59 protein-coding genes and 3 tRNA genes (2 of these 62 running past the window's edge) are annotated in these 57184 nt (G+C 50.8%); 19 read left to right on the top strand and 43 right to left on the bottom strand.

The annotated features are described in order from the left end of the window. Together flhA and flhB are read right to left on the bottom strand one after the other, a co-directional pair. A protein-coding gene (gene flhA, locus AC534G_RS10380) for a flagellar biosynthesis protein FlhA (RefSeq protein ID WP_006684120.1) crosses the window boundary here: on the bottom strand, positions 1 to 1809 show its 5' portion. 270 nt of this gene lie to the left of the window's left edge; 1809 of the gene's 2079 nt are visible here — the first part of the coding sequence; it begins with the start codon at positions 1807 to 1809; its stop codon lies off the left edge, out of view. Next, complete coding sequence (gene flhB / locus AC534G_RS10375; protein WP_110497645.1) at positions 1802 to 2953, bottom strand: flagellar biosynthesis protein FlhB; 1152 nt, start codon at positions 2951 to 2953, stop codon at positions 1802 to 1804. The genes flhA and flhB overlap by 8 nt, the downstream gene beginning before the upstream one ends. Positions 2954 to 3443: 490 nt before the next feature. Between flhB and AC534G_RS10370 the strand changes: the two genes are divergently transcribed. The 4 genes from AC534G_RS10370 to AC534G_RS10355 all read left to right on the top strand — a co-directional run bounded on the left by AC534G_RS10370 (position 3444) and on the right by AC534G_RS10355 (position 8468). Further along, complete coding sequence (locus tag AC534G_RS10370) at positions 3444 to 4019, top strand: fimbrial protein (protein ID WP_038641461.1); 576 nt, start codon at positions 3444 to 3446, stop codon at positions 4017 to 4019. A 79-nt stretch (positions 4020 to 4098) separates the two neighbouring features. Continuing rightward, a complete protein-coding gene (locus tag AC534G_RS10365) occupies positions 4099 to 4794 on the top strand; it encodes a fimbrial biogenesis chaperone (protein WP_110497643.1) in 696 nt (231 codons plus the stop codon). Continuing rightward, complete coding sequence (locus AC534G_RS10360; protein ID WP_110497641.1) at positions 4794 to 7322, top strand: fimbria/pilus outer membrane usher protein; 2529 nt, start codon at positions 4794 to 4796, stop codon at positions 7320 to 7322. Before AC534G_RS10365 ends, AC534G_RS10360 begins: the two co-directional genes overlap by 1 nt. Positions 7323 to 7508: 186 nt before the next feature. Beyond that, on the top strand, positions 7509 to 8468 hold the full coding sequence (locus tag AC534G_RS10355) for a fimbrial protein (RefSeq protein ID WP_223229514.1): 960 nt from the start codon (positions 7509 to 7511) through the stop codon (positions 8466 to 8468). A gap of 50 nt (positions 8469 to 8518) precedes the next feature. Here AC534G_RS10355 and cheZ read toward each other — a convergent pair whose 3' ends face one another. Genes cheZ through tar form a run of 6 tightly spaced genes read right to left on the bottom strand, consistent with a single transcriptional unit; the run spans position 8519 to position 14829 of the window. Then, positions 8519 to 9163 (bottom strand): protein phosphatase CheZ, encoded by a 645-nt coding sequence (gene cheZ / locus AC534G_RS10350; RefSeq protein WP_038643245.1) that lies wholly within the window; start codon positions 9161 to 9163, stop codon positions 8519 to 8521. Positions 9164 to 9176: 13 nt separating this feature from the next. Beyond that, positions 9177 to 9566 (bottom strand): chemotaxis response regulator CheY, encoded by a 390-nt coding sequence (gene cheY / locus AC534G_RS10345; protein ID WP_038641468.1) that lies wholly within the window; start codon positions 9564 to 9566, stop codon positions 9177 to 9179. A gap of 18 nt (positions 9567 to 9584) precedes the next feature. Further along, complete coding sequence (locus tag AC534G_RS10340; protein ID WP_038641470.1) at positions 9585 to 10634, bottom strand: protein-glutamate methylesterase/protein-glutamine glutaminase; 1050 nt, start codon at positions 10632 to 10634, stop codon at positions 9585 to 9587. Further along, complete coding sequence (gene cheR, locus AC534G_RS10335; protein WP_038641472.1) at positions 10631 to 11503, bottom strand: protein-glutamate O-methyltransferase CheR; 873 nt, start codon at positions 11501 to 11503, stop codon at positions 10631 to 10633. Before cheR ends, AC534G_RS10340 begins: the two co-directional genes overlap by 4 nt. Positions 11504 to 11522: 19 nt before the next feature. After that, on the bottom strand, positions 11523 to 13124 hold the full coding sequence (tap, locus tag AC534G_RS10330; RefSeq protein WP_110497639.1) for a methyl-accepting chemotaxis protein IV: 1602 nt from the start codon (positions 13122 to 13124) through the stop codon (positions 11523 to 11525). 43 nt (positions 13125 to 13167) lie between these two features. Beyond that, a complete protein-coding gene (gene tar, locus AC534G_RS10325; protein WP_110497637.1) occupies positions 13168 to 14829 on the bottom strand; it encodes a methyl-accepting chemotaxis protein II in 1662 nt (553 codons plus the stop codon). A 406-nt stretch (positions 14830 to 15235) separates the two neighbouring features. On the opposite strand from tar, the gene AC534G_RS10320 reads away from it, so the two are divergent. Continuing rightward, the gene (locus AC534G_RS10320; protein ID WP_085048027.1) at positions 15236 to 16495 is read left to right on the top strand and encodes a dicarboxylate/amino acid:cation symporter; all 1260 of its coding nucleotides are present in this window, start codon (positions 15236 to 15238) and stop codon (positions 16493 to 16495) included. A gap of 79 nt (positions 16496 to 16574) precedes the next feature. Here the strand turns inward: AC534G_RS10320 and cheW are convergent, their stop codons facing one another. The 6 genes from cheW to flhD all read right to left on the bottom strand — a co-directional run bounded on the left by cheW (position 16575) and on the right by flhD (position 22013). Continuing rightward, complete coding sequence (gene cheW / locus AC534G_RS10315) at positions 16575 to 17078, bottom strand: chemotaxis protein CheW (RefSeq protein ID WP_038641481.1); 504 nt, start codon at positions 17076 to 17078, stop codon at positions 16575 to 16577. A gap of 21 nt (positions 17079 to 17099) precedes the next feature. Further along, on the bottom strand, positions 17100 to 19148 hold the full coding sequence (cheA, locus tag AC534G_RS10310) for a chemotaxis protein CheA (protein WP_199981220.1): 2049 nt from the start codon (positions 19146 to 19148) through the stop codon (positions 17100 to 17102). 4 nt (positions 19149 to 19152) lie between these two features. Beyond that, entirely contained in the window at positions 19153 to 20082 is a 930-nt protein-coding gene (motB, locus tag AC534G_RS10305) for a flagellar motor protein MotB (RefSeq protein ID WP_038641486.1), read from the bottom strand. Beyond that, positions 20079 to 20966, bottom strand: a complete 888-nt coding sequence (gene motA / locus AC534G_RS10300) for a flagellar motor stator protein MotA (RefSeq protein WP_032939611.1) — start codon at positions 20964 to 20966, stop codon at positions 20079 to 20081. The genes motB and motA overlap by 4 nt, the downstream gene beginning before the upstream one ends. Before the next feature lie 124 nt (positions 20967 to 21090). Then, positions 21091 to 21675 (bottom strand): flagellar transcriptional regulator FlhC, encoded by a 585-nt coding sequence (gene flhC / locus AC534G_RS10295; RefSeq protein ID WP_170973258.1) that lies wholly within the window; start codon positions 21673 to 21675, stop codon positions 21091 to 21093. Beyond that, positions 21672 to 22013, bottom strand: a complete 342-nt coding sequence (gene flhD / locus AC534G_RS10290) for a flagellar transcriptional regulator FlhD (protein WP_003034622.1) — start codon at positions 22011 to 22013, stop codon at positions 21672 to 21674. The genes flhC and flhD overlap by 4 nt, the downstream gene beginning before the upstream one ends. A gap of 793 nt (positions 22014 to 22806) precedes the next feature. Between flhD and uspC the strand changes: the two genes are divergently transcribed. Next, positions 22807 to 23235 (top strand): universal stress protein UspC, encoded by a 429-nt coding sequence (uspC, locus tag AC534G_RS10285; RefSeq protein WP_038641488.1) that lies wholly within the window; start codon positions 22807 to 22809, stop codon positions 23233 to 23235. Between the two features lie 16 nt (positions 23236 to 23251). Here the strand turns inward: uspC and otsA are convergent, their stop codons facing one another. From otsA to AC534G_RS10255, 6 genes are all read right to left on the bottom strand, one after another. Then, on the bottom strand, positions 23252 to 24673 hold the full coding sequence (otsA, locus tag AC534G_RS10280) for an alpha,alpha-trehalose-phosphate synthase (RefSeq protein WP_199981221.1): 1422 nt from the start codon (positions 24671 to 24673) through the stop codon (positions 23252 to 23254). Then, positions 24648 to 25451, bottom strand: coding sequence for a trehalose-phosphatase (otsB, locus tag AC534G_RS10275; RefSeq protein WP_110497631.1), 804 nt, complete (start codon positions 25449 to 25451; stop codon positions 24648 to 24650). The genes otsA and otsB overlap by 26 nt, the downstream gene beginning before the upstream one ends. A gap of 175 nt (positions 25452 to 25626) precedes the next feature. Continuing rightward, complete coding sequence (gene araH / locus AC534G_RS10270) at positions 25627 to 26613, bottom strand: L-arabinose ABC transporter permease AraH (RefSeq protein WP_042307755.1); 987 nt, start codon at positions 26611 to 26613, stop codon at positions 25627 to 25629. A 14-nt stretch (positions 26614 to 26627) separates the two neighbouring features. Next, a complete protein-coding gene (gene araG, locus AC534G_RS10265) occupies positions 26628 to 28142 on the bottom strand; it encodes an arabinose ABC transporter ATP-binding protein AraG (protein WP_110497629.1) in 1515 nt (504 codons plus the stop codon). Positions 28143 to 28257: 115 nt separating this feature from the next. Continuing rightward, a complete protein-coding gene (locus AC534G_RS10260) occupies positions 28258 to 29247 on the bottom strand; it encodes an arabinose ABC transporter substrate-binding protein (RefSeq protein ID WP_038641497.1) in 990 nt (329 codons plus the stop codon). Between the two features lie 318 nt (positions 29248 to 29565). Beyond that, positions 29566 to 30123, bottom strand: coding sequence for a DJ-1/PfpI family protein (locus tag AC534G_RS10255; protein WP_110497627.1), 558 nt, complete (start codon positions 30121 to 30123; stop codon positions 29566 to 29568). 554 nt (positions 30124 to 30677) lie between these two features. Here AC534G_RS10255 and AC534G_RS10250 point away from each other — a divergent pair. Beyond that, positions 30678 to 31181 (top strand): non-heme ferritin-like protein, encoded by a 504-nt coding sequence (locus AC534G_RS10250; protein WP_038641501.1) that lies wholly within the window; start codon positions 30678 to 30680, stop codon positions 31179 to 31181. Positions 31182 to 31317: 136 nt separating this feature from the next. Here AC534G_RS10250 and AC534G_RS10245 read toward each other — a convergent pair whose 3' ends face one another. After that, positions 31318 to 31569: a DUF2766 family protein gene (locus tag AC534G_RS10245; RefSeq protein ID WP_005127709.1), complete on the bottom strand. Its 252-nt coding sequence runs from the start codon at positions 31567 to 31569 to the stop codon at positions 31318 to 31320. 130 nt (positions 31570 to 31699) lie between these two features. Here AC534G_RS10245 and AC534G_RS10240 point away from each other — a divergent pair, with 130 nt between their 5' ends. Then, on the top strand, positions 31700 to 33121 hold the full coding sequence (locus AC534G_RS10240) for an MFS transporter (protein ID WP_110497625.1): 1422 nt from the start codon (positions 31700 to 31702) through the stop codon (positions 33119 to 33121). Between the two features lie 33 nt (positions 33122 to 33154). Here AC534G_RS10240 and AC534G_RS10235 read toward each other — a convergent pair whose 3' ends face one another. Beyond that, positions 33155 to 33793: an RpiB/LacA/LacB family sugar-phosphate isomerase gene (locus tag AC534G_RS10235; RefSeq protein WP_038641506.1), complete on the bottom strand. Its 639-nt coding sequence runs from the start codon at positions 33791 to 33793 to the stop codon at positions 33155 to 33157. Positions 33794 to 34060: 267 nt separating this feature from the next. Here AC534G_RS10235 and AC534G_RS10230 point away from each other — a divergent pair, with 267 nt between their 5' ends. Next, complete coding sequence (locus AC534G_RS10230; protein ID WP_038641508.1) at positions 34061 to 34396, top strand: YecR-like family lipoprotein; 336 nt, start codon at positions 34061 to 34063, stop codon at positions 34394 to 34396. Positions 34397 to 34588: 192 nt separating this feature from the next. Next, positions 34589 to 35086: a non-heme ferritin gene (ftnA, locus tag AC534G_RS10225; protein WP_038641510.1), complete on the top strand. Its 498-nt coding sequence runs from the start codon at positions 34589 to 34591 to the stop codon at positions 35084 to 35086. Between the two features lie 45 nt (positions 35087 to 35131). Here the strand turns inward: ftnA and AC534G_RS10220 are convergent, their stop codons facing one another. Further along, complete coding sequence (locus tag AC534G_RS10220) at positions 35132 to 35371, bottom strand: YecH family metal-binding protein (RefSeq protein WP_110497623.1); 240 nt, start codon at positions 35369 to 35371, stop codon at positions 35132 to 35134. A 227-nt stretch (positions 35372 to 35598) separates the two neighbouring features. Between AC534G_RS10220 and tyrP the strand changes: the two genes are divergently transcribed. Next, positions 35599 to 36810 carry a tyrosine transporter TyrP gene (gene tyrP / locus AC534G_RS10215; protein ID WP_110497621.1) on the top strand — a complete coding sequence of 404 codons (1212 nt, stop codon included), beginning with the start codon at positions 35599 to 35601 and terminating at the stop codon, positions 36808 to 36810. 27 nt (positions 36811 to 36837) lie between these two features. On the opposite strand, the gene AC534G_RS10210 is transcribed toward tyrP, so the two are convergent. The 4 genes from AC534G_RS10210 to AC534G_RS10195 all read right to left on the bottom strand — a co-directional run bounded on the left by AC534G_RS10210 (position 36838) and on the right by AC534G_RS10195 (position 39466). Then, a complete protein-coding gene (locus AC534G_RS10210) occupies positions 36838 to 37503 on the bottom strand; it encodes a YecA/YgfB family protein (RefSeq protein ID WP_042307734.1) in 666 nt (221 codons plus the stop codon). 208 nt (positions 37504 to 37711) lie between these two features. Further along, positions 37712 to 37993, bottom strand: coding sequence for a heavy-metal-associated domain-containing protein (locus AC534G_RS10205; protein ID WP_038641518.1), 282 nt, complete (start codon positions 37991 to 37993; stop codon positions 37712 to 37714). Next, entirely contained in the window at positions 37990 to 38346 is a 357-nt protein-coding gene (locus AC534G_RS10200; protein ID WP_110497619.1) for a mercuric transporter MerT family protein, read from the bottom strand. Before AC534G_RS10200 ends, AC534G_RS10205 begins: the two co-directional genes overlap by 4 nt. Then, the gene (locus tag AC534G_RS10195) at positions 38324 to 39466 is read right to left on the bottom strand and encodes a transglutaminase-like domain-containing protein (protein WP_069323581.1); all 1143 of its coding nucleotides are present in this window, start codon (positions 39464 to 39466) and stop codon (positions 38324 to 38326) included. Before AC534G_RS10195 ends, AC534G_RS10200 begins: the two co-directional genes overlap by 23 nt. Before the next feature lie 328 nt (positions 39467 to 39794). Here AC534G_RS10195 and AC534G_RS10190 point away from each other — a divergent pair, with 328 nt between their 5' ends. Further along, entirely contained in the window at positions 39795 to 40820 is a 1026-nt protein-coding gene (locus AC534G_RS10190; RefSeq protein WP_110497617.1) for a patatin-like phospholipase family protein, read from the top strand. 19 nt (positions 40821 to 40839) lie between these two features. On the opposite strand, the gene AC534G_RS10185 is transcribed toward AC534G_RS10190, so the two are convergent. Together AC534G_RS10185 and AC534G_RS10180 are read right to left on the bottom strand one after the other, a co-directional pair. Then, the gene (locus tag AC534G_RS10185) at positions 40840 to 41310 is read right to left on the bottom strand and encodes an SRPBCC family protein (RefSeq protein ID WP_110497615.1); all 471 of its coding nucleotides are present in this window, start codon (positions 41308 to 41310) and stop codon (positions 40840 to 40842) included. A gap of 13 nt (positions 41311 to 41323) precedes the next feature. Beyond that, positions 41324 to 42013 carry a LolA family protein gene (locus AC534G_RS10180; protein ID WP_110497613.1) on the bottom strand — a complete coding sequence of 230 codons (690 nt, stop codon included), beginning with the start codon at positions 42011 to 42013 and terminating at the stop codon, positions 41324 to 41326. 200 nt (positions 42014 to 42213) lie between these two features. Between AC534G_RS10180 and AC534G_RS10175 the strand changes: the two genes are divergently transcribed. Continuing rightward, positions 42214 to 42558, top strand: coding sequence for a hypothetical protein (locus AC534G_RS10175; protein WP_069323577.1), 345 nt, complete (start codon positions 42214 to 42216; stop codon positions 42556 to 42558). 138 nt (positions 42559 to 42696) lie between these two features. Here the strand turns inward: AC534G_RS10175 and AC534G_RS10170 are convergent. The 6 genes from AC534G_RS10170 to uvrY all read right to left on the bottom strand — a co-directional run bounded on the left by AC534G_RS10170 (position 42697) and on the right by uvrY (position 46237). Beyond that, positions 42697 to 42783: transfer RNA gene (locus tag AC534G_RS10170), tRNA-Leu, on the bottom strand. 12 nt (positions 42784 to 42795) lie between these two features. Beyond that, a tRNA-Cys gene (locus AC534G_RS10165) sits at positions 42796 to 42869 on the bottom strand. Between the two features lie 51 nt (positions 42870 to 42920). Beyond that, positions 42921 to 42996, bottom strand: a tRNA-Gly gene (locus AC534G_RS10160). A gap of 151 nt (positions 42997 to 43147) precedes the next feature. Continuing rightward, on the bottom strand, positions 43148 to 43696 hold the full coding sequence (pgsA, locus tag AC534G_RS10155) for a CDP-diacylglycerol--glycerol-3-phosphate 3-phosphatidyltransferase (RefSeq protein ID WP_038641531.1): 549 nt from the start codon (positions 43694 to 43696) through the stop codon (positions 43148 to 43150). Between the two features lie 55 nt (positions 43697 to 43751). Beyond that, positions 43752 to 45584: an excinuclease ABC subunit UvrC gene (gene uvrC / locus AC534G_RS10150; protein WP_110497611.1), complete on the bottom strand. Its 1833-nt coding sequence runs from the start codon at positions 45582 to 45584 to the stop codon at positions 43752 to 43754. Then, entirely contained in the window at positions 45581 to 46237 is a 657-nt protein-coding gene (gene uvrY, locus AC534G_RS10145) for a UvrY/SirA/GacA family response regulator transcription factor (RefSeq protein ID WP_038641535.1), read from the bottom strand. The genes uvrC and uvrY overlap by 4 nt, the downstream gene beginning before the upstream one ends. A 296-nt stretch (positions 46238 to 46533) precedes the next feature. On the opposite strand from uvrY, the gene AC534G_RS10140 reads away from it, so the two are divergent. Both AC534G_RS10140 and AC534G_RS10135 read left to right on the top strand, forming a co-directional pair. Next, complete coding sequence (locus AC534G_RS10140; protein WP_470261520.1) at positions 46534 to 46677, top strand: hypothetical protein; 144 nt, start codon at positions 46534 to 46536, stop codon at positions 46675 to 46677. A 19-nt stretch (positions 46678 to 46696) separates the two neighbouring features. After that, on the top strand, positions 46697 to 46921 hold the full coding sequence (locus AC534G_RS10135) for a DUF2594 family protein (RefSeq protein ID WP_006684077.1): 225 nt from the start codon (positions 46697 to 46699) through the stop codon (positions 46919 to 46921). Between the two features lie 66 nt (positions 46922 to 46987). Here AC534G_RS10135 and sdiA read toward each other — a convergent pair whose 3' ends face one another. The 8 genes from sdiA to AC534G_RS10095 form a co-directional block, all read right to left on the bottom strand. Further along, positions 46988 to 47710 carry a quorum-sensing transcriptional regulator SdiA gene (sdiA, locus tag AC534G_RS10130; RefSeq protein WP_038641538.1) on the bottom strand — a complete coding sequence of 241 codons (723 nt, stop codon included), beginning with the start codon at positions 47708 to 47710 and terminating at the stop codon, positions 46988 to 46990. 231 nt (positions 47711 to 47941) lie between these two features. Next, a complete protein-coding gene (gene tcyN / locus AC534G_RS10125; protein ID WP_110497609.1) occupies positions 47942 to 48694 on the bottom strand; it encodes an L-cystine ABC transporter ATP-binding protein TcyN in 753 nt (250 codons plus the stop codon). Beyond that, positions 48691 to 49359, bottom strand: coding sequence for a cystine ABC transporter permease (tcyL, locus tag AC534G_RS10120; protein ID WP_006684074.1), 669 nt, complete (start codon positions 49357 to 49359; stop codon positions 48691 to 48693). Before tcyL ends, tcyN begins: the two co-directional genes overlap by 4 nt. 20 nt (positions 49360 to 49379) lie before the next feature. Further along, a complete protein-coding gene (gene dcyD, locus AC534G_RS10115; RefSeq protein ID WP_110497607.1) occupies positions 49380 to 50366 on the bottom strand; it encodes a D-cysteine desulfhydrase in 987 nt (328 codons plus the stop codon). Between the two features lie 107 nt (positions 50367 to 50473). Continuing rightward, positions 50474 to 51274: a cystine ABC transporter substrate-binding protein gene (gene tcyJ, locus AC534G_RS10110; protein ID WP_032939603.1), complete on the bottom strand. Its 801-nt coding sequence runs from the start codon at positions 51272 to 51274 to the stop codon at positions 50474 to 50476. Between the two features lie 225 nt (positions 51275 to 51499). Then, entirely contained in the window at positions 51500 to 52051 is a 552-nt protein-coding gene (gene fliZ, locus AC534G_RS10105; RefSeq protein ID WP_069323574.1) for a flagella biosynthesis regulatory protein FliZ, read from the bottom strand. A gap of 56 nt (positions 52052 to 52107) precedes the next feature. Then, a complete protein-coding gene (gene fliA, locus AC534G_RS10100) occupies positions 52108 to 52827 on the bottom strand; it encodes an RNA polymerase sigma factor FliA (protein WP_038641545.1) in 720 nt (239 codons plus the stop codon). 162 nt (positions 52828 to 52989) lie between these two features. Beyond that, positions 52990 to 54504: a flagellin N-terminal helical domain-containing protein gene (locus AC534G_RS10095; protein WP_110497605.1), complete on the bottom strand. Its 1515-nt coding sequence runs from the start codon at positions 54502 to 54504 to the stop codon at positions 52990 to 52992. Between the two features lie 255 nt (positions 54505 to 54759). On the opposite strand from AC534G_RS10095, the gene fliD reads away from it, so the two are divergent. From fliD to amyA, 4 genes are all read left to right on the top strand, one after another. Continuing rightward, positions 54760 to 56166 (top strand): flagellar filament capping protein FliD, encoded by a 1407-nt coding sequence (fliD, locus tag AC534G_RS10090; RefSeq protein ID WP_110497603.1) that lies wholly within the window; start codon positions 54760 to 54762, stop codon positions 56164 to 56166. Between the two features lie 15 nt (positions 56167 to 56181). Next, positions 56182 to 56589 (top strand): flagellar export chaperone FliS, encoded by a 408-nt coding sequence (gene fliS, locus AC534G_RS10085; protein WP_079223690.1) that lies wholly within the window; start codon positions 56182 to 56184, stop codon positions 56587 to 56589. Next, positions 56589 to 56960 (top strand): flagella biosynthesis regulatory protein FliT, encoded by a 372-nt coding sequence (fliT, locus tag AC534G_RS10080; RefSeq protein ID WP_003030458.1) that lies wholly within the window; start codon positions 56589 to 56591, stop codon positions 56958 to 56960. Before fliS ends, fliT begins: the two co-directional genes overlap by 1 nt. A gap of 68 nt (positions 56961 to 57028) precedes the next feature. Then, positions 57029 to 57184, top strand: the beginning of a protein-coding gene (gene amyA / locus AC534G_RS10075) for an alpha-amylase (RefSeq protein WP_110497601.1). The gene runs 1332 nt beyond the window's last position; 156 of the gene's 1488 nt are visible here — the first part of the coding sequence; the start codon lies at positions 57029 to 57031; the stop codon falls past the right edge of the window.

The following is a 57184-nucleotide window of genomic DNA, read 5'->3' as shown; positions in this document are numbered from 1 at the left end:
ATCCAGACCAATAACCTGAACCTCTTCATTACCCGGGAACCATTGCTGGGTGATGGCGCGCCCCAGCGCAACACGGACTACCGCAGTAAGCTCATGCGGATCGTTTTGCAGCGGCGCATGTTCAGCCAGCGTTTCAAGAATGGTGCGCATATCGCGAATCGGTACTTTTTCGTCCAGTAAGTTCTGCAGCACTTTGTGCAGTGTGGTCAGCGTCACAACCCCAGGGACCAGATCTTCTGTCAGTTTTGGCATCTCCTGTGAGACGCGGTCCAGAAGCTGTTGCGCTTCCTGACGCCCGAACAGCTCAGCGGCAAACTGACCAATCAGGTGATTCAGATGCGTAGCGACAACGGTACTGGCTTCAACCACCGTAAAGCCCTGAATCTGCGCCTGTTCCTTCAATGCGCTCTCAATCCAGATAGCATCCAGACCGAAAGCCGGATCGACCGTTTTCTCTCCCGGCAACGAACCTGCCGCCGTCCCCGGGTTAATAGCCAGCCAACGTCCGGGATAGGCGTCCCCGCTGCCGATTTCCACCCCTTTCATCAGAATGCGATAGCGGGCGGGTTGCAGATCCATATTGTCGCGAATGTGGACCACCGGCGGCAGGAAGCCCATATCCTGGGCAAATTTCTTACGAATACTGCGAATTCGCCCCAGTAGCTCGCCATCCTGCTGAAAATCCACCATTGGGATCAGGCGATAACCCACCTCCATTCCCAGTGAATCCTCCAGTTGCACATCGTTCCAGGTGGCTTCCACCACAGAGTTATTTTCCGGCATTTTTACCGGCTGAGGTTCAGCAGGCGCTTTGAGTTCGCGGCCACGCATCCACCAGGCCAGGCCGAGTAATGCGGCGGTAAACATCAAAAATACCAGGTTTGGCATACCAGGTACCAGGCCCAGCAAACCCAGCACCGCTGCACTAAGCAGCATAACGCTTGGATTACTGAACAGTTGGGTCACCATCTGTTCGCCTACATCCTGGTCTGTACTCACGCGGGTCACGATAACACCCGCCGCCGTTGAGATAACCAGCGCGGGGATCTGCGCGACCAGGCCGTCACCGATAGTCAGCAGGGTATAACTTTCCGCGGCGCTGCCCATGCTCATACCATGCTGTAGCACCCCGACCAACAGGCCGCCAACCACGTTGATCACCATGATCAAAATACCGGCGATGGCATCTCCGCGTACGAATTTACTCGCACCATCCATCGAACCGTAGAAGTCCGCTTCCTGCGTCACTTCCGAACGGCGTTTTTTGGCTTCATCTTCGCCAATCAGTCCGGCATTTAAGTCGGCATCAATCGCCATCTGCTTGCCGGGCATACCATCCAGCACGAAGCGTGCGCCAACTTCAGCGATACGACCGGCGCCTTTGGTAATAACCATAAAGTTAATGATGACGAGAATAACGAAAACCACGATCCCGATGGCAAAGTTACCGCCCACCAGGAAGTGGCCAAAGGCTTCAACCACCTTCCCCGCCGCGGCCGCACCGGTATGTCCTTCCATCAAAATGATACGCGTCGACGCGACGTTCAGGGCCAGGCGCAATAATGTGGTGAACAGCAAAATCGTCGGGAATGCAGCAAACTCAAGCGTGCGCTGTGTAAACATCGCCACCAACAGCACCATGATCGACAGCGCAATATTAAACGTGAACAGCAGATCGAGGATGAAAGCCGGCAGCGGCAGCACCATCATCGACAGGATCAGCAGAATGAGGATCGGCCCGGCAAGGATTTGCCATTGCGTGGATTTGAGGTTGCCGGGCAGGCGCAGCATCGCGACCAGATTAGCCATCAGTATTCTTCTCGTTCAGGAAATCCAGTGCGTCAGGCACCGGAAGGTTTTCAGGTTGTGGTGGCGGATTGCCGCCTGCCAGACGCCAGCGTTTTAACTGCCATACCCATGCCAACACTTCAGCAACGGCGGCATATAATTGCCCCGGTATTTGCTGACCAATCTCTGCATGACGATATAACGCACGCGCCAGTGGTGGTGCTTCTAGCGTGGGGACACGATGCTCGGCGCCAATCTCACGAATGCGTAACGCCACCAGCCCCGCGCCTTTGGCAACAACTTTCGGCGCGCTCATTTTGTTCTCGTCATACTGCAACGCCACCGAGTAGTGCGTGGGGTTGGTCACAATGACGTCCGCTTTCGGTACATCCGCCATCATGCGACGCTGTGCCGCCGCGCGCTGCATTTGGCGTATTTTGCCCTTAACGTGCGGATCACCTTCGCTTTGCTTAAATTCGTCACGGATATCCTGACGCGACATGCGCAGCTTTTTCAGATGGCTATAAATTTGGAAAAAAACGTCGAACCCGACCATGGGAATGACGCCCAGCACCACCAACAGCGCGCACATACCGACTAAATCCAGGGCATTGCCCATCGCCGTAATCGGTGATTCCGCCATCAGCCGCATCATCGCTGGCCAGTTATGCCAGAGAAAAAATCCGGCCACGCTTCCCACTAACGTGGACTTCAGTATCGCTTTGAGTAGTTCGGCACCGGTTTGCGCGGAAAACATGCGTTTAATGCCTGGCAGCGGATTCAACTTAGAGAACTTGGGTTGCAGAGATTTACCACTGAAGATCAAGCCACCAAGCATCACGGGTGAGATCAATGCCACCAGAACGACGCCAGTAATCAACGGCAACAGCGCAATCATCGCGTCTTTAATCAGCAGGATGATTTGGCTGAGGATCAGATTGGGGTCATTGACCATACTGTGGTCAAACCGTAGCCCAGCCGACAGCATGCCAGCCAGTCTGCGGGCCAGCGACTCTCCACCAATCCAGATAATGCACACTCCCACCAGCAAAATAAGCAGTGAAGTCAGCTCTTTGGATCGGGGGATCTGCCCTTCCTCCCGGGCTTTTTCAAGTCGGTGGGGTGTGGGGGCTTCTGTTTTGTCGTCGTCGCTTTCTTCTGCCACTGTACGTGCTCGTTACCCATTACGTCTGACTTATCATGCCAGCATGGTCCGTAAGCAATGGCGAGAAAAAACCGCGCAATCATGCTCTTTTCGGGGTTTACCCGGCGGATAGATCCTGCGCAATACCGTCTCATCGCGGCTAAAATAGCTATCACAGCATAATATTTATTAATTTCTGAATTAAGAAACATTAAAAAAAGACGAACATAACTCTGTCAACAGAACAAAATCGAATAAAAAAATAGCAATTCCGCCTAAGTTTTAGAAGAAAGCAATATAAGAATTGCTTAACATAATCACATTATATATCATTCCCTTCAGACTCAATAATAAAATAAAAAATCATAAGCTTTAATTATAACCCACTTAACCCCGCCCTACTCCACAACGATTAAACCTCATGTATACTGGCGACCGAATAATATTACCGTTGAGCTACACCCATATTTTTATGGAATAAAATATTAACACTTACAGGGATTATCAAATCATGAAGATGAAGAAAAGCGCTGTATTTTTTGCTCTGCTGTCAGCATATTCATTTAATGTATTAGCCGCAGAAATGAATGCAGGGACGATTCATTTTACCGGAGAAATCATTGAACCAAGTTGTGTCATTGATGGAGATGATGGTACGGACAGCACTATACCGCTGGGTACGTGGCCGACATCATTATTTACCACTGTAGGTACAGAAACAGATCTGGTTGATGTCGATATAAAACTGACTGACTGTCCGGTGACGACTGAAGGTCTGACTTCCGTGCAGTTAACCTTTAATGGCCCTACCGCATTAACCAAGTCCAATACGCTTCTTGACGTCAGTCAGATCACGACCGCAGGAGAGACGGCAGCTACCGGAGTTGGTATTGCACTTAGCCCGATCAACTCACCAACAACATTGTTGGCCTTCGATGGTTCAGAGGGGCAAGTTTATATTCCGCTATCAACAGAGTCCACCGATACCATTCAGGCTCACCTTCAGGCTCGCTATAAATCGTTCGCAAAAGAAGTCACCGCTGGCCCGGCTGATGCGGACATGACAATTAATATTTTATATCGCTAACACTTTCTATTTTTACGCCTGGAATATTTCCAGGCGCTTAATACCATCGATAATATTTAACCTATTACGGGTCCATTTTATGCGTATCCTTATTATGGTGGCATTATTCCCTCCTCTCTTTTACTCGTGTTTTTGTCCGGCGAGTGGAATTCAGGTTGGCCGCACACGGATTATTTTTGACGCTAACAAAAAAGAGGTCGCGCTGGCGCTGACTAATACTGACACGCAACTGCCATGGTTAATTCAGTCGTGGACCGATACGGGGGATGAGAAGACGCGCGGACCTTTTATCGTTACCCCGCCGCTTTTTCGCCTCAACGCGCAAAAAGAGCAGAGCCTGCGTATCACCTGGAACGGCACGCCACTGCCAGAGAATAAAGAATCGCTGTTTTATATGAACGTGCGCACTATTCCGGCTACCGCCAAAGAAAATGAAAGTAAAAATATTCTTCGGCTAATCTATAAAACCCGTCTCAAACTGCTCTGGCGCCCTAAAAATATTACGGGTTCACCGGCACAAAGCTGCGAGAAGTTACAGTTTGTGCGTTCAGGTAACCAGTTACAGGTAACGAATAATAACGCCTTCTACACGGTTTTCGATAGCTTACACTTGGGCGCAGTTTCACTTGCGAAGGCGGATATGGTGGCACCTTTCAGCACCGCCACTTTCCCGCTGCCCATGCAAGCTAACGGTGATCAGGTTACCTGGCACTGCATTACCGACTACGGAAATGCCTCGCAACAATACTCGGCCCCGTTGAGCAAGGGGGGTTAATGTTGCGACGTTCTACGTTTGCTCCTTCGAGGCTGTCGCTGCTAATCCGCGGTCTTCTCAGCATTGCATTTGTCGTTTCAGGCCATGCTTTCGCACGGGAATATTCCTTTTCCTCTTCATCACTGGAGGGCAACGAACTCTCGCAACAGGATATCGATTTGTCGCTTTTCTCCCGCGAAAATGCGCAACTGCCCGGTACCTGGCCTTCGCGGCTACAGCTCAATAAGACGTTGCTGGGTGAAGAACCGGTTACCTATACAAGTGCCACGGATGGTACGCTTCAGGCACAGTTCACGCCAGAAATGCTGCGCCACTGGGGCGTTAAAATTGAGAACTATCCAGCACTTGCGGATGCGCCAGCGAATGTACCTCTCCCACACCCTCTGGGGTATTACATCCCGCAAGCCTCATCATCGCTCGACTTTTCCACGATGACGCTCAATATCAGCATGCCGCAGGCCGCCATTGCGAATCCGGCCAGGGATGGTATTGACCCGTCACTGTGGGATGATGGCGTACCGGTTCTGTTTACGGATTACAGTTATTCAGGTTCACAGACCCGTGACGGTAACCATAATACCTCTGACAGCCAGTACCTCAATCTGCGTAGTGGTCTTAACCTGGGCGGGTGGCGGGTACGCAACTATTCTACCTGGAGCAAATCTGAAAGCATCAATGCCTGGAATGCCATTAATACCTATCTGCAGCATGATATTGATGTGCTACGCAGCCAGTTTACCGCGGGTGAAAACAGCACCCGTGGCGATGTCTTCGACAGTATTCAGTACACAGGTGTAAATCTGGCCTCCGATGACGAAATGTTACCGTTCAGCCAGCGCGGCTACGCGCCCGTTATACGCGGGATCGCCAGTTCAAATGCGGAAGTCTCCATCCGGCAAAATGGCTATTTGATCTACCAGCAAAACGTTGCCCCGGGGGCTTTTGAGATTTCCGATCTCTACTCGACAACCAACAGCGGCGATCTGGATATCACGGTAAAAGAAGCCGACGGCACAGAGCATCATTTTACCCAACCCTACTCCAGCACCGCCGTGATGTTACGTCCCGGCAGGATAAAATACGAAGTCACCGCGGCCCGTTACCGGGCGGCCAGCGGCAGCGACGAGAAAGAACCCGAATTCGCCCAGGCCAGTTTTATCTACGGTTTGAACAATGCCGCAACGCTGTTCGGCGGAGTCACCTCTTCTGGTGATTATCAGGCTGCGAACGCCGGGATCGGTATAGCACTGGGCGAGTTGGGCGCCCTTTCGGCTGACGTCACGGCAGCCAGAGCCACGCTGGATAATGATCAAACAAGTTCCGGGCAGTCGTATCGCCTGCTTTACTCGGGCAAGATCGAGCGTACCGCCACCAACTTCACGCTCGCCAGCTATCGCTATTCTACGCAGGGCTATTACAGCTTCAGTGATGCCAATAAGAAATACAGCGGTAATGAAGATGACCTGATGTTCAGCTATAACAAACGCAACCGAATTCAGGCCAGCATCAGCCAAACATTGCTGGGCAGCAGCATCTACCTGAACGGTTATCAGCAGGACTACTGGGGAACCTCAGAAACTGAACGCAGCCTGTCTGCCGGAGTAAATACGACAATAAATGGGATTAGCTATCATCTGACTTATACCTACAGTAAAACCAGCGATCGACAAGACGATCAGATGATCGCCTTTGGACTCAGCGTGCCTCTCAGCCGCTGGTTGCCCAACGCATGGTCGACCTATAACGTCAGCAGCAGCAAACATGGCTATACCCGCCATAATATCGGCTTGAACGGCACGCTACTTGACGATCAGCGTCTGAGCTATTCCCTGCAGCAAAGCCACAGCAATCACGACGGCGAAGATACCAGCAGTCTGTACAGCAGCTACCGCTCGCAATACGCCAGTATGAACGCCGGCTATTACACTTCATCGGACCGCTCGCAACAGTTGAATCTGGGTGCCAGCGGCGCGATTGTCGCCCATCCTCACGGCATCACCTTTTCTCAACCATTGGGCGATCAGTTTGCCATAGTCTCTGCTCAAGGGGCAAAAGGCATCCGCTTTCAGAATCAGCGCGGTGTCCGCACCGACTGGCAGGGTAATGCTGTCATCCCCTCCCTGACGCCGTATCAGAAAAACAGCATCCGAATTGATACCACCAGCCTGCCGGATGATGTTGATACCGATGCAACTGCCACAACTGTCATTCCAAGCCGTAGCGCAGCGGTGGCGGCAAACTTTGTCGCGCACATCGGTTATCGGGCGCTTCTCCATCTCACCAATGCCAAGGGACAAGTGATTCCTTTCGGTGCAATGGTCTCCGTCGATAATGCCTCAATTCTCGGCATCGTTGATGATACCGGCACCGTCTACCTCGCAGGGGTTCCGGCGACTTTCCCAATAACCATTCAATGGGGTAAGGCTCGTGAACAACAATGCCATGCCAGCGTGGTCCTCCCTGAGCCCGAACACGCTGCGAATCTCGCAGGGATTCTCTCTACTCAGGCCATTTGCAAACAGGAATAATATATGCGCCACATTTTTGCGGTCGTATTGACCTCGGTTCTCTTTATATTGCCAGCCTCAGTCCAGGCTGCGATAACGCTATTAACAAATTGCTTTGGAGCATCTGCTGACTATTCAGTGTCATATGAGCATGAACTCAGCAGCACAGAAAACAACACAAATTATTCATACTTAACGGGGAGCTACATGCCAGGTACCGGGCCTGAGATCGAAGCCAATTGCACATGTCCCGCCAATACCACATCAGCATCGATGATTTATGAATACAACTTCGCCGGTAGTCCGCTGACGGCAGGCGTCAGTGGATACGGAGTCTTAACAGAGAACCTGGATATCAAGGTTTCGGGATTTAACGACGCTATCGACAATCCCGACGGCATGGGGTTAAGTGAGATCAAAATCACCGAGTACCCGACCCCAATCGGCAATATGGGCAGTCAAAAGGCAGACCAAAAACTGTCGGAAGGGACAGCAGATGTCTGTAACAACGAAACGCGACCGACCGGTGGCGCAACGGTCAAACGAAAGTTCAAGCTCAGCGTGATTCGCTTTTATCTGTACATTAAAAAACCGATATTGGGTGAAGAGATCATCGACCCCACGCTGGTTGTGCAAAGCTATGCCTGTCTGTATACAGGAAATGGTTCATGCCGCAACACCGATGCTCAACTGGTGTCCAATATCTGGCTGAGCGGTAAGCTTACCGCCCCTCTCAGTTGTACGATTAATGCTGGAAGTACCATTGAGGTTGATATGGGGAGTATTATCAGCAGTCAGTTTGTTAACCAGGGGCAACCGCCAAAAGGTTATACGCTGAAAGATGTCGATATCGCCTACCATTGTGACGGCCCCGCCATCAGCAACAGCGACAAGATTAAGCTGACGTTGACCGCCGATCAGGGCGTGGTAGAGGGTAGTCAGTCCTACATCGCCAAACTGATTGGCAGAAACGATCTCGGTATCAGAATGTTTGATGCAAATAATCAGAACGTAGTACTGGATGGTTCTGTGGATTTTCCGGTTACGCTGGATGAACAGGGAAATGGCATAATTAACATGACGGCCGCGCCGGTCTCTACCACCGCCAGCCGCCCGGAACCAGGAAGCTTTGAAGGCAACATGACCGTTAAAATGGATTTACGCTGAGAACTTTCCCCTCAGACCTACTCTGCGGCCTGAGGGGACTCGCGCAACAATCAGAACCCGAGACTATCCAGCAGGTCGTCAACCTGATCCTGACTTGCCACCACGCCGGCTTTTGAGGTGTCAACCTGCGGGCCGTTCAGCAAGCTTTCGTTTTCACGTTTTGGACGAGCGCCCTGCTCCGGAATGTTTTCCAGCAGAACCATCAGCAGCTGACGTTCAATCTCCTGGATAACATCCATCATACGCTTGATGACCTGACCGGTGAGGTCCTGGAAATCCTGCGCCATCATGATATCCAGCAACTGGGCATTGGTGAAGCTGGTATGTCCGGGCACGTCACCAAGAAACTGACGGGTGTCGGTGACCAGTTCCCGGGCGTCAGACAGCTCGATCGGATTTTCGAACCATTCATCCCAGCGTTTTGTCAGCTCTTTGGCCCCTTTTTCCATCGCGTCCTGGTGCGGTTGCGAAGCTTCCACGCTGTTCAGCGCGCGCTCTGCCGCCTGTGCAGTCATTTGCACAACGTAATCGAGACGATCGCGGGCATCGGGAATCGCTTCCGCCGCTTCGGCAATAGCCTGATCCAGCCCCAGTTCGCGCAGGCTGTCGCGCAGCATTCGGGTCAAACTGCCGATGCGCGCGATGATGTCCCCTGCTGAGTGTTCGTCAGCAGGTTTAATTTGTGGTTGCATCATCATTATCACACCCTCACATGCCCAGTTTCTCAAAGATCTTATTGAGTTTTTCTTCCAGCGTCGCCGCCGTAAACGGTTTAACGACATAACCACTGGCGCCTGCCTGTGCTGCCGCAATAATGTTTTCTTTCTTCGCTTCTGCCGTGACCATCAGCACTGGCAGGGAAGACATTCCGCCATCTGCACGAATGGTTTTCAGCAGTTCCAGGCCGTCCATATTCGGCATGTTCCAGTCGGAAATGACAAAACCGAATCCCCCAGTCTGCAGCTTATTCAGCGCATCCACGCCGTCTTCCGCCTCTTCAACATTGTTGAACCCCAGCTCTTTGAGCAGGTTACGCACGATGCGACGCATGGTGGAAAAGTCATCCACAACCAAAAACTTAAGCTCTTTATCCGCCATAAAAAATAGACTCCTGATTCAAATACGTATTGCCTGTCCGGCACTGATTTTCGCCAGCATTTGCTGGCTTACCTGGCTAAGATCGACCACTTCGCTTACGCCACCCATATTGATGGCCTCGCGCGGCATGCCGAACACCACACAACTTGCTTCATTTTGCGCAATGGTCCAGGCGCCAGCCTGGTTCATCGCTAACATTCCGGCGGCGCCGTCGTTGCCCATGCCGGTCAGGATCACTCCCACCGCATTACGCCCCGCATGTTTCGCCACCGAATGGAACAGCACATCCACTGAAGGCCGGTGCCGGTTAACCGGCGGGCCGTCATGAATTTTGATTTGGTAGTTCGCGCCGCTACGCGCCAGCTCCATATGTTTGTCACCGGGCGCAATATACGCATGCCCCGGGAGAACGCGTTCCCCGTCTTCGGCTTCTTTCACCGTGATCTGACACAGTTTGTTCAGACGTTCGGCGAACGAGCGGGTAAATCCTGGCGGCATATGCTGGGTGATAAGAATACCTGGACTTGAAAGCGGCAATGGCTGGAGTACATGGCGAATTGCCTCTGTTCCTCCGGTTGAGGCGCCAATCACCAGCAATTTTTCCGAACTGAGTAATGGCCCTGCTTTCAAGGTCGTTGGTGCCGCCATGGGTTTATGAGCCGCCAGTTTTGCCCGCGACGCAGTGCGGATCTTCTCTGCGATCATTTCGCTGTAGGCCAGCATCCCTTCACGGATCCCCAACTGCGGTTTAGTGACAAAATCAATCGCCCCCAACTCCAGCGCCCGCAACGTGACCTCTGAACCTTTACCGGTCAGAGAAGAGACCATGACGACCGGCATCGGACGCAGACGCATCAACTTCTCAAGAAAATCGAGACCGTCCATGCGCGGCATCTCCACATCCAGCGTCAGTACGTCGGGATTGTATTTTTTGATTAAATCCCGCGCGACCAACGGATCTGGCGCCGTCGCCACCATTTCCATATCACTGTGGCTGTTAATAATTTCGGTCATGATTTGACGCATCAATGCAGAATCATCAACCGACAACACCCTGATTTTACTCATGCTTTATCCTTACCTGGCGCATGCGCATATACGGTCTGTCCACGCAGGCTAAACTCGCGCACGAGGTTGCTAAAGTTTTCTGAATGACCTGCAAACAGCAGCCCATCTGGTTTAAGAAGTGGAACAAAACGGTGCAATATGTCCTGTTGCGTCGTTTTATCGAAGTAGATCATTACGTTACGGCAAAATATGGCATCGAAGGGCCCAGGCACGTTGTACTGCTTATCCAGTAAATTCACGCTGGAAAATTCAACATGCCCCGCCAGTTCCTGCCGGACGCGTACCAGCCCTTCATGCGGTCCGGTGCCGCGCATGAAATAACGCTGCAACTGCTGGGGTGACAGCGTCTTAAGCTCATCAAGGCGGTAAATACCGCTTCTCGCCTTTTCCAGCACTTCGGTATCAATGTCGCTGGCAAAAACCCGCCAGCGGCCCGGCGCCATACCTAAGGTATCGGCGAGCGTAATGGCGATGCTGTACGGCTCTTCTCCGGTTGACGCCGCCGCGCTCCAGACGCGGTATTCACCGCTACGCCGACGAGCATGATCCGACAGCACCGGAAAATGATGCCCTTCGCGAAAAAACGCGGTCAGGTTGGTGGTCAGAGAATTAATAAAAGCCTGCCACTCAGCACTGTTCTGGTTAGCTTCCAGCATGCTGAGATAGCGACCAAAGTCATCCAGACCCAGGGTTCGCAGGCGGCGGACCAGGCGGTTATAAACCATGTCCCGCTTATGGTCGGCCAGTACGATCCCCGCACGCTGGTAGATTAATTGACATATCCGACGAAAATGCGCGTCAGACAGCGCGAGGCGCTGTGTCATCTGTAACAATAATGACGTTTGCCCGGAGGGCAGAGATGATGTCATAGCGCCTTCTCAATCACATTCAGGATACAACGGGCACAACCTGCGGTTGCGCCAACTCTTGTTTTGCTACGTTTTGCTCTTCAAGCTTAAAAAATGCGACACAGGCAGAAAGATGATCGGCCTGCGTGGCGAGTTGTCCGGTGGCGGATGCGGCTTCTTCCACCAGCCCGGCGTTTTGCTGCGTCACGGAGTCCATCTGGCTGACGGCCTGCGCCACCTGTTCAATACCTCTGCGCTGTTCATCAGACGCCGAGGCAATCTCCCCCATGATGTCGTTCACCCGGGTCACAGAGCTGACAATTTCTGTCATCGTGCGCGCCGCCATATCGACCAACTGCGATCCCTGATGAACCCGGGTGACAGATTCCTCAATCAGTCCCTTAATTTCCTTTGCTGCCTGTGCGCTCCGGCTGGCCAGATTGCGCACTTCTCCAGCAACAACGGCAAAACCGCGCCCCTGTTCCCCCGCTCGTGCAGCCTCTACAGCGGCATTCAGCGCCAGGATATTGGTCTGAAAGGCAATGCTGTCAATCACCCCGATAATGTCGCCAATTTTCTGCGAGCTGGCGGAAATCTCATGCATAGTACTGGCGACCCGCGACGTCTGTTCGCCGCCTTTATGGGCTGTGTCTGCCGCACTTTTAGCAACTCCTGAAGCCTGGCGCGCGTTATCCGCATTCTGCCCAACGGTGGCAGTGAGTTGTTCCATACTGGCGGCCGTTTGCGCCAGTGCAGCCGCCTGCTGTTCAGTTCGTGAAGACAAATCGTTATTGCCCATCGCGATCTCTGAAATGCCACTGTGCATGGCTGAGCTACCCTGGCGAACTTCACTCACTGTTTCACGCAGCGCCTGCTGCATCTTCTTCAGACTGGCAAAAATGGCCGAGATCTCATTGCGACCATAAACTGCTACAGGCCGTGCCAGGTTACCTGCGGCAATGCTGTCGAAATGGCTGCCGATAATCGCCAGCGGCTGGACAATCATCTTGCGCGACCAGTACAACGCCGCACTGGTTAACAGCACCGCCAGTACCACCATGACGGCGAAAATCATCCCCGACATATGATAATTTCGCTGGCTGAGATCACCTGCTGTTTGCAACACGCGGTCGATGTTGCTCTGCCACGCATTAACATTCGCATCAAAAGCAGCCTGCGAAGCCTGCACCGGCGCGGTCAGAAAATCTGACAATTGATTGTTCTCAAGCCAGGTTGCCTGATGAACCAGATCGCTGTGCCATTGGCTAAAGCTTTTCTCCGTCGCGCCAATCAGCGCCTTCTCTTGTTCTGTGGTATCCGACGTCGCCATAAAGCGTTTAAACATTGACTCGGACTGCGCCAGGCTATCGCGCGCAAGCGTCATCAAGGCCTTGATATCCTCTGGCGGATAGCTCAGTGCAGTCAGCGTTCCTGCCTTATTAAGGGCCGTACTGGCCTGTAATAACACAGCGCGGGTTTGGGCCAGCGCAGCGCGTTGTTGGTTACTCCGTTCGACCTGATTCAGGTTTTGAAAACCGTCCCGAAATGCCCAGAAGGACAAGCCATTACTGCCAATCTGCAAAACACCGCAGAGGATTAAAATCAAAAACAGCGTGGTCGAAATTCGAATACGATTAAACATCAACGCTCCCATCGGGCGGCGCAGGCCGCGGTTTAACTACCAGTCAAAATGTTTCCCAATTCGTATCTTGTTCACTATTCTGGCGCGGAGATGATGCAGTCGCAGTCGCCGACGCAGGTAACCGCGTATCACGGGGTTTAGCCGACGTCGGGCGTGACGCGAGACGGAAAATCGACACCGACTGGGTTAAGCGACTGGCCTGTTCTTCGAGCGCTGCCGCTGCGGCGGCCGATTCCTGAACCAGCGAGGCGTTCTGTTGCGTCACACGATCCATTTCAGATACTGCGAGCGCAACCTGATCTATCCCGCGGCTCTGTTCGTCTGAAGCGGAGGCGATTTCCCCCATAATGTCGGTCACCCGCGTCACCGCATTGACGATGTCATTCATGGTTTCCCCGGCGCTCTCTACCAGGACAGAACCGGTATCCACTCGGGAAACAGAGTCTTCAATCAATGCTTTGATCTCTTTCGCCGCCTGCGCACTACGGCTCGCCAGATTACGCACTTCGCCTGCGACCACGGCAAAACCACGCCCTTGCTCACCGGCACGCGCCGCTTCAACCGCCGCATTCAGTGCGAGAATATTGGTCTGGAAAGCAATGCCATCAATGACGCTGATGATGTCGGCAATTTTCTTCGAGCTATCGGCAATTTCATGCATGGTGTTCACCACGCGATCAACCACTTTGCCGCCATGTTGTGCGGTATCAGAGGCGCTTTTCGCCAATTGAGAAGCCTGACGCGCGTTATCCGCGTTTTGCTTCACGGTTGCGGTCAGTTGTTCCATGCTGGCGGCGGTCTCTTCCAGCGCAGATGCCTGTTGTTCAGTACGGGATGAAAGATCGGTGTTACCACTGGCAATTTCGCTGGTACCGGAATAAATCGCATCAGAACCTTCACGTACCAGGGTGACGGTTTCCGCCAGCGAACGCTGCATATGGTCAACCGTACTGGCCAGCTCACCAATTTCGTTACGTCCGTGGACCGTCAGCGTCGCGGTTAAATTACCGCTGGCGATCTCACGGATATGAGCAATAACGCGCGCCAGAGGGTTGAGCAAGGTATGACGGATGCCGTACCACACCACCACCAGAATCAGCACCAGCACCACGGCCAGAATGCCGAGCTGCCATTGGGCAAAGTGGTAATCACGCGCGCTTTGATCGAATGCCTGAACGTAAAGCTTCTCGCTAACGCTGGCATACTTGCCCAACGCCTCGCCGAGCGCGTTTTGCATTCCCTGAGTAGGTTGCGCGAAATAGGCATCCATATTGCCGTTTTCCAGAAACTGGACCAGTTCTGCTAAGGCCGCATGGTACTGCTGATACTTCTCATCAACGTTGCCGCTGGCTTCTGCCATCTCCGGCAACGGCGTGATGTTTTTAAATTTTGCGTAATGCGTTTCTGCCTGCGCCAGCGATGCTTTCGCATTCTTTAGCAGATCGTTTTTCGCGCTGCTTTGCTGATTGGACGCATCCATCATCATACGCGCGGAAGAACGGCTTAAATTAATTCGTGTTTGCAGCATCAGATCCCATGTCGAGGTGAGTTCGCTTTGCTGCTGTCGAAGATCGTTAGAAATAACAAAACTTTGCTGATTCTGCTGCAATGAAGAAAACAACAGACCACCGGAAACAAGCTGTAGCAGTGCGAAAACCCCCAGCACCATCATCAGCATTGTGACAACGCGGATACGGTTAAACATAAGGCACCTTCCTGAAAACGAGTTATCAACGTTATCGGCACTCGCTGAGATAACTTTACGTTTGCGAAAGGGAAATACGGGAGGGAAATACAGTCAGGCAGAACCACTGAGCAGCAGTTGAACAGCCACCACAAGTCATTCACATAAAAACATCATAATTATCATGTAAATAACATTCATATCTGCCTGTTCTTAGGATCAGATGAGAACAATTAGGCACTTTTTCGTGATTCAGATCACATATCCTCTTCGTAAATACCACAACAAAATGAATAAAAAATTAAAAAAAGTTGTATCCGATTACGCTTTAATCCAATTTATATGATGAATATTTCGTTACCACTTAATAAGTATAAAAAATGAGTAACCGAACAATAAATGTTAAATCCTTACTGAGGGCTTTTTAGTGGCAAATGCAAACAAACTCACGTTGTTTATTGTGATCTTCATGCTGGCGGGGATCCTGTCGGGTGCAGGGATCCACTCTTATGCCTCCCCCGGCGTTGTTACCGCCTGGGCCGATAATATTACGCTTCTCACCGACATCTTTTTGCGCCTGATTAAGATGGTGATTGCGCCTTTAGTCTTTAGCACCCTGACCGTGGGTATTATGCGCCTGGGCGAAACATCAACCATCGGGCGCGTGGGTGGCAAAGCGATGATCTGGTTTATCAGCTCTTCTATTCTGTCTATTCTGGTCGGTCTGTTTGTGGTCTCCCTCGAACAACCCGGCAGCGGCCTGAACCTGGCGATCCCGCTGGAAGCCACCGATACCGGCCTGGCCGTAGGCGGTATGAGCCTGAAAGGTTTTCTGACGCATACCATTCCCACCAGCATCGCTGAGGCGATGGCCAACAATGAGATTCTGCAAATCGTCGTGTTCTCAATGTTCTTCGGCATCGGTGGTGCTTCGCTCGGCGAAAAATTTAACGCCCCGCTGGTTGCCGCGCTGGATGTCGTCTCCCACATTATGCTGAAGGTGACCGGTTACGTGATGTATGTTGCGCCGCTGGCTATTTTTGCCGCAATATCTTCCGTTATCTCCACCCAGGGCCTGGGGATCCTGCTCAACTACGCGTCGTTCATTGGCGGTTATTATGTGGCCATTTTGCTGACCTGTCTGGTCCTGTTGGCTGTAGGTTATGTGATGCTGAAAAAAGAGGTGTTCCGCCTGGTCAGCATGCTGAAAGACCCGGTTCTGGTCGCCTTCACCACCAGCAGTTCCGAAGCCGCTTATCCGAAAACGCTGGAGCAATTAACCAAATTTGGCTGCTCGCCTAATATCGTGTCATTTGTACTGCCTATCGGTTATTCGTTTAACCTGGTGGGTTCTATGGTCTACTGCTCATTTGCTTCTATGTTTATCGCACAGGCCTACAATATCCATCTCTCCTTTGCAGAAATCACCGTCCTGATGTTGACCCTGATGCTGGCGTCCAAAGGGATTGCCGGTGTGCCGCGTTCTGCGCTGGTGGTGCTGGCGGCAACCATCCCAAGCTTTAATATTCCGGTTGCAGGAATTTTGTTACTGATGGGGATCGACCATTTCCTCGATATGGGGCGCTCAGCGATCAACGTATTAGGTAACGGGATTGCAACGGCGATGCTGGCACAGGATGAAGGTTTACTGGAAGAAGAACCGGAACTGGTTGAACGGGAAGCGTAAGAAGGAAAGGTGTCGGATGCGCTACGCTTATCCGGCCTACAACAGCAATTATTGTAGGCCGGATAATATGTTTACTTATTTACGCCATATGAGCGGCGGCAATATCTAACAATGCCATCTCTTCGCTGTTCAGCAGTTTCTCAATGTTGACCAGAATCAGCATCCTCTCTCCCAGCGCGCCCAGACCCGTCAGATATTCCGTTGACAGCGTAACCGCGAATTCCGGTGCCGGTCGGATTTGATCGGTTGTCAGCGATAGCACGTCAGATACGCCGTCAACCACAATCCCAACCACCCGTTGCCCCAGATTCAGTACAATCACCACGGTGTTTTCGTTGTAATCCACATCGCTCTGGCTAAACTTCACGCGCAGATCAACAATCGGCACAATCACACCGCGCAGGTTTGTAACGCCTTTGATAAACGCTGGCGTGTTAGCAATGCGGGTTACCTGATCGTAACCACGAATTTCCTGCACTTTCAGGATATCGATACCGTACTCTTCATCCCCCAGCGTAAACACGAGGAATTCCTGACCTGACGGTTCGCCGGCCAGTTTAGTTACATTACTCATACCGGTCATATTATTCCCTTTCTTACTCAATCAGGCGGCTGTGATCGCCACACGTTGTTCGCGGTTTAACCCCTGCAATGCAGACACATCAACAATCAACGCGACGCTACCGTCGCCGAGAATCGTTGCAGCAGAAATACCTGGCACTTTGCGGTAGTTGCTTTCCAGGTTTTTGACCACCACCTGGTGTTGGCCAATTAACTGATCGACAAGCAGCGCATAGCGACGACCTGCGCTTTGTAAAATCACCACGATGCCCTGCGTTGCTTCGGTTTTTGCGCCTTCAACTTCGAAGACTTTCCACAACTCAACCAGCGGCAAATATTCGCCACGCACTTCCAGAACGCGCTCTCCTCCGGCCAGCGGATGGAGATCTTCTTCGCGCGGTTGCAGTGACTCCATCACGGCATTCAGCGGCAGAATAAAGACTTCGTCCGCCACGCGTACGGACATCCCGTCAAGGATCGCCAAGGTCAGCGGCAGCAAAATTCGGATCGTCGTCCCCTGTCCTTGCTTCGATTGGATCTCAACATGGCCGCCCATCTCCTGGATATTTCGCTTCACCACGTCCATCCCCACACCGCGACCAGAGACATCCGTCACCTGTTCAGCCGTCGAGAAGCCCGGTGCGAAAATCAGCATACCGACTTCGTCATCGCTCATGTTTTCGTGGATCGGCATCCCCTGGGAGATGGCTTTGGCGAGGATTCGTTCGCGGTTCAGACCAGCGCCATCATCGGTCACTTCAATACAAATATTCCCGCCCTGGTGTTCGGCGGAAAGCGTCAGATTGCCGATGGGGCTTTTCCCGGCTTCGAGACGTTTTTCCGGCAGTTCAATACCGTGATCCAGACTGTTACGCACCAGGTGCGTCAATGGATCGATGATGCGTTCAATCAGGCTTTTATCGAGTTCTGTTGAACTCCCGACCTGCGTCAGCTCAACCTGTTTACCCAATTTACCCGCCAGGTCGCGGACCAGGCGTGGGAAGCGGCTGAACACGTACTCCATCGGCATCATACGAATCGACATCACCGACTCTTGCAAATCACGGGCGTTACGTTGTAACTGCCCCATGCTGGTGATGAGATCGCCGTGATTGACCGGATCCAGTTCATTAGAACGCTGGGCCAGCATTGACTGGGTGATAACCAGTTCACCGACCAGGTTAATGAGCTGATCAACCTTCTCAACCGCTACGCGGATGCTGGTTGATTCACTGGCGCGGGCAGGCTTATCACGTTCCGCGCGGGCGTGTGGCGCTTCACTGGTGGCGGTTTTAACCGCAGGCGCGACGGCAACCGGCTGCGGCGTCGCGACTACGGCTACCGCTTCAGTTTCCGCTTTCGCATCAACCGCCACGGGCGCTACGCTGACGGTTTCGAATTCAATCTGATCCGCTTCAATTACGAAGCAAAGCACCGCAATAATGTCATCTTCCGCAAGGTTGCCATCCAGCGTTGCAGACAGCGTATCGCTTCCTTTTACCACGTCGGTTAAGGTCGCCAGATTCCCCAGCTCCTCTTCCAGCAGATCGACTTCACTGGATTTCAGGCGCGAGAGAATAATCCGTTTCTTGACCTCTTTACTGGCCGGAGCGGGATTGGCAACGGTTTCTTCCTGTATCGCCGCCCCGTCAACAACGCTCAGCTTTGCGGTATTGACGAGCGCGGCTGAGGTTTCACCTTTTGCTTCAAGCGCTAACTGTCGTAACGCATTACAAATGTACTCAAAGCTGGCGGCATCCGGCTCTTCTGAGTTTTTATAGGCGTCGAGCTGTTCCTGCATAATATCTTTCGTTTCCAAAAACAGGTTGATAATGTCGGCATTAAGCTGCATCTCGCCACGCCGTGCTTCATCCAGCAGGTTTTCCATCAGATGGGTCGTTTCCTGCAAAATGGTAAAGCCGAAGGTGCCCGCCCCGCCTTTTATCGAGTGAGCGGCACGAAAAATGGCATTCAGCTGTTCGGAATCCGGGGCTTCAGGAACCAAATCGAGCAGGTGTTGCTCCATGTCGGCCAACAGTTCGTCGGCTTCATCAAAAAAAGTCTGATAAAAATCGCTAATATCCATGCTCACGCTATCACCTCGGATTGGCTGGTGGCGATGTGGGAACGCTTGCCGGCGGAAGTTCCGCTGGCTGTTGTAAGACACTTACCGGCTCATTCTGGCTTTCAGCGTTTTCATGCAAAATGGCCTCTTCTGCCTGCTTATTGAGAACCAGCAGGCTAATACGGCGGTTGATGGCGTCCTCAGGACCGCGATCGCTCAGACGCATCGTGGCGGCCATGCCTACCACCCGTAATACTTTTCCATCATCCAGACCGCCGCTAACCAGCTCGCGGCGCGACGCATTAGCGCGATCGGCAGACAGTTCCCAGTTGCTGTACCCTTTCTCACCGTTGGCGTAAGGGTAATCGTCTGTATGTCCGGAAAGACTGATTCGGTTAGGGATGCCGTTGAGCACTGGCGCAATGGCCCGCAGGATATCGCGCATATACGGCTCAACTTCAGCACTGCCGGTCTTAAACATTGGTCGGTTCTGACTGTCGATAATCTGAATACGCAGCCCTTCCTGAACTAAATCAATTTTCAAATGCGGGCGCAGCGCACGCAGTTTAGGGTCCGATTCAATCAATTGATCGAGATCGCCGCGAAGTTTGCTTAAACGGCTTTGCTCCATGCGTTTTCTCAAATCATCAATATTCGGCTGCTTGTGCACTTCTCCCTGCTGCTGGGTGTAATCATCCCCTCCACCAGGGATGGGGCTTTGGCTATTCGAAATACGATTGCCGCCTGTCACCGCGGTAGCCAGTGGAGTACGGAAATATTCGGCAATCTGGATCAATTCTTTAGGGCTGGAGATGGAAATGAGCCACATCACCAGAAAGAAGGCCATCATCGCGGTCATAAAATCGGCGTAGGCGATTTTCCACGAACCATGCGCCCCACCACCGTGACCTTTATGTTTACGTCGCTTTACGACGATAATGGGATGGGCCTGATTTTTCATGCGTCCTCGGTCGTCTGCTGCGCAGCTGGATTTCTCACCGCACGAACATGCTCTTCCAGTTCGATAAACGAAGGACGTTCGCTGGAATACAATGTCTTACGACCAAATTCGACGGCAATCGGCGGGGCGTAACCATTCAGGTTGGAGAGCAGCGTTATCTTCACGCACTGCATCATCTTGGTGGTTTCAGCGCTTTTCTGACGCAGGACGCTGGCAAGTGGAGAAATAAAGCCATAGGCCAGTAAAATACCGAGGAATGTCCCCACCATCGCATGCGCAATCAGCGAACCCAGTTCAGCCGCCGGGCGATCGGCGGAAGCCAGCGCATGGACAACGCCCATGACCGCCGCCACAATCCCGAATGCCGGTAGCGAGTCGCCAACCATCGCCAGGCTATTAGCCGGAACTTCGGCTTCGCTCTCATGAGTCTCAATTTCTTCGTCCATCAGCGCTTCAATCTCAAACGTATTCATGTTGCCGCTGATGATCAGTCGCAGATAATCGACAATAAAATCAAGCATCACGGCATCTGCAAGAATGCGTGGATAGCTGGCGAAGATTTCACTCTCTTTAGGGTTTTCGATGTCACGTTCGAGCGAGAACATGCCCTGCTGACGTGACTTGGCCATCAGGCGATATAGCAGCGCCAGCAGATCCATATACATCGCTTTGGTGTATTTCGAACGACGAAAAAGCATCGGGATCGCTTTCATCGTTCCCTTAATGGCTTTTCCGTTATTGCCGACGATGAATGCCCCAATACCTGCGCCACCGATAATCACCAGCTCAGCCGGTTGATAGAGTGCCCCAAGGTGTCCGCCGGTCATCATGTAACCGCCGAAAACTGTACCAATAACAACCAGGTAACCTAATAAGATAAGCACGACATCATCCTTTCGCAATTGACTATGACAGGATGCGCAGTCGGGAAGTTAACTTGAGGTCAGGACAAAAAAAAGCAGCGGTAATCGCTTACCGCTGCTGGAGTGTTTATCCACACCGTATCAGTTAAACAGCCTGTTCGATCTGTTCATCCAGCAGTTGTGGAATAATATCGGCAGCATTCTGGGAAAGTTTACGTCTTTTTACGGCCCGTGATGGCGGCTGGCATAAACTGCAGGCAAAGCTGCCTGCGGGTTGGTGTGCGTGGGTGATAAAGTTCCCGCCGCAGCAGTTGCATGTGGACAATTCCAGCAGTCCGCTGTCGACAAAACGTACCAGCGTCCATGCGCGAGTTAACGCCAGCAGTGGACCATCTTCCTGCTGCGGACACTGCTCAAGATATAAACGATACGCTTTAATTACGGCATCCACACCGCTACACAACCCTGTTTTGAGCAGGAATTGCCATGCATTGCAAAACATCGAGGCATGGATATTTTGTTCCCACGTCATAAACCAATCGGTGGAGAAAGGAAGCATCCCTTTTGGCGGAGGACTGCCGCGTAATTCTTTGTACAGCTTGATAAGACGACCACGACTTAATTGCGTTTCGCTTTCCAGCATTTGCAAACGGGCGCCCAATGTGATTAATTCCATTGCCAACTGGATATCACGCGCTTCCTGAACAATGCTTTTTTCGCTCATCATCAAGCCCTTTTCTTGCGCGCGGCATCATCGATGTCGCTTAACAGTCGCGTAGAAAGCATGATGCCGGTATGAATTTGCTGGAGATCGTCAACGCGGGAGTCTTGCGTCAGGCGAGTAACAGTCTGGTGATCGTCGAAACGGAAGTGACACACCAGTTGGTTTGTTTCAGCCAGTTTGACCATTTGAGGAAGAGTTAATGTTGCCAACGTGTCCGCCATCTCTTCGCTGATACCAAGGCGAAACATCGCAGATGCTTTGTCCTGAACGATCAAACGTTGTGCAAGCAATAAATATGACAAATTGATGTCATAAATGTGTTTCAGCAACTCGGATGTATGCATTATTTGCATCCATAATAACCAACATTATTTTCATGCGGTAAAACCGCACCCCGTGATGTCGCCGGGAAGTCCCGGTAAAAAAAAGCAAAAGGTCAAATACATAGCAGCGTGACGACACATACACGTTGTGTAAATCAGCCCTTTTGAAGAATGCGCACTTCTTACAAGCTCACATCAATTCTTACAATTGTCTAAGATTTTTCCTAATTCGACGCAACTCTACCCGCCGCCAGTTACACATACAACGGAACCGTGCTGCGAATTTAAAGAATATGTGACGCAGATCACATAAATCAGCTAAACACTTAACATAAATCCATCAGCGTAGCTTTTACTTTGCTTATTTTTTAAACCAGCATTCATCTTTTCGATTCCTGGCGTACGAATATTCTTGCAATAAAAGCGAATAGTATTTTGTTCACAAACGTTAATATCACTCTGTGAAATAGCGAGCTGGATCACATATTTTATATAAAACGACTTTTCAATTAAATTGTTTATAAACAATAACTTAAATATTAAGGGTGATTAATTAATACCGCGCAGTGAAAACCCGTCAAATGTTAATATTTGTTTATTTTTTATTAACACATTGTTTTCATTGGCGGTGAGTTTTACTTAAGTGACCAGAACCTATTTGCAATTTATATGAAGCGATTATTCTATTTATAAGAATAATTAATGAATAATAATGATGGGATTCACACTATCCTGGGGAGAAACGTTGCAGTATGGAGTAAGCTGAGTAAAGCAGAAAAGTTCTCTCATAATTCTTGAAAAAAAGGAGCGAGTTATGAGCTATGCGCACATTCTGGTGGCGGTTGCCGCCACCCCTGAAAGCCAGCAATTGTTAGCCAAGGCAGTTTCTATCGCTCGCCCTGTCAACGCCCGTATTAGCCTGATCACATTGGTCTCAGACCCAGAAATGTATAACCAGTTTGCCGCCCCCATGCTGGAAGATCTGCGTGAACTCATGCAAGAGGAGACCCAGGATTTTATCGATAAACTCAGCAAAGAAGCGCAGTACCCCATCGAGCATACTTTTATTACCTATGGGGCACTGAATGAACATATTCTCGACGTTTGCCGTAAACACGCAGTCGATCTGGTCATTTACGGCAACCATAACCAGAGCTTCTTTTCGCGCGCTTCGTGCTCAGCAAAAAGCGTGGTCGGCGCCAGCCAGGTGGATGTTCTGCTGGTTCCTCTGGCTGGAGATTAATACCGCCTTCAGGTCGTTACGCCAGTTTCGAACAGGAAGGCACACTGTCCGACAACTGGCGTTTGCTCTGGCGCGACGTAACTTTTCTTAGATCGCATATAAATCTCGCCTGCCAGTTGTCGATATCGTTTTTAATGATAGTCTCAAGCATTTCAGCATGACGAGAGATACGTTCAGCAAGCGACATTGTCAGCGCCTGGTTAAGTGCGCCAGCCACTTCATCCCGGTCATAAGGATTCACAATAAGCGCAGAAGTTAACTCATTCGCCGCCCCGGCAAATTGCGATAACACCAGAACGCCGGGGTTGGCAGGATCCTGTGCAGCCACATACTCTTTCGCCACCAGGTTCATACCATCGCGCAACGGCGTCACTAATCCTACGTCAGAATAGCGGAATATTTTCATCAGCAATTTGCGGTCAAAATACTGGTTCAGATAGTAAAGCGGCGTCCAGCCCAACTGCCCATATTTACCGTTAATCCGCCCGGCCTCTGTCTCCAGTTGATGGCGAATATCCTGGTAGGCCTGCACCTCTCCGCGCGAAGTTGGCGCTATCTGCGTATAGCGAATTTTGCCATGGTGCTGCGGGTAATGCTCCAGCAGCGCCTCATAGGCCTGGAAGCGCTCTGGCAAGCCTTTGGAGTAATCCAGACGCTCAACGGAGAATATATTCTTCACATTCTTAAGCTCTGCCTTTAACTGCGCCATTTTTGGCGGCAGAGGACCTGAGGCCTGGCGTGCGATTTCCTCCGGCTCGATGCCAATTGGATACACTTCTGTGCTAAACGCTTTATCCCATGCTTTGTGGCGCTTATCGCTGTGGGTAGTTACCTGAGTCTGGACAGCCAGACAGTCCAGAAAAGCCTGGCGATCGTTTTCGGTCTGGAAACCCAGTAAATCAAAATCACACATCTGCTCAAGCAGAGCCTGGTGTGGAGGGAGCGCGTTAAAAATTTCCGGCGTCGGAAAAGGGATATGCAGGAAAAAACCGATGCGATTATTCACGCCGCGTTTACGCAACTCGTAGGCAAACGGTAACAGGTGGTAATCATGAACCCAAATAATATCATCTTCGCTCAGCAGCGGCAGCAGTTTATCTACCAGCAAGGCATTAACCCGCTGATACCCCTCCCAGGCCGGGCGCTGAAACTGAACTAAATCCAACCGGTAGTGGAATGCAGGCCATAAAACGGCATTCGAAAACTGACAGTAATACTCTTCATAATCCTGCTCGCTCAAATTAAACGAGGCCCAGGTAATATTGCCACGAGTGACCTTTTTTAACGGTTTATCCTCATTACCGATATCGCCACTCCAGCCAAACCACAATCCACCAGCAGTTTTTAACGCGCCCAACACACCGACCGCGAGCCCACCTGCGCTCCCTTTGTCATCTGGCGAGGCGATACGATTAGATACTACGACTAAACGACCCATAGTCACCTCTTCTGTTGTTTGTTGTATTCGATTGTTGCTGCGAAGAGTTAATTTGCTCCAGCCAACGCCAGACATCGCTGACGCCATCCAGACGCCATGTCGCCAGCGTCGCCCCGCTCCCCACCTTCACTGAAATACCGCCTGCGCGGTTAACTACCTCAAAGCCGGTTTCATCCGTTAGATCATCACCGAAAAATACGGGGATCCGTCCGGCAAAAGGCGCTTCCTGCATAAATGCAGCAATCGCATCACCTTTATTCGTACCTTTCGGTTTTATTTCAACGACACATTTTCCATGCTGTAATGCAAGCTGCGGCCATGTATGCGTGATGCATTCCGCCAGCGTTATCAGCGCTGCTTCATGCTCTGGCGCCTGACGATAGTGCAGCGCGAAAGCCATACCTTTTGCTTCCAGCGTCGTGCCAGGCAGTTTCGACAACGCCGTCTGTAACAGCGCGCCGGCTTCACGTTCAATACCCGCGGGCAGGTGCACTATATGGGTTTGACCATTGATGTCACGGCGTTCTGCCCCATGCACTCCGGCAAGCGGAAAACGAAAGGGAGTGGTGAGGCCGTCAAGCTCAGCCATCGAGCGCCCTGAAATCAATGCCAGCGCACCCGCGTTATGCGTCGCCAACTGATGTAATAATTGCAGGATTGTCTTAGGGACAACGACCTGGTCAGGATAGGGCTTGATCTCAGCCAGTGTCCCATCGAGATCAAAAAAATAAGCACAGTTTGCAGATTGTTCAGGGGGTAATGTCAGTGATGCTGTCACCCGGTTATCCTCCTCATCATGGTTTGTACGCCGCGCGGATCGCGCCGTATAGATGATGTATGACGGATATAAGTATAGACAGTGTGACCATGCTCGCCATTTGGAAAAACAATCGCCAGCCGGGTAGCGGCTGGCGATTAGCTGAGGCTAGACTAAAAAGTTAGGGCTTAAATCATTAAATGGTACGCTTCGCTTTTTGCTTGTAACGGTCGAAGATTACCGCCGCCAGCAGGATGAGACCACGTACGACGTACTGTGCAAAAGGAGAGATATTCAACAGGTTCATCGCGTTCTCAACCGTCCCCAGAATTAATACCCCGGCGACCACATATGAGATTTTTCCGATGCCGCCTTTCAGCGAAACGCCCCCTAATACACATGCAGAAATCACGATCAGCTCATAACCGATTGAGGTCATTGGCTGACCGCTGGTCATGCGCGATGCGAGGATAATGCCGGCAATTGCGGATACCAGACCGGAAAGAATAAAGATAATAATCTTGGTGCGCACAACCGGAACCCCGGCCAGGCGCGCAGCCTCTTCATTCCCCCCAATAGCCAGCGTGTTACGACCAAACGTGGTTTTATTCAACAGTAAGCCAAATACGATGAAACAAACGATCGTTATCCAGATAGGTGCCGGCAGCCCGAACCAGTTAGCATAGCCAAGGGTGAAGAAACGCTCGTCTTCAATCCCGACCGCCTTACCGTCAGAGATAATGTAGGCCAGACCGCGGACAATCTGCATCGTCGCCAGTGTGGTGATCAGGGCATTGATTTTTAACCGGGCAATCACAAACCCATTCACCAGACCGCATAAAATCCCCAGCAACAGCCCGGCAGCGACGCCAATCCACAGGCTCTCGGTCATGTTGATGACCACGGCAGTTGTGACCCCCGCACAGGCAATGACGGATGCAACGGACAGGTCGAAGTCACCGGATGCCAGGCAAAATAGCATCCCACATGCGACCATACCCGACATCGATACCGCCAGTCCCAGCCCCTTCATGTTGATGAAGGTGGCAAAGTTTGGCACGAAGATGGCACAAACCAGGAACAATGCCGCGAACACCACCAGCATCCCGTATTGATCCCAAATGCGGCCAAGGTTTAGCGCTGATTTCGCAGCACCTGAACCCGATGTAGAAACGGAAGACATCATACTCTCCTTATTCAGGCCACAGCCTGGCTGACTTTAGGCATTGCAAGGCTCAACGCCTGGCGTTCATCCGCCTGTTCATGAAGTAACTCCCCGGCAATCTCGCCTTCTCTCATCACCACGATACGATCGGCGACACCGAGAACTTCTGGCAGGTCACTGGATGCAAACAGCACGGCCACGCCGCGCGCCGCAAGGGCATAAATCACGTTATAAATTTCATGCTTGGCGCCCACATCAATGCCGCGGGTAGGTTCATCCAGCAAAATCACTTTCATCTCTTCCGATAACCACCTGCCAAGAATAGCCTTCTGTTGATTACCGCCAGAGAGGTTCATGATCAGTTGCTCCGCACCTGGTGTTTTGATGTTGAGCGAACGAATATGGTGATCGGCATTGGTTTCTTCCCAGCCGTTATTGATCACACATCCTCCCAATACATGTTTACGACGCGCGCTAATGTTGATGTTGTTACGTACCGAATGAACCGGAATAATCCCTTCAGCTTTGCGATCCTCCGGGCACAGCATCATTCCCGCTTCAATGGCGTGGCTCGGTTTGCGGATATCAATTGGCTGTTCATCAATAAACACCTGGCCTGCGGTGATACGCGTACCGCCAAACAATCCTTTCATTAATTCGCTACGTCCAGCGCCCACCAGCCCAAACAGTCCGACGATTTCACCGCTACGCACCGATAAACTGATCGGCGTGCGCACGCCTGGGGCTTTGACCTCATGCAAACGCAGGCGCTCTGCGCCATAAGTCCTGGATTTCCAGCCATAAATATCACCCAGGTCACGCCCTACCATCGCCTGCACCAGCGCGTCGTGATCGACCTGCTGCATGTCCGTAAACGTTTTAACGTAGTGCCCATCTTTAAATACGGTAATGGCATCGCTAAGGGCAAAAATCTCCTCCATACGGTGCGAGACATACAGAATGATGCGCCCTTCGTTGCGCAGCTCACGGATAACGCGAAACAAATTCTCAATCTCGCGTGCCGACAGGGAACTGGTCGGTTCATCAAAGGCGATAATTTTGGCGTTACGCGCCAACGCTTTTGCAATCTCTACCATCTGCCATTGACCAATGGAGAGGTATTTCAGTGGCGTGTCGGGATCGATATCCATGCCCAGATGCTTAAGCTGTAGCCCCGCTTCATAGTTCAGCAGCGACCGATTCACAATGCCGCCTTTATGCGGCAGTTGCCCTAAATAGATATTTTCGGCAACGGTCATTTCCGGGACGAGATGCAGTTCCTGGTAAATAATGGCGACACCAGCGTTCAACGCGGCTGTGGTATCCGCAAACGAAACTTCTTGTCCGCGAATCGCCAGGGAGCCCGTCGTTGGCGCATAGTTACCACTGAGAATTTTTAAGAGTGTTGATTTTCCGGCACCATTTTCGCCCATCAGCGCATGCACCTGACCGGCATAGCAATCGAAACTGATATCCGTAAGCGCTTTAACGCCGGGGAACGTTTTGCCAATGCCGCGAAATGAGAGATACGGGGTAGACTGTTGCATAACGTCTCCGTGATTCAGATCTTTATACCGGATGGCGGCTTTGCCTTATCCGGCCTACTGAGTACGTAATTCGTAGGCCGGATCAGACGCTTTGCCGACGCATCCGGCATTTATGTTACTTACCGCCTAAACCTTTCTTCGCCAGTTCTTCTTTGAAGTTATCGCGGGTAATCAGCACCACATCCGTCACTTCAGTAAACATCGGTGGCTCTGCACCTTTCGTTACCCAGTTGTAGAGCATTTGGCTTGATTTATAGCCGTGAACGTCCGGGCTTGGCAGTAATGAACCGTAGAACCCGGTCGCTTCGCCTTTAGAGAGTTCACTCACCGCGTCAACGCCGTTAATACCGATACCGATCACGTTCGGCGCTTTAAAGCCTTGCCCTTCGGTCGCACGTACGCCGCCCAGCACGGTGTTGTCGTTCATACCCACGATCAGCCAATGTTTGACTTCAGGATGCTGAACAAGCATGGAGTTGGCGGCGTCGAATGCGCCAGGGATATCATTCGATTTGGTTGGAACCTGGTAGATCTGTTTTTCCGGGAAGCCCGCAGCTTTAAGCGCTTCCATTGAGCCTGAAGTGCGGCGGCGCGCGGTATCCAGTTCGTTCGCGGTAATGGCCATTACCGCGGTGGATTTCACATCCCACCCGCGCTTTTGCATCTCCTTGTACAGCTCCTGACCCTGGCGTTCACCAATTTTTGTTGCCGCCATCATGACCAGCGGCACGGTGTCCATCGGTTTCCCTTTCGCGTTGGCAAACTGGTCATCGACAGCAATGACTTTCATATCGTAGCCGCGCGCCTTTGCCATAATGGCAGGCCCGAGTTTGGGATCCGGCGTACAAATCACAAACCCTTTCGCACCGCTTGCAGCCAGGCTGTCAATCGCGTTAAGGGTTTTCTCACCATCCGGGACGGCGATTTTTATCACCTCAAAACCAAGGTCTTTACCGGCCTTATCGGCAAATTTCCATTCAGTCTGGAACCATGGTTCTTCCGGTTGTTTGACCAGGAAACCGAGCTTCATGGACTCAGCGATAGCGGATTGTGACATAATGGCAGCCAGGCCGATGGCCGCCAGCGCTTTAGTGAATTTGTGCATGGTCAACTCCAGCTTTAACGTTCTTTTATGTAGGGTAAAATCAGACGATTTTTTGTAATTCGGACGTAAAACAAGGCATTACCTTTTATTGATAAGATCAATGCCAGTGCTGAGAGTATTTTTAGCGGGAAATTGATTCTCCATAAGAGAGCGGCATCACACCACAGAATTACAGTAATTGCGTACATAAATTCAGCGAGAAATGACATAAAAAAACGCGATTTTGACGACGAAGAAAAAGAGGAATAGCAGATTAGTCCATAACATCAGTCAGCAAATCCTTGTCCCCGAATGCTGAAGCATTCGGGAAAACAATGTTTACCATGGGTAGTAAATGTGGTCGGCGTGATCGCGAACCGGAATATCATCTCCCAACAGACGCGCCGAAAGCGTAAACGCAAAATCAAAAATATGCCCTAATCCTTTGCCGCTAATAAGATTGCCATCCTCAACAACGGGCGCATCGATATATTCGCCATCCGTGACGTTTTGCCATAAATCTCCCGAGCACACGTAGCGACGCCCCTTTAGCAGACAGTTGCCACCCAGTACGCGCGCGGCCGCAGAGCACACAGGACAAATAAGTTTTCCCGCCTCATCATGGCGGGTGACAAACTGGATGACTGCCTCGCTGGCGGCAAGATTAACGCTACCTTGCGGCCCCCCAGGCAACACGACGGCATCGTAGAGATGGGCCTGACGCGCGGCCAACGTACTGTCGGTCACCATCGGTACGTCATGATAGCTCACCACCGCACGCGACTCCGCGCAGGCCAGCGTTTCGACTTCGATATTCAGGCGACGCAGAATATCAATGGTAACAATCGCTTCCGCCTCTTCAAAACCAGGCGCCAGCAGCACCGCAACCTTTTTCATAGGTAACTCCTCGATTTCCCCACATTCACCAAACAATAAATGCCGAATCGTACAGGTCGTTAAATTTATTAATTTCAGCAAAAATGATCTGGCGCAAAATATTAACTACCAGATAGTTTTCATTTACCTTACCCAATCGTGAAATCGCCACCAGCCGGGACTTCATAATCAGCGAGGTCAAGACAATAACGTATTGTTAAATTTAATTTTGTGATATGAAACAACATTTCATTATCAGAATATTACTATAAATACTTAAATATCAATCAATTACATTCACGCATCTTATATGACGAAATGCAGGTATTAAGAATATTGCTATGACAATATGTAAAAAAACATAAATATGCAGATTTAAGGATTTTCTTATGTCAGATCACGCGCTATGCTGAATCTCGATCGGAAGCGGATATAATCCGTGATCACTAAAGGACCGGCGGAACGGATTTATTCTGCTAACAGTTTTAATTGTACGTAGATGTGAAGTGCGGCGACAGCCCGTTGCACTGACGTTAGTAACGTACATTCTCCTTTCTGGAAATAAGGATATTGATATGGCTGCAGTTGGAATTGTTCATAAACTCAACACGCAAATGAATCTTGAGTTCTACGCATCGAATCTTTACCTGCACCTTAGCGAATGGTGCTACGAACATAGCCTGACAGGCACCGCAACGTTTCTTCGCACGCAGGCGCAGGGTAACGTAACTCAAATGATGCGTATGTTTAATTTTATGAAAAGCGCCGGGGCTAACCCCATCGTCAAGGCCATCGATGTTCCGGGTGATGAACTGACTTCCCTTGAAGAATTGTTTCAGAAAACACTGGATGAGTACCAACAGCGTTCGAGTAAGCTTTCACGCTTAACCAATGAAGCTGAAGCATTGAACGATGAGCCAACCGTTGATTTTCTCCACGATCTGGAAAAAGAGCAGCAGCAGGATGGCGTGCTGTTACAAACCATTCTTGATGAAGTCCGCAGCGCGAAACGCGCGGGACTGTGCATGGCGCAAACCGATAAACATCTGCTGAACGTCGTAAACTACCAACATCACTAATCTTCAATTTTCATAACGCTAGCCGGATAGTCATGCCACGCATCTTATCCGGCTAGCGCTCAATGATCGCTACGCTCGCGCCTCTCATTCTCAAAGGCGCAAAAAACCTTTCTAAAACCTGAAACAACGGTTTATTTTAGTGAGACTCATTCTGCGGCGTGAATTTCAACTCGATCAAGGCAACTGCTTTTTGTATTGCGCGCATAGTAACCGGATCGGCACCTGCAGGGTGACTTGAAAAGTCGATGCTTTTCAGTTGGCTGGACATTTTCTCCCGGACTTCTACCGGGGCGATAACATCAATGACATCCAGAATTTGTTTGATAACCAGCTGACAGGCAACAACGTCCGAGAGCAGTTCCTGATCGGCATTCAGTGTTTGGGACATAATGAGCTCCTTATAGAAAGGTCGTCATAGTACCCATTCAGCGATCGAAACGGTAGCGGCGTACGCATAACGGATACGCTGAAAATAAAAAACAGACCCGGTCAGTTTCTTTTGAGATGGCAAGCACAACATGAGTGAACATTTAGCGGTTGAGAATAAACGCGGTCTCTCCCCGGCGGCATTACTTGTAGCCGGCGCTTTCTTTATGGAGTTTATTGACGGTACGGTGATCGCTACCGCCCTGCCCGACATGGCCAAAAGCTTTGGCGTACAGGCGGTTGACCTGAATATTGGTATTAGCGCCTACCTGATCACCCTCGCCGTACTTATCCCCGCCAGCGGCTGGATTGCGGACCGCTTTGGCGCCAGAAAAGTGTTTACCCTCGCACTGGCGATATTTACCCTCGCCTCGGTCTTATGCGGTTTGTCCACTCGTCTTGAAAGCTTTGTCGCCATGCGAATCTTACAGGGCGTGGGCGGCGCATTAATGGTTCCTGTTGGCCGCCTTGCGGTACTACGCACCACGCCTAAACATCAGTTAATCACCGCCATTGCGACTCTGACCTGGCCCGCGTTAGTCGCGCCCATCATCGGTCCTCCGCTAGGCGGATTCATCACCAGCTATGCCAACTGGCGCTGGATCTTCTTCATTAACGTCCCATTGGGAATACTGGCGATAGCGCTGGCGCTACGTTTTATTCCGGATATTCATGACGACGAGCGCCGTCCGTTTGATATAGCGGGTTTTGTCGCGACCTCTGTTGCCATGGTAAGTCTGGTGTATGCCATGGAGTTGCTGGGAACCCAGCAGCCGCAGGGTTGGCTAACTGCCGGACTTCTCACGCTGGGAATAGCGACTTTCCTGTTTGCCCTACGCCATTTTCGCCGCGCCGCCTGGCCGATGATTCGTCTTGATGCCATGAGCGTCCCGACTTTTCGCGTCACGATGTATGGCGGATCGCTGTTTCGCGCCTCCATCAGCGCCGTACCATTTCTGCTGCCGTTAATGTTCCAGGTAGGTTTTGGCATGAACGCTTTTCACGCAGGTTCGCTGGTGCTGGCGGTGTTTGTAGGCAATCTGACGATAAAACCTGCCACCACGCCGTTGATACGCTGGCTGGGCTTTAAAAAATTGCTGCTGATCAACGGGGCGCTCAACGTCCTGGCGCTGCTGGCCTGTGCATTGATAACGCCGCAAACGCCCGTATGGGTTATTTTGCTGGTGCTGTATCTGGGCGGTGTGTTCCGTTCAATCCAGTTTACCGGCGTCAGTACGCTTGCATTTGCGGACGTCCCCGCGTCGCAAATGAGCTACGCCAATACGCTGTTCAGTACGGCAACACAGTTAGCAGTGGGACTGGGAATTTCATTAGCCGCTATTGGGATCCGCATCGGCGCTGAAGTCAGTGAATGGCTGGCGCTGGGCAATATTCCGGGGATCAGCTTCCGCCTGGCCTTTGTGGCTATCGCCATAATTTGTCTGGTCGGTATGGTGGATACGCTGCGGCTTACCCGTGATGCCGGAAGTGCGGTGTCAGATAAGAACAGATAGCCCGGCGGGAGAACACCGCCGGGCCAGCAGGATTTAGCCAATAATCTCGCGCACAAACGCTTCGATCGACTTGTCCTGGCAGTTTTCAAAGAAGCACTGCTGGAAGCGTGGACCCGAGACGGCGGTTTTCACCAGTTCAGGATCGATAGCGCGCAGCGTATCCAGATAATTCTCTTTTACCACTGCCGCTTTCACCTGATTCAGAATACCGGCGTTACGCACCTGCGGCTCTTTACGTTCCGGTGGATAACCTTCCCCGGTACGTCCAGTAAACGCTTTTTCAAACATATAGCGCACATTCAGCTCGGCGCCCCAGCCAAAGCCTTTGGCGAAGGCCAGAGAAAGCGCATTCCCATTGTTGATCTGAGAAAACAAGAATGCGTCCGCCGGATCGAGGCAATAACCGCATACGACTCCCGGATGGATATTCAGTGACATCATTGCGCCCTGACCCGTACCACAGCCGGTGACCACAAAATCCACGGCTCTGGAATTCAGCAGGATGCTGGCCATAATCCCTAAATGAATGTAGGTCAGATGATGGTCATTTTCATCGCTCATGCCGACGTTATAAACGGGAAAACCTTTCTCATCCGCAACGGCTTTAAGCTCGTTATGAATGATGGCGTTTTTGCTTGCCTGGCTGTTTTCCATCATCAATGCAATTTTCATTCTGTCATCTCCTGAATGCGTAGCGTGGACTGCTGAAAGTCATAACATTCAGGCCACATTACTATTTTGCAAACCCACTTTCAAATTTAATGAAATTTTGTTTTATAAAGTAATGAAGGGCTCACATTTTTCCCTCAGCAGCTCAGAATGGCCTCAAGAAAGTAACGTCGTTGCGATTAATCGCAGGTGATCTTCAGGCTATTCAAGCCATTGATACGTCGAAAGGCATGCCATGATAGACTATCTCCGAACTTTCAGAGCGATCCCATGAAGACCTTTATCATTGCCCTTTTGCCGCTCGTGCTGACAGGATGCACTATTACTAAACAGGCGCAGGTGAGCGAAGCCAGCGCCATCACCGGCGTGGTTCGCCTGACTTACAACCAGGCCATGTTGCAAACGGCACGAACCGATGACTACGTAACCCAGGGAACCGCCACCAAAGAGTGCCAGCGTATGGGTTATGCCAGCGCCGTTGCGTTTGGGCAGCCAGTGTCAACCTGTAGCGTATATGCCGGTTCTTTGTGTTTGAACACCAAAATTACGCTCGCCTGGCAGTGTCACGGCGTCGCGGTATCTCCAGCGTCCTCATTCAATTATTAATATTTTCGACCAGCATTTTTTGCTGGTCATTTGTTACTTCGGTATTTATATCCTCCGCTCAATAGCGTTAATGCGTTTTATTCCCATTCGTATTTTTAATAAATAAATTTATTATTTTACCTTTTGCAAATAATTAAATAACAAATTATAGTGGCGCCACGTAATATATAATAACGTTTGTGGAGCAGAACCATGCTGAAAACAGAAATGATCGACCAACTGAATGAGCAAATGAATCTTGAATTATATTCATCTCTGCTCTACCAACAGATGAGCGCGTGGTGCAGCTATCACAGCTTCGAAGGTGCTGCCGCGTTTCTGCGCCGTCACGCCCAGGAAGAGATGACGCATATGCAGCGTCTGTTCGACTACCTGACTGACACCGGTAGCTTACCGCGTATTAATACCGTCTCTTCCCCCTTCGCTGAATATGCTTCTCTGGACGAACTGTTCCGTGTCACTTACGAACACGAACAGCTGATCACCCGGAAAATTAATGAACTGGCTCACGCGGCAATGACCCACCAGGATTATCCGACGTTTAATTTCCTGCAGTGGTATGTTGCCGAGCAGCATGAAGAAGAGAAATTATTTAAATCTGTTATTGATAAGCTATCGCTGGCAGGAAAAAGCGGTGAAGGTCTTTATTTCATCGACAAAGAGCTGGCTACGCTCGATACGCAGAATTAATTCTGTTGGATAACGGTGGTGAGATGCCACCGTTATTCGATAATCTTAATGGCGGCAGATCTTGCTTTCGTGCGTAGAGAAGCCGTCTTCTTTTGCAATAAACTTCCCCTTCGCCGCTAAAAATGCCACCAGCTCAGCCGCCGTCATTCCTTGCGCAGAACAGGTGTGAAAACGTGCCCGCTCGCCAAAACATGCCGTAATCGCCGCTTCAAGACTGGCATTTGAATACTGCTCGCCAGATTCAATCATCATGTTGAGCACTTCATGCCCGTGAATAGATTCCATACTACCTCCTCAATAAAGGGCATAGCCTAATGTGAACCGCAGGGCGCTGCTTTGCGCTAACACAGGTTTACCAGCAGATAAATGTCATTTGCCATGCATCTTAAAATCACCCAATAATCGTAAAGTTTTATGTACATGCATTGTAACGGTGATTTGACGAAAATAATGTTTTGCCTTAACCTGCGCCGCAGATATAACCGTTGATTATCTCTGGGACAGAGGAAAGCGTGAAAAACAGAACCCTGGGTAGTATTTTTATCGTGGCGGGAACCACGATTGGTGCCGGTATGTTGGCAATGCCGCTGGCTGCGGCAGGCGTGGGGTTTAGCGTCACGCTGGTATTGTTAGTCAGTCTTTGGGCGTTGATGTGCTACACCGCGCTGTTGCTGCTTGAAGTGTATCAACACGTACCGGCTGACACCGGGCTGGGTACCCTGGCGAAACGTTATCTTGGCCGTTACGGACAATGGGTAACGGGTTTCAGCATGATGTTTTTAATGTACGCGCTGACGGCGGCGTATATCAGTGGCGCAGGTGAACTGCTGGCCTCCAGCATCAGCGACTGGACCGGGACAGCTATCTCGCCATCAACAGGTGTACTGCTGTTCACCTTTGTTGCCGGTGGTGTGGTTTGCGTTGGGACGTCGCTGGTCGATCTGTTCAACCGTCTGTTGTTCAGTGCCAAGATAATTTTCCTGGTGGCGATGCTGGCCCTGTTAATGCCGCATATCCATAAAGTGAATCTGCTTACGCTGCCGCTTCAGCAAGGGCTGGCGCTGTCCGCAATCCCGGTTATCTTCACGTCGTTCGGTTTTCACGGCAGCGTTCCGAGTATCGTCAGCTATATGAACGGTAACATCCGTAAACTGCGCTGGGTATTTATTACCGGTAGCGCCATTCCACTGATCGCCTATATTTTCTGGCAACTGGCAACGCTGGGCAGCATTAACTCGTCCACGTTCATGGGGCTGTTAGCCAACCACGCTGGTTTAAACGGATTGCTACAGGCATTACGTGAAGTCGTGGCATCGCCGCACGTTGAACTGGCGGTACATTTGTTTGCCGATCTCGCACTGGCGACCTCTTTCCTCGGTGTCGCGCTGGGGCTGTTTGACTATCTGGCAGACCTTTTCCAGCGCCGAAATACCGTAGCAGGAAGGATGCAAACCGGCGTTGTGACGTTCCTGCCGCCGCTGGCATTCGCGCTGTTCTATCCACGTGGTTTCGTGATGGCGCTGGGATATGCGGGTGTTGCCCTCGCGGTACTGGCGCTACTGATCCCAGCCATGCTGGCATGGCAAAGCAGAAAACATAACCCGCAGGGTAACTACCGCGTGGCGGGTGGCGCACCGGCGCTGGCGTTGGTGTTTATGTGCGGCATTGTGGTGATCGCGGTACAGTTTTCCATTGCAGCAGGGTTACTGCCTGAAGTGGGTTAAACAAAAGGGGCTTTACGCCCCTTTCTGTTAATGCAGACAGCACTGCTTGTATTTTTTCCCACTGCCGCACGGGCACGGGTCGTTACGTCCTACCTTGGCATCTACTTTTACCGGCACCTTCACCGGCGTTTCCTGCGGATGCGCCATCCACCAGGCATGCAGATCCAACGCCGCCAGACGGATAGCGTCCACGCTTTCCTCAAACTCTTCTGGCGTCAGTTTCTCAACCACCGCGAAGTTTTCTTCTGTACCATGCAGCGCAATAGCCTCGAGCGCCGGTTTCAACGTATCCGGTAATGCGGACCAGTCCGACAACGCGACGCCGCGCATATAACCAAAGCACCACTCTTCTACGATGGTCAGTTCATGCTCGTCAATTTCACGCAGACCAAACAGCGGCTCAAACTGCTCGGGGTATTCGTCCAGACGATCGGCCGTATCCGCCATGTGCTGAAACGCCAGGTTCATGAAGCGCGTCATTTCTTTTTCGGAGGACCAGCGAGGGACATACTGCGCACCACCCCAAATTGCGACCAGCCACTGCTCCGGTTCAATTTCATACGGTGAACTCAGCACCGCCGTCAGCAAACCATCCAGTTCTGACACATCCAGAATAGCCTTGTCCGTATTGTACTTAGTCAGTACATCATCCAGCCATTCCAGTTCGCTCTCGTTTAATGGTCCCGTTTTCATAACGCTTTTCCTTAGTCAAAAATTCTCGCCTGTAATCATCCTACATGGCTGGAGGGATAACAGATACAAATGGGCGTGGGCGGCTTACAACTGCCGCCAGTTCAGGTTAACAGGAAACGAGGGGAATTCCGGTAGTTAACGCACAAAAGAGAACACCAGGCCGCCGGGCATCATACCGGGAAAACAGAACAAAACCACCCGTAGGTGGTTATTGTTGCTCAATACGGTTAAGCGTCGCGCTATACCCGGTTTTTGCTACCGCTTTAAGCAAAGTCTCGGTAGGAAAACCTTCAGGCACGATCGCTTCTGCCTGCCTTGTCTTGAGTGAGGATTTCGCCTTAATGACGCCATCGGTTTCGCGTAATGCCTGATTGACCGAAATTACGCATAACGAGCAGGTCATATTTTGTATATCCAGCACCACTTTTTGATTGGCCGCCTGAACCCACAACGGCAATAATAAGCCTGCAACTAACGTGAAAATCTTCATTCAAACACCTCATAAAACCAGGCAACCAGCGTTGGGTAAAATAACACCGGCAAAATCAACGCCAGCGCACACCAGTAGAAAACGCGCGCTTGTTTCAGGGTTAGCCAGCCAGAACACCACAACCGTTTGGAAAAATAGAGTCGCCAGAAAACACGCAGTAATAATCCCAATGACAGCAGCATCAAAGGAATTCGTAAAAACTCAAACCGGGTTAAAACAGCAAAGCTCGCCGCTGAAATACCAAATAACAGATATAACAGCGGCCCAACGCAGCATAAACCGGCAGTGACGGCAGCCGCCGCGGCCGTCAGCAGGGTCAGTCCCGCGCCTTTAGCGTTGTTCTGTGGCGACATAGCGGTAGGAGAATACTTTAGGATCGTAGAAATTGATCGGGTCGCCATCGACTTCTGCGTAAGGATAACCAAAGTTGTTCATGGCGCCCTGCTCTGTCGCCGGATACAACTCGAAATCACGTCCGTAGTTGAATCCTACCCAGTTCATTTCCCAGTTACCAAACAGGTAAGCGTTGACGGCCTGGACATCGGCGTCCTGATGCGATTTTTTCTCAGTCAGACGCATTTTGGTCACGTCAGCGGGATCGCACGGTAACCAACCGTAACCTGCCAGATAGAATTCGGCGCGACAGTGCTGTCCACCGCTGACATCGGCAACGCCTGTGCTATCGGCCTTGCCAAAGGCGCTTTTCGAGTAGCGCTCGAGCTTATTGGCTTTGCCCAGACGGATGCCAAACAGTTCACGCGCCGGAATACCGCTGGCCCGTGCCAAAGCAACAAAAACGGAGCTCATATCGGTACATTTTCCCTTGAGCTTACCGCTTTTTAAGATCTCCGCCACATCACCGGTACCGCAGCCAATAACGTCATTATCTCGTTCCATATGGCTACTCACCCAGTCGTAAATGAGACGCGCTTTTTTCAGCGGATCTTGCTCATTACCGGTAATTTTGCGCGCGGTTTCCAGAACCAGCCCATCAACAGGCGTATGTGCCGTCGGTAACAAGTAGGGTTTTACATCCAGCGGATAAATAATCTGCTCCGGTACTTGCCAGGTTTTTAGCGCATCCTGCTTCAACGGCTCCCAGTCGGCAGTTTCGATGTCGATATCAACGTTAATCAACAATTCGCTCTGGGAGTCTGGCCAGGTGGCGAACAGCGTCTTCGCGCCATAGGCATTGTTGGTGGTGACATACGCCTGCTGATAGTTCCCGCTAAAGGCAAGGGCTGTCATTTGTTGAAACGCAGTGTCTACAGGTAGCGGGATCCAGAGTTTCACCACACCGCGCGATCCCTCAGCAGGGTTGAGTTTATACGTTTGTGATAAGACAAAGCGTCGACGCGCGACAGGCGCGACTGTTGGCTCCGCGGCATGTACCGTCTGGCTAAGAACCGTAGGCCCGACTAAACCGGCGGCGGAAAGGAGAACACTATTTTTGAGAAATTGTCGACGTTGCATTGCTGTCTGTCCATGTTGTAAGAGTTGAGCTACGGCCCGTTGGGAAACCGGCGATCATCACAGCAGACAGACGCTGACTTAAAAAGGCGAGTCGATGGAGATTATTCATCAATAACAGACCTGTTAACTGTGAATGAAATGAGAGACTACAAGGTCGCTATTAAGCCATTTACAGGCAAAAAAGTACAGTAGCAAGCGGATATCAATCTGCCAGATCAGCCTGTCGCATGAAGCAAACGCAGCAGAAACCCGGCCTATATTTAAAAGCATGCAATAGTAGAAATAACCCAATCCATAATCCCGTTTCATATTCTGGGAGGAAGTAAAAATGGCAATGAGAATACTGTCTATTGATGGCGGCGGGATCAGAGGCATCCTACCGGGTATGCTACTTGTGGCACTGGAGAAGAAATTGCAGGATATATCAGAAAATCCTGCCGCCAGAATTGCGGATTACTTCGATCTGGTTGCCGGTACCAGTACCGGGGCCATTCTGTGTTCTGCTTATGTTTGCCCTGACGCAAAAGGAAAACCAAAGTTCTCCGCTCAGGAAGCCGTCAATTTCTACCTTCAGGATGGGGATGAAATTTTTGATGTCGGTGTCTGGAAAACAATCAGTTCACTGGGTGGCGCTACCGATGAGAAATATTCTGCAAAGGAGCTGGAGCGAGTATTAAAAATGGCATTCGGTGAAACAAAACTCAGTGAATTATTAAGACCAACCTGCTTTGTTTCTTATGACGTGAGCAGTCGTCTTCCTGTCATTTTCAAACAACATTCAGCCCTCGCCAAAAATCGGGACTTCCTGGTCAGGGACGCTTTACGGGGTACCTCTGCGGCTCCCACTTATTTCGAAGCAGCGCGTATTTATTCATTGCCCCCTGTTCCCGAAAAATTTGTCCTGGTTGATGGCGGTGTGGTAGCAAACGACCCCGCGCTCTGTGCCTATTCCGAAGCGATTAAATTCAGTAATGTCGCTGGCATTAAGGATATGATTATTGTCTCACTGGGAACCGGCAAGAAATTGCAGGGGTATTCTTATTCCGAAGTTAAGGACTGGGGCCCCTTTGGCTGGGCAAAACCGGCTATTGATATCGCGCTTGAGGGGGGGCCGCAGATGACCGCGTATTATCTGCAACAAATTGCCTCAACGGTAAAAAATTCTAAATACTACAGAATACAGCCTGAACTATACGGTGCCGATCCAACGCTGGATAACGCATCGCGTGAAAACTTAGAACTTCTGCGCCAGGCAGGTCTACAAAATGCCTCCGTGTATGATAAGACATTGACTGAGATCGCTAAGTTATTAATCAATAGTGGAGGCAATTTTAAATATCAGGACGCTCATTAATCCCCAACGCTGACTGAACTCAAAATATATGCACCTTCGTTGCCAGTTTACGGGCTAACCCTCTTGCCCCCTCACGCATGACCGTATTGTGATTCCAGCGAAATACGGGTGCCGCCAGCGGGGCAAGATAATTCATCCAACGGATAGTGGTTCGGACATTCCAGTCATACTTGACAATAGTCTCTTTGCCACTCGCAGTAAAAGACCACACACCTCGCCCTTCTACCGCCCCGCTGGCTTGTCCTTCAAGCATAGAGCAAGGGAGAATATTCAATACGTTGATATCAAAGGTTAAACGATAAGGAAGCGCCCCTTTCCAGGTATAACGATGTAGCGCGCCAATGCCCTGTAAATCCCCCTTCTTGATCTCCACAATTCTTTCCAGACTTCCCCACCATTCCGGCCATTGGTCCGGATGGGAAAAAATATCCCATACCTCCTGGATTGAAGCCTCAACCCGCCAGATCGTGGAAAACTGATACTCAGCCATAGTACGGGCTCCCTCAAGGCGTGAAGAAATTAGCGGGAAAACGGATGTTGATAACCATAGCTTCCAGAAGAACGGTTTCTAATCGCCGCCCATCTGGGGCATAGCCGATCACTTTGGCAGGGAATCCGTGATAATTATCCAGCCAGACGTCGTAGCGGTGAACGCCATCCACTGTCATTATTCCTGGCCCAACCACAGACACATGCGTCGTCTCCCGCCCCGCTAGACGCTCCTGAGCAACAACCGTCGTTGTTCCCTCGCGCTGCAGATGGCGAATATTGCCTAACAACACGCCGATATCAGAACGATCCACCCGATGACCGCGCTCATCCTGGATCAATGAATTGGTCGGCGACAGGTGCAAAATGGGCAACGACCCCACACCAAATGGCCATAATGTCACTTTACCGGTGACGGGATTAAAGATGAGCACCGCGCCTGAATGCGGCTGGGTAAAATCCATTCGTACGTAGCCGGGTTTCTGATAGCTGTAGCGAATGATTTTATTCTCATCCTGCGCAGATGAAGATCGCAGCATGACCTGATAAGAGCTCATGTTGTTAAATGACTGCAGCGAAAATGCAACAGGATCCGTGCTTCTGGCTCGCGGTGATAATCCCCCTCTTTCTTCCACCGACCATACTGAGCAACTAAAGACAAGCAATGCGGTGAACGCAACTAGCGGAAAAAATGAGACGCTCATGGCCGCCCCCTGTATCTGTACTATCTGCCAACAGGAGTCATCGCCTGTCGACTGTTATTATAGTTCTTAACCGCGCGGCGCTACTCTCCCTGCTTCTCAGACTCAGTAGGAACAGTTGGTTAAATTGTTGGTTTTCTTTTCAGTTGAGATGACAACATCAAGCTATACTTTAATAGCCACACTCTTAACAGGTATTAATCATGAAACTGCCATCGGTATTTTCATGCGCCGTTCTCATCTTACTGCTGCTGGCGTCATCATCTGCCACAGCCAGCGCGTTACAAAACCAGGCCGCGAGTGAGCAAGCGTTAAACGCGGCACTCCGTGCCGGTAATGGCATCATCATCATTGGCGGGACAAATGATTTCCCTTTCACGTTCAGGGCACCAAACCGAATCCACAGACATTTAGCGATTCAGGATAGCTTTGGCGATCCCACCATGATAAATGGTTTCCAGGACCTCAACGATAATCCTGCCCGAAATGGGTTTATCAACAACCCTGCCCGAGGACGATTTATGCTTAACGCACCGATTCGTCGATAGAGTGATTATCTATTGCAAATGTTTGAAGGGCATTTTACGTATCAGGCAGGATAAAACGACGGATTACAGGCACAAAAAAACCACCCGTAGGTGGTTTCACGACACTGCTTATTGCTTTGATTATTCTGTTCTTTCCCATGGTACCCGGAGTGGGACTTGAACCCACACAGCGCGAACGCCGAGGGATTTTAAATCCCTTGTGTCTACCGATTCCACCATCCGGGCTCGGGAAGAAATTGGAGGCGCGTTCCGGAGTCGAACCGGACTAGACGGATTTGCAATCCGCTACATAACCGCTTTGCTAACGCGCCGAAATCTTCTGGCTTTTCAGCCGACATCCGCGATTGCCGATGCCTTTAATTTGGAGCGGGAAACGAGACTCGAACTCGCGACCCCGACCTTGGCAAGGTCGTGCTCTACCAACTGAGCTATTCCCGCATCACCAAGTAACTTTGTTAATCACTTGATTTTGTTATCGTCTGGCAATCAGTGCTGCCGTTCGATGCGTTGCATTCTACTTACCTGACGCAATGAGTCAACGATATTTTTCACCACTGACGATCGTTTGCTGAAATTTGCGCCGAAACGATCACTGTTCAAGCAAATCTCCCCATGCAGCGCTCAAATACTGGAACATTGACCACAAAGTCAGTACCGCAGCGACGAAGAAAAGTGCGATTCCGGCATACTCTACCCAAATATTTGGACGCCACAGCAGCCACGCCAATGCGGCCATCTGCGAAGTGGTTTTCACTTTACCGATCCAGGACACTGCCACACTGCTGCGTTTACCCAGTTCTGCCATCCATTCACGTAGCGCAGAGATGATAATTTCACGCGCGATCATCGTGGCGGCAGGAAGCGTCACCCACCAGCTGTGATAGTGCTCCGTCACCAGCACCATCGCGATAGCAACCAGCACTTTATCAGCAACGGGGTCGAGGAAGGCGCCAAAACGCGTGCTTTGGTTCCAGCGACGCGCCAGATAGCCATCAAACCAGTCGGTGACCGCCGCAATACAGAAGATCAGCGCACAAACAAAGGGAGCCCAGGTGAATGGCAGATAAAACGCCAATACAAAGAATGGGATCAGGATGACGCGAAACAGCGTGAGCAACGTAGGGATATTAAATTGCATATGACGGATAACTATCTGTTGTCAGTGAAATTACCCCTATGTTGCTACAGAGGGCCTAATGTTTCAACGAGTAGAAGATCTTTTCTGCCAGAGCTTGCGAAATACCCGGCACTTTTGCAATTTCTTCAATACTTGCGTTACGAAGACCTTGCAAACCGCCCATATATTTCAACAACATCTGCCGACGCTTAGGCCCAACGCCTTCAATGGTCTCAAGCGTGCTGGTACTTTTCACCTTCGCACGTTTTTTCCTGTGTCCGCTAATCGCATGATCGTGAGATTCATCGCGGATATGCTGTATCACATGCAACGCGGGCGAATCCGGCGGCAGGCTAAAGCCCTCGCCTTCCGGCTCAAAGAATAGCGTTTCCAGACCCGCTTTACGATCGGCCCCTTTCGCCACCCCCAGCAAAAGTGGGTGCTGTTTATCCCAGGGAACATCCAGCTCAGCAAAAACGGCTTTCGCCTGTCCCAACTGACCTTTACCGCCATCGATCAATATGACGTCCGGAACCTTACTTTCTTCTATCGCCTTACCGTAACGCCGACGCAGAACCTGATTCATCGCCGCATAATCGTCGCCCGGCGTAATGCCGGTGATGTTGTAACGACGATATTCTGCGCGCAGTGGGCCATTGGCATCAAAAACCACGCAGGAGGCGACCGTCTGCTCGCCCATCGTATGGCTGATGTCAAAACATTCCATGCGTTTTACAGCGGGTAACTTCAATACCGATGCCAGCGCCGTCAGTCGCTGAGTAATGGTCGACTGCTGAGAAAGCCTGGTGGTTAACGCTACTGCCGCGTTGGTACGCGCCAGCTTCAGATAACGCGCACGATCTCCGCGCGGTTTCGTCTGAACATTAATCTTCCGCCCGGCCAGGTCAGACAATGAATCCGCCAGCAGAGTTTTATCGCTAAGATTAAAATCGAGCAGGATCTCGCCGGGTAAGGTACGCATTTGACTTCCCTGCAAATAAAACTGCCCGACAAAGGTTTCCACCACCTCGCCGAGTTCTGTTCCATTCGGTACTTTCGGGAAATAGCTGCGACTGCCCAACACTTTACCCTGACGAATGAACAGTACGTGCACACAAGCCATGCCAGCGTCAAACGCCACCCCGATAACGTCCAGATCATCCCCGGAATTCGAGACAAACTGTTTTTCGGTGACACGACGTACAGCCTGAATTTGGTCACGAATACGCGCAGCCTCTTCAAATTCGAGATTATGGCTGGCCTTTTCCATCCGGGCGATCAGTTGGGTTAATACCTGATCGTCTTTCCCGGACAGGAATAAACGGACGTACTCGACCTGCTGTGCATACTCTTCCTCACTCACCAGGCCCGCCACACAGGGACCGAGGCAACGGCCAATCTGATATTGCAGGCAAGGTCGCGAGCGATTGCGATACACGCTGTTTTCGCACTGGCGGATGGGAAAAATTTTCTGCAGCAGCGCCAGCGTTTCTCGTACGGCATAGCCGTTGGGGAACGGTCCAAAGTACTCGCCTTTGGCATGCTTGGCCCCACGATGCATCGCCAGGCGTGGATGAGTATCGCCGCTGAGGAAAATAAAAGGATACGATTTATCATCGCGCAGCAATACGTTATAGCGCGGCTGATACAGCTTGATGTAGTTGTGTTCAAGCAATAACGCTTCGGTTTCGGTGTGTGTCACCGTGACATCAATCTGCTGGATTTGCGCGACCAACGCTTCGGTCTTACGCGACGCGAGATTACTACGGAAGTAACTGGAAAGCCTTTTTTTCAGGTCTTTCGCTTTCCCGACATAGATAACCGTCCCGGCGGTATCATACATACGATAAACGCCGGGCTGACTGGTTACGCTCTTCAGGAACGCTTTGGCATCAAACTGATCGGTCACTGGCTTGTTAATGTCTCCGCATTACACAGGCCATGGCGAATTGCCAGGTGAGTCAACTCGACATCGCCGTGAATGTTTAATTTACTGAACATTCGATAGCGATAGCTGTTCACCGTTTTAGGACTAAGATTCAGTTGTTCTGAAATCTCATTGACCTTCTGACCTTTGGTGATCATCAGCATAATCTGCAACTCGCGTTCAGACAAACTGGCAAACGGGGTTTCCGTTTTCTCAGGTTCAATCTGGCTGAGCGCCATCTGCTGAGCGATATCGGAGGCAATATAACGTTGCCCGGAATAAACCGAACGAATGGCACTCACAACTTCCTGGGGGGCGGCTCCTTTGCTGAGATACCCCGCGGCACCTGCCTGCATGACCTTTGCAGGTAACGGGTTTTCGGTATGTACCGTCAGCATAATCACTTTAATGTCTGCCGTTGAACGCGCAATTTTGCGGGTTGCTTCGAGACCGCCAATACCGGGCATATTCATATCCATCAGCACAACGTCCACGGTATTTGAGCGGCACCATTTCACCGCATCTTCACCGCAGCACGCTTCGCCGACAACTTTTATGCCTTTTATATCTTCCAGAATGCGTCGTATCCCTGCGCGCACCAGTTCGTGGTCATCAACAAGAAAAACGTTGATCAAAGGAATATCTCCAGAATAGGGATAACGCTACCGATAGTTAATCGGTCCTATGTTAACGGGTTTTATCTCAACTTTGAAATGTAAAAAACGTCCGACTTTCGATTTTGCTCTCGTTTTTGGAAATTAGATTGTACGGCGGGTGGAAAATTTCAGGCCTCATAGCCTGCTGCCACGGTTATATCTGCTTAGCTGTTTCAGAATAGTGACAAAAAATTCATATTCCTGCGCTGAATGCAAAACAGGCAGCCAAAGTTGTAACAATAATTAACGAGTAAAATACTCGAAATAAACAACCAGTGGAGAAAATATATGCACTGCAACATGTTGTTTATTTTAATGTCCATCCCTTTAGCTTGCACAAAAAACAACCACTGATATTTTTAGCCTCGCTTATGGTATACTCCGCCGCCTTAAGATCTGACATCGCACTTTTTCATTGAAACATAACGAGGAAAATAAATGAGTACGCCTGACTTTTCCACTGCTGAGAATAACCAGGAACTGGCCAATGAAGTCACCTGTCTGAAAGCCCTGTTAACACTGATGCTGCAGGCAATGGGTCAAGCCGATGCTGGACGCGTGATTCTTAAAATGGAAAAACAGATCGCGCTGATTGAAGATCAATCACAGGCTGCGGTATTTTCCAGCACTGTTAAGCAAATTAAACAGGCCTACCGCCAGTAACAAAAAACCGGCTGACAGCATTGCTATCAGCCGGTTTTGCGTCTGACACTCAGAACGATAATTTATTCAGATAAGCCCGGTCGCAGCGGCGTAACACGCTATCTGCGTTTTGTTTGGCGCATTGAATTTCTTTTGCATATTCTTCTGGTGAAAGTTGACGGTATTTTCAGAAATCGACAGTATTATCGCTATCTCCGAAGACGTTTTCCCCTCTGCGGTCCACTTCAATATTTCTTTTTCCCGCTTGCTAAAACGCATCTCTGGCACCATGACCATGTCATCTTCCAGTCGCGTCAGCACCGACAGGCTTTCCCGCACCAGAAGCTGCATTCTGAGCTCCACTTCATCATTCGCAAAACGACTATTTTGGACACTCGCTCGCGATACCGATAAAAATCCCAACGCCCGATTCGGCAACATTAAACATTGCGTCATCCCTTTGCGTAAACCGTGATTGCGTGCGGCGTCCCACAGGGGTTGCGCATCACGAAACAAGCTATCGTCCCAGGGTAAATGCCCCTGGCTGAAGTTTTCAGGCTTCAGCACCGGATCAATGGCGAAATAATTCTCGGACTGATAATGCGCCACCCATGCTTTGGGATAGGTCGTATGAAGTGACGTTTTAGGACGGGTAAAGGGTACGGGATGACGAACACAGAGTGCGTAGAAATCGAACTCTAAATGCTGCGTCTGTTGTTGTAACTCATTATAGACATCCTCTGCCGTCGCCATTTCCTGAAAGCGTAACAGCATGCTCCGTCGCCAGGTAAAGAAATCATGATCCTGCATACTAAGTGGTAATGCCCCTGCGATTGATAATCATCCAAACATATGAAACAAGCTAACACATAAATGTATTTTATATATGCAAATTATCGGACAAATGAAAAATTACTTGAGCGTGACTCAATCGCCAGAGTAAGCAACAGAATCAAGCATTAATAATAAAGCAATATTTATAAATAGTTATGCGCACAGCACTCACCATAAAACAATGCCGGTGAGTGCTGCTTGTACTATTTATTGCATGAGGAATTTTTCGAGAAACTGACGGGTTCGCGGCTGTTGCGGATGCGTAAATAAAGATTTAGCGAGTCCCTGCTCCACTATCCGTCCTTGATCCATAAATATCGCCCGGTCAGCCACATCACGCGCAAAGCTCATTTCATGCGTCACAATCACCATGGTGCGTTTTTCCTGCGCCAACTGGCGAATGGTATTAAGCACCTCGCCAACCAGTTCAGGGTCAAGCGCTGAGGTGGGTTCATCGAATAAAATAACCTCTGGTCGCATCGCCAGCGCCCGGGCAATCGCCACGCGCTGCTGCTGCCCACCGGACAGGCGGCGCGGATAGCTGGTTTCTTTTCCCGCCAGCCCGACTTTTGCCAGCAGTTCGCGCGCACGGGCTGTCGCTTCGGCTTTAGGTTCGCCTTTGACAATCACCGGACCTTCAATAATGTTTTCCAGCACCGTTCGATGGGGAAACAAATTAAAGTTCTGGAACACAAAGCCTACGTGCTGGCGCAACTGGCGAATCAGTCCTTTCTGCTGTGTTAACGACCGCGCGGTATCAATGGTTATCTCACCCACTTTAATGGTGCCCGCCTCCGGTTGCTCCAGCAAATTAATGCTCCTCAGCAGCGTGGTTTTGCCCGAACCGCTCGGTCCGATAATCGCCACAACTTCACCGGGTTTGACGTCGAGATCGATCCCATGCAGCACCGTTTGCCCATGGAATTTTTTGACCAGGTTTCTGACTTCAATAGCACTCATTTCGGCTCTTTCTCCTGGCGGTTCAGTTGTTCTTCAAAATAGTTCTGCAGCGCAGAAAGCACTGTCGCCATTACCCAATAAATCAAGGAGGCCGCCAGATACATAGTGAACACTTCCAGCGTACGCGAGGTAATCAGCTGCGCCTGACGGAACAGTTCAGGAACCTGAATAGTCGCGGCCAGTGAAGTGTCCTTCACCAGGCTGATAAAGCTGTTGCTCAGCGGCGGCAGCGCAACGCGTGCCGCCTGCGGCAGGATCGCCCGGCGCATGGTCTGCCAGCGCGTCATGCCAATACTGGCCCCCGCTTCCCACTGCCCTTTATCGATGGAGGAGATTGCCGCCCGCAGCGTTTCCGCCGCGTAGGCCGCCGTATTCAGCGACAAACCAATCATCGCCGCCGGGATGGGATCCAGCTCAATACCAAACTGCGGCAGACCGTAATAGATCATAAAAAGTTGGGCGATCAACGGCGTTCCGCGAAAGACAGAGATATAAAAGCGCGCCAGCCAACGTACAGGTAATAGCGGCGACAGGCGCATTAGCGCCAGGATAAACCCCAGCACGAGGCCAAAGAACATCCCGCCGATACTCAGTTGCAGCGTAAAAACCGCGCCTTTAAGCAGATACGGTAGGGAATCGATCACCAGTTGGATACTTTCTTGCATTACGTTTTTCTACCTGATTGTTACACGTGAGGATGGTAGGCAAACAATGCAGGCGCCCCACCGGTATGGATAAAGAGAATTGGCCCTTCATCTTTAAAGCGCTTCTGGCTGATGCCGTCAATCAGACCCGCCATCGCCTTGCCGGTATAGACCGGATCCAACAAGATGCCTTCCAGCCGCGCCAGCAGTTTTACCGCTTCCATGCCCTCTTCGTTTGGCGTACCGTAGCCCGGCGCATAATAATCATCCCATAGCAGGATATCCGCTGAGGCCGTCAGTTCCAGTTCACGGGCAATGTCCTGCTGTAGCGTAACAACTTTGGGCTTTTGATCGGCCACGCTGCGCGAGACGGTCACGCCAATCAGCTCAACGTGTGGCATCAGCTGTTCCAGCCCAACGGCCAGTCCGGCATGCGTACCCGCGCTGCCCGACGCCACGACCACGGAAGACAGCTCTACGGCCCCTTCACACTGTTGCGCAATTTCCAGCGCGCTTTCCACATAGCCCAGCGCTCCCAGAGCATTGGAACCCCCAACCGGGATCACATACGGACGGAACCCTTGCGCTTCAATCCGCGTCGCCAGTTCCTGAAGTTGCGCATTCGGATCGGTCAGCGCATCGCACATTTCAATCTGGGTATTAAACAGGTCCAGCAGCAGACGGTTGCCGTTGCTGAGATAGTTTTCCGCCCTGGTGCCAATCGGGTTTTCCAGCAGCGCCACGCAATGCAGGCCAAGTTTAGCCGCTACCGCCGCTGTCTGGCGCACATGGTTAGACTGGATAGCGCCCGCGGTTATCAACGTATCGGCCCCTTCACGCAGCGCATCCGCCGCCAGAAACTCCAGCTTACGCAGTTTATTGCCGCCCATGGCCATCGGCGTAACGTCATCGCGTTTGATGAAAATATCGCGCCCAAGATAGTCGGAGAAGCGTGGAAGATATTCGAGCGGTGTTGGTGCGCCAATAAATTCCAGACGTGGAAAGCGCGTTAAGTTATGCAGCGGCATACAGCCTCCGGTATTTGTTGTTGTGATGTTCTTTTTATTATGCACGTTCAGGCGCAATGAAATAAAAAAAGGCGCTGTTAAAGGCGCCTTTTTTCATCGGATGACGATTATTTCGTCACATCCGCTCCAAACCATTTTTCAGACAGCGCTTTCAACGTACCGTCTTTTTGCATTTCGGCAATGGCGGCATCAACCGCTTTCAGCAGATCTTCATTGCCCTTGCGCAGCGCCACACCAGATTCCTGGCGGGAGAAGGCCTCACCGGTGACGGCCAGCGTATCTTTGGTTTTCTTCACCAGATCCAGCGCTGCCAGACGGTCAACCAGAATCGCGTCGATACGGCCTACACGCAGATCCTGATATTTGGTCGGGTCATCATCATAGGTACGAATATCCACGCCCTGCACGTTCTGGCGCAGCCACTCTTCATAGTTGGTGCCCAGACCCACGCCGACTTTTTTACCTTTCAGATCGGCAGCGGTCTTGATAACGCCTTCATTGCCTTTCTTCACCAGCGCCTGGATACCAGAGACCGTATACGGGGTAGAGAAATCGTATTTTTTCTTCCGTTCGTCAGAGATGGTCACCTGGTTGATAACCACGTCAATGCGTTTGGAATCAAGCGAGGCCAGCATGCCGTCCCACTTGGTCGGCTTCAACGTGGCTTTCACCCCAAGGTGCTTTGCCAGTGCTTCGGCGAACTCCACTTCGAAACCCGTCAGCTTGCCGTCATCACCCTGAAAACTAAACGGGGGATAGGTCCCTTCCAGGCCCACCAGCAGCGTACCGCGCTCTTTAACTTTATTTAACAGACCTTCATCTGCATAAGTCTTTACGCTCATTCCGGCGACAAGTGCAACAGCCATTACACCCATCAGAGCCTGACGTCCCAGAAGTGCTAATTTCATAGTTACCCCGAATATTGTCATTAGTGACTGCTATTTATACACAAAATCATTCGAGTTGCATCAAGGCGGCAAGCGAGTAAGTCCCCAGGAGCTTACTAAAGTAAGTGACTGGGGCGAGGGAGTGCAGCCAACGCAGAGACAGCTTGAAGGATGACGTGTATATGAGCGTAGTGTAGAGCGTTTGTCGTGATTCACAAACACCACTCCGTTACACCTTATTCGTTTTTAATATATATCAGAACTGGCTGTCCAGGAGGATTTCTGCATATGCCCCATATGCGTATGGGCTTTAAACTGCTCGTACTTACGCAATGCGATGCGATAATTGTTGGTGCTGGTTTCCGGCAGCCACGGGGCAAGGTTTTCGTCGAGAAACCCTTCCTGCAGCAATTCGTGAGAGATATTTTGTTCGGTCAGATGATTGCCAAGGCGGCGCAGGCGGACAACGTATTCACGTACCGTGCCGTGGCTCATTTCGGTCTGCTCAAATAAAAATTGTTTAAATCCGATGATGTCAAAAAAGTCGCTCTGCTCTTTGCAATGCAAATCACCGCAAAAACGACACAGCGCCACCCACTCTTTTTTCTCCTGTTCCCACTCAGCTTCATCCAGCAACGTGTCCAGGCGGGCGATGGCGATTTTATTAACAATTTGTCCACGGCGAACCAGCGTGATCCTGTCGAGCAACTTCAGGCAATGGGCGCAATGCGTCTGGCTGTGTTTGAAATCTTTGAGGTAGCGGCTTAGAGGCCGTCTTTTTGATTGCTGCACCGTCATGAGAACTCCTGGTAGTCAATTCGTAATGCGGCATTGTTCAGGGGTAATGATTACCCCTATAGCTTACCCAGCTTGGTGCGTAGACGTTTGATGGCCTGGCTGTGCAACTGGCTGACCCGCGACTCCCCGACTTCCAGTACCGCGCCGATCTCTTTCAGATTCAGCTCTTCCTGGTAGTACAGCGTTAACACCAGCTTTTCGCGCTCCGGCAACGCCTCGATCGCCTCCATCACGCGCTGGCGGAGGTTACCCTCAAGTAGCTGTTGTAACGGGTTTTCCTGCTGATGTTCTTCCGTCACCAGCTCAATACTATCGCCATGCTCTTCCCGCCACTCGTCGTAGGAGAAGAGTTGGCTGTTATTGGTATCAAGCAACATCTGACGATACTCTTGCACAGGAATAGCCAGACGCTCCGCCACTTCGGTTTCCGTCGCGTTACGCCCTAACTCCTGCTCCAGTTGTCCCATCGCCTGTGCCACTTCGCGAGCATTGCGCCGAACGCTACGCGGCACCCAATCCCGGCTACGTAGTTCGTCCAGCATCGCTCCACGAATACGCTGCACTGCGTAAGTGGTAAATGCCGTTCCTTGCAAAGCGTCATATCGGTCAACTGCATTCAATAACCCTATGCCGCCCGCTTGTAGCAGGTCATCCAGTTCTACGCTCGCCGGCAAACGCACCTGAAGGCGCAATGCTTCGTGACGCACCAACGGTACATAACGCTGCCACAGCGAGTGTTTATCCATTACACCTTCAGCGGTATACAGTGAATTCACGATAAACAGCCCTGCGTTAAATGAGTTATCGGCATGATTATCCGTTTCTGCAGGGGTTTTAATCGGGTGAATAGTGGGTGAAATGGGGGGTTATTTGGGGGTTACGGGTAAAGCTAAATGTAAAAAACCCCGCCGGAGCGGGGTTTGCGCGATAAGCGTAAATTAACGCAGCAGAGACAGAACGTTCTGCGGAACCTGGTTGGCCTGTGCCAGTACAGAGGTACCCGCCTGTTGCAGGATCTGTGCTTTGGACATGTTGGACACTTCGGTCGCGTAGTCAGCATCTTCGATACGGCTACGTGCAGAAGTCAGGTTGTTAACGGTGTTACCCAGGTTGGTAATGGTAGAATCGAAACGGTTCTGTACCGCACCGAGGTCAGAACGCAGAGCATCAACCTGTGCCAGGGCTTTATCAAGAACAGCCAACGGATCTGCAGTGCTGGTGCTTGCTTTAGCAACGTCTTCGTTAACAAGTTTAGCGCTACCGTTTTTATCGGTAGTAACATACATGGTTTTACCACCAGTGGTCACGTTACCATCAATATCAACGGCATAAGTTGCGCCACTCGCTTTCAGCGTGCTGCCAGTTTTGGTGGCATTAGCATTTTGCAGATCGTTTACGGTAGCGGCTTTGTTTGCGGTTGTTGCGCTAGTCGTCAATGTTCCGTTTTGAGAAGCATACAGCGCTACGTCAGTCTTAACAGTAGCTTTGGTACCCGTTGCATCTTCATCAGCAATAGTAAAGGTAACCGTTTTACCATCAACTTTAGCACTGTAGGTACCATTACCAAATGCGTCAGCATCAGTCTTAGCTGTAAATTCCATACCATCATAAGTGAATTTATCACCAGCTTTAGCATTAGCACCTAATTTTGCCATGCTCTCAGCATTGTCATTCTGAGCAGCAGTAGTTGTGTAGATAGTAGAAGCCGTATTCGCTTGAGTTGCACTGTCTGTTAAGCCACCATCTTTGGCACTAACATACATGTCTTTGCCGCCAACCTGTACACCCTGAGTTTTAACATCAACAGTAACAGTATTGACTACCGCGGCAGCCGCACCACCAACGCTTACAGAAGCGGTGTAGTTATCAGTACCAGTTGCGCCAAACTTGGAGATCAGATCGCTGGCAGTGGCTTTCTGCGCACCATTCACGCGGAAGTCAGCTACACCCAGGCTCTGAGTATCAATTTTTTTCAGATCGATGGAGATAGTTTCGCCGTCGTTAGCGCCAACCTGAATTTTCAGGGTGTTGTCCTGAGCCAGTACTTTCACGCCGTTGAACTGAGTCTGACCGGATACGCGGTCAATTTCGCCCAGACGCTGAGTGATTTCGTTCTGGATGGAGGTCAGGTCGCTATCGGAGTTAGAACCGTTAGTTGCCTGAACGGTCAGTTCACGTACACGCTGCAGGTTGTTGTTGATTTCGTTCAGCGCGCCTTCAGTGGTCTGCGCAATGGAGATACCGTCGTTAGCGTTACGGGAAGCCTGAGTCAGACCTTTGATGTTTGCGGTGAAGCGGTTAGCGATCGCCTGACCAGCAGCATCGTCTTTCGCGCTGTTGATACGCAGACCAGAGGACAGACGTTCGATAGCGGAGCTCAGAGTAGACTGAGATTTGTTCAGGTTGTTCTGGGTCAACAGCGACAGGCTGTTTGTATTGATGACTTGTGCCATGATCTTTTCCTTATCAATTACAACTTGATGTTATTGGGCTGTTGCCCACGGTTTCTCACCGTAACCCATGTATCGGCACCATAAATTCGAACTTTAGAAAATTTTTACTTTCCGCTCTCTTTTTTCTTAGCCCCTGAAATACCCTCTTTATATGCCATTATTCTGCGCATTATTTTTGCAAAACTATTATTAAACTTTGCGCGCAGATTGCCGATAACCCGCTTAACTACTGTTTGCAATCACAAGGAATTAGGCATGCCTTCATTTACATCATTGGGCGTCGGCTCAAACTTACCACTGGATACATTGCTGACAAACCTGACTACTGCTGAAAAAAAACGCTTAACCCCAATTACCCAACAGCAGAGTACGAATACGGCAAGATTAACCGCCTACGGCACGCTAAAAAGCGCGCTGGAAAAATTCCAGACGGCCAATACAACGCTGAACAGCGCCGATCTGTTTAAAAGCACAACCGTAACCAGCAGTACAGAAGATCTGACGGCCACGACCACTGCCGGCGCAGCGCCGGGGACCTATATGATCAGCGTAACGCAACTGGCGCAGGCGCAATCATTAAGTACCAAAAGCGGTATCAGTTCGGTGAAAGAGGCGTTAGGTGATACCTCCTCCGACAGCCGCACCATTAAAATAGAGCAAAAAGGTCGCAAAGAGCCGCTGGAAATTAAACTCAGCAAAGACCAAACGTCGCTGGAAGGGATCCGTGATGCCATTAACGACGCCGACAGCGGTATTTCCGCCAGCATCGTTAAAGTTAAAGAAAATGATTATCAGCTGGTATTAACCGCCGACAGCGGTGTCGATAATAAGATGACCATTTCCGTCAGCGGTGACAGTAAGCTCAATGATTTACTGGCCTACGACAGCACCGCTGGCAGCGGAAATATGAAACAGCTGGTGGAAGCGAAAAATGCGTTGTTAAAGGTTAACGGCATTGATATTGAACGCCCAAGCAACACCATTACCGATGCTCCGCAGGGCGTGACGCTGAATCTGACTAAAGAAGTGACCGATGCGCGGATCACCGTCACCAAGAGCAATGAAAAAGCAACAGAAGCGATTAAAGGTTGGGTGGACGCCTATAACTCACTGCTGGATACGTTCTCAACGCTGACCAAATATACTGAAGTTGATCCTGGTGCCGAAACCCAGGACACGAATAATGGTGCATTACTCGGCGACAGTGCGGTACGTACTATTCAGACAGGGATACGCGCCCAGTTTTCCAACGGTGCCGGCGACGGCGCATTCAAAACGTTGGGTGAAATCGGCATTACCACCGATGGTACCTCAGGCAAGCTGAAAATTGACGACACCAAGCTCGAAAAAGCGCTGAAAGATAATACCGCGGCGACGCGTCAATTGCTGGTTGGTGATGGTAAAGAAACCGGTATTACCACCAAAATTGCCACCGAAGTAAAAGGTTACCTGGCCGATGACGGCATTATTGACGTTGCCCAGGACAATATTAACGCCACGCTGAAAAAGCTGACCAAACAGTATCTGGCCGTCAGCAACAGCATCGACGATACCGTCGCGCGCTACAAAGCACAGTTTACGCAGTTGGACACCATGATGAGCAAGCTGAACAGCACCAGTACTTATCTGGGCCAGCAATTTTCAGCCATGAGTAATTCCTGATAACACGAGGTAAGCATGTATACCGCGAGCGGTACCAAAGCCTATGCACAGGTCAGCATAGAGAGTGGCGTGATGAGCGCCAATCCGCATCAGCTGATCGAAATGTTGTTTGATGGCGCGAACAGCGCCCTGGTGCGCGCTCGCCTGTTTATGCAACAGGGTGATATCGTCGCCAAAGGCGAGGCGTTAAGTAAAGCCATTAATATTATCGACAATGGTCTGAAAGCAGGTCTGGATCAGGAAAATGGCGGTGAAATCGCCACCAACCTGTCTGCGCTGTATGACTATATGATTCGCCGTTTACTGCAAGCCAACTTGCGTAATGATTGTCAGGCTATTGAAGAAGTCGAAGGGTTGCTCGGCAACATTGCGGAAGCCTGGAAACAGATCTCACCGAAAGCGTCGTCCCAGGAGTCTCGTTAATGACCTCAGCCGTGGAGTTTATCAACCGTTGGCAGCGCATCGCGCTACTCAGTCACTCGCTGCTGGAACTGGCGCAGCGGGGTGAATGGGACCTTTTACTGGAACAGGAAGTTACCTATCTGCAAAGTATTGAAGTGGTCATGGAAGAGCAAACTCCACCTGGCATTACACGAAGTATTCAGGACTTAGTGGCCGGGTATATTAAACAGACGCTGGATAACGAACAGTTACTCAAAACACTGTTACAACAGCGGCTGGATGAACTCAGCAATCTTATCGGTCAGTCGACGCGCCAGAAGACGCTCAATAACGCCTATGGCCGTCTTTCCGGCATGCTGTTAGTACCCGACGCCCCCACCGCCCCGCAATAATTTTCTGTTAAATCTGAATAATCTTCCATACTCCAGAGGTCGGCCAAACGACTTCTGGAGCACGGAAGATGAAAAATCCCACGTTATTGCAGTATTTTCACTGGTATTACCCCGATGGGGGTCAACTCTGGCCCGAGCTTGCCGAACGCGCAGGCGGACTCAATGATATCGGCATCAATATGGTATGGCTGCCCCCCGCCTATAAAGGCGCATCAGGCGGTTAT

Source organism: Citrobacter sp. CRE-46 (assembly GCF_059615875.1).
The sequence above is the reverse complement of the archived record's forward strand: the minus strand, read 5'-3'. Positions and strand labels throughout refer to the sequence as shown.

Bases quoted from the DNA above. Each gene is read 5' to 3' on its own strand.
- AC534G_RS10255 (WP_110497627.1), bottom strand. From the start codon at position 30,123: ATGAAAAAGGTTGCGGTGCTGCTGGCGCCTGGTTTTGAAGAGGCGGAA.
- araH (WP_042307755.1), bottom strand. From the start codon at position 26,613: ATGTCTTCCGTTTCTACATCGGGTTCAGGTGCTGCGAAATCAGCGCTA.
- AC534G_RS10210 (WP_042307734.1), bottom strand. From the start codon at position 37,503: ATGAAAACGGGACCATTAAACGAGAGCGAACTGGAATGGCTGGATGAT.
- AC534G_RS10365 (WP_110497643.1), top strand. From the start codon at position 4,099: ATGCGTATCCTTATTATGGTGGCATTATTCCCTCCTCTCTTTTACTCG.
- AC534G_RS10230 (WP_038641508.1), top strand. From the start codon at position 34,061: ATGAAGACCTTTATCATTGCCCTTTTGCCGCTCGTGCTGACAGGATGC.
- AC534G_RS10370 (WP_038641461.1), top strand. From the start codon at position 3,444: ATGAAGATGAAGAAAAGCGCTGTATTTTTTGCTCTGCTGTCAGCATAT.
- tcyJ (WP_032939603.1), bottom strand. From the start codon at position 51,274: ATGAAATTAGCACTTCTGGGACGTCAGGCTCTGATGGGTGTAATGGCT.
- AC534G_RS10200 (WP_110497619.1), bottom strand. From the start codon at position 38,346: ATGTCGCCACAGAACAACGCTAAAGGCGCGGGACTGACCCTGCTGACG.
- cheZ (WP_038643245.1), bottom strand. From the start codon at position 9,163: ATGATGCAACCACAAATTAAACCTGCTGACGAACACTCAGCAGGGGAC.
- AC534G_RS10205 (WP_038641518.1), bottom strand. From the start codon at position 37,993: ATGAAGATTTTCACGTTAGTTGCAGGCTTATTATTGCCGTTGTGGGTT.
- AC534G_RS10190 (WP_110497617.1), top strand. From the start codon at position 39,795: ATGGCAATGAGAATACTGTCTATTGATGGCGGCGGGATCAGAGGCATC.
- dcyD (WP_110497607.1), bottom strand. From the start codon at position 50,366: ATGCCGCTGCATAACTTAACGCGCTTTCCACGTCTGGAATTTATTGGC.
- araG (WP_110497629.1), bottom strand. From the start codon at position 28,142: ATGCAACAGTCTACCCCGTATCTCTCATTTCGCGGCATTGGCAAAACG.
- fliD (WP_110497603.1), top strand. From the start codon at position 54,760: ATGCCTTCATTTACATCATTGGGCGTCGGCTCAAACTTACCACTGGAT.
- AC534G_RS10135 (WP_006684077.1), top strand. From the start codon at position 46,697: ATGAGTACGCCTGACTTTTCCACTGCTGAGAATAACCAGGAACTGGCC.
- tap (WP_110497639.1), bottom strand. From the start codon at position 13,124: ATGTTTAATCGTATTCGAATTTCGACCACGCTGTTTTTGATTTTAATC.
- cheW (WP_038641481.1), bottom strand. From the start codon at position 17,078: ATGACCGGTATGAGTAATGTAACTAAACTGGCCGGCGAACCGTCAGGT.
- flhD (WP_003034622.1), bottom strand. From the start codon at position 22,013: ATGCATACATCCGAGTTGCTGAAACACATTTATGACATCAATTTGTCA.
- AC534G_RS10250 (WP_038641501.1), top strand. From the start codon at position 30,678: ATGGCTGCAGTTGGAATTGTTCATAAACTCAACACGCAAATGAATCTT.
- AC534G_RS10185 (WP_110497615.1), bottom strand. From the start codon at position 41,310: ATGGCTGAGTATCAGTTTTCCACGATCTGGCGGGTTGAGGCTTCAATC.
- ftnA (WP_038641510.1), top strand. From the start codon at position 34,589: ATGCTGAAAACAGAAATGATCGACCAACTGAATGAGCAAATGAATCTT.
- AC534G_RS10235 (WP_038641506.1), bottom strand. From the start codon at position 33,793: ATGAAAATTGCATTGATGATGGAAAACAGCCAGGCAAGCAAAAACGCC.
- AC534G_RS10240 (WP_110497625.1), top strand. From the start codon at position 31,700: ATGAGTGAACATTTAGCGGTTGAGAATAAACGCGGTCTCTCCCCGGCG.
- fliT (WP_003030458.1), top strand. From the start codon at position 56,589: ATGACCTCAGCCGTGGAGTTTATCAACCGTTGGCAGCGCATCGCGCTA.
- tar (WP_110497637.1), bottom strand. From the start codon at position 14,829: ATGTTTAACCGTATCCGCGTTGTCACAATGCTGATGATGGTGCTGGGG.
- AC534G_RS10180 (WP_110497613.1), bottom strand. From the start codon at position 42,013: ATGAGCGTCTCATTTTTTCCGCTAGTTGCGTTCACCGCATTGCTTGTC.
- AC534G_RS10095 (WP_110497605.1), bottom strand. From the start codon at position 54,504: ATGGCACAAGTCATCAATACAAACAGCCTGTCGCTGTTGACCCAGAAC.
- cheY (WP_038641468.1), bottom strand. From the start codon at position 9,566: ATGGCGGATAAAGAGCTTAAGTTTTTGGTTGTGGATGACTTTTCCACC.
- AC534G_RS10260 (WP_038641497.1), bottom strand. From the start codon at position 29,247: ATGCACAAATTCACTAAAGCGCTGGCGGCCATCGGCCTGGCTGCCATT.
- AC534G_RS10195 (WP_069323581.1), bottom strand. From the start codon at position 39,466: ATGCAACGTCGACAATTTCTCAAAAATAGTGTTCTCCTTTCCGCCGCC.
- tcyL (WP_006684074.1), bottom strand. From the start codon at position 49,359: ATGCAAGAAAGTATCCAACTGGTGATCGATTCCCTACCGTATCTGCTT.
- fliS (WP_079223690.1), top strand. From the start codon at position 56,182: ATGTATACCGCGAGCGGTACCAAAGCCTATGCACAGGTCAGCATAGAG.
- motB (WP_038641486.1), bottom strand. From the start codon at position 20,082: ATGAAAAATCAGGCCCATCCCATTATCGTCGTAAAGCGACGTAAACAT.
- tcyN (WP_110497609.1), bottom strand. From the start codon at position 48,694: ATGAGTGCTATTGAAGTCAGAAACCTGGTCAAAAAATTCCATGGGCAA.
- AC534G_RS10175 (WP_069323577.1), top strand. From the start codon at position 42,214: ATGAAACTGCCATCGGTATTTTCATGCGCCGTTCTCATCTTACTGCTG.
- pgsA (WP_038641531.1), bottom strand. From the start codon at position 43,696: ATGCAATTTAATATCCCTACGTTGCTCACGCTGTTTCGCGTCATCCTG.
- AC534G_RS10360 (WP_110497641.1), top strand. From the start codon at position 4,794: ATGTTGCGACGTTCTACGTTTGCTCCTTCGAGGCTGTCGCTGCTAATC.
- AC534G_RS10355 (WP_223229514.1), top strand. From the start codon at position 7,509: ATGCCAGGTACCGGGCCTGAGATCGAAGCCAATTGCACATGTCCCGCC.
- AC534G_RS10245 (WP_005127709.1), bottom strand. From the start codon at position 31,569: ATGTCCCAAACACTGAATGCCGATCAGGAACTGCTCTCGGACGTTGTT.
- otsA (WP_199981221.1), bottom strand. From the start codon at position 24,673: ATGGGTCGTTTAGTCGTAGTATCTAATCGTATCGCCTCGCCAGATGAC.
- AC534G_RS10220 (WP_110497623.1), bottom strand. From the start codon at position 35,371: ATGGAATCTATTCACGGGCATGAAGTGCTCAACATGATGATTGAATCT.
- cheR (WP_038641472.1), bottom strand. From the start codon at position 11,503: ATGACATCATCTCTGCCCTCCGGGCAAACGTCATTATTGTTACAGATG.
- fliZ (WP_069323574.1), bottom strand. From the start codon at position 52,051: ATGACGGTGCAGCAATCAAAAAGACGGCCTCTAAGCCGCTACCTCAAA.
- sdiA (WP_038641538.1), bottom strand. From the start codon at position 47,710: ATGCAGGATCATGATTTCTTTACCTGGCGACGGAGCATGCTGTTACGC.
- AC534G_RS10340 (WP_038641470.1), bottom strand. From the start codon at position 10,634: ATGAGTAAAATCAGGGTGTTGTCGGTTGATGATTCTGCATTGATGCGT.
- uspC (WP_038641488.1), top strand. From the start codon at position 22,807: ATGAGCTATGCGCACATTCTGGTGGCGGTTGCCGCCACCCCTGAAAGC.